The following is a 57,671-nucleotide window of genomic DNA, read 5'->3' as shown; positions in this document are numbered from 1 at the left end:
AGGCTGAAGGAGATGTGATGAAGAGAACGCCGCGCCACCCGAAAGAAGGGGTATTCGCTAGAGGGCTTGCGTGGAAAATAATAAGTCGAGGTTTTTTAATTGGGGCAGTGACGTTAGTAGCGTTTATTATTGCGTATAACCAACATCCAAATGAACTGAAATATGCACAAACTGTAGCGTTCGCGACGTTGGTACTTGCTCAGCTTATTCATGTATTTGATTGTCGTAGTGAGCATTCTGTCTTTCATCGTAATCCATTTGGGAACGTGTATTTAGTAGGGGCGGTTATCATTTCATTACTACTCATGCTAGTGGTGATATATTATCCACCGTTACAACCGATTTTTAGCACAATGCCGATACAAGCAAGAGATTGGTTATTAATTGGAGGTTTGTCATCAATTCCGACTTTCTTACTAGTAGGTTCTTTATTAACAGGGAAAAAGGCGAAAAAGAAAAAGCCAATGTTATATAAGAAGGGATTAAACTTGAAATAGTCAATGTTATGAAAATGTGATATAATTTACAGAAGGTAGTAGAGCCTTGTCTCTATTACCTTTTTCATTGAGTTATTTTATGGCTTGGATGTGATAAAAATGATTTCTAGTATGACAGGGTTTGGAAGATCGAAAGTAGAAAGTGATACTTTTCAAATTACAGTAGAAATGAAATCGGTGAACCACCGTTTTTTAGAGATGAGTATTCGACTTCCTAAGCAAATGATGGTATTTGAGGACAAAATTCGTAAAATAATTGCACAGCAAGTTCGACGTGGACGCATTGAAGTGTCTATTAGTATAGCAGGTGAAGGACTTGTTGAAAGAAAATTAAGTGTGAATTGGTCACTTCTTGAGCAGTACCAATCGATGATGGAAGATATAAAAGGAAAGTTTCAATTACAAGATTCTATTACACTCGAGCAATTAATGGCAATGCCAGAAGTAACAGCAATTGAAGAAATAGAAAATGTAAATGAACATTTTGAGAACAGTTTATATGAGGCTGTTCGTCAAGCTGCTCATATGTTGAAAACGATGAGAGATGACGAAGGAGAACGATTACATAAAGATATAGCGTATCGTTTACAAGAGATTAGCAATTGTGTAAATGCAATTATTCCACATGCACCAATTGTTACACAAAAATATCGTGAACGATTAGAAAATCGCTTAAAAGAATTACATAATCAAGAGTTAGATGAACAAAGATTGCTAACAGAAGTCGCAATCTTTGCAGAGCGTTGTGATATTCATGAAGAGTTAGTTCGTTTGCAAAGTCATTTAGAGCAATTTCGTGAAACATTGCAGATTGAAGAGCCTGTTGGAAGGAAAATGGATTTCATCGTGCAAGAGATGCATAGAGAAATTAATACGATTGGTTCTAAGGCAAATGACTTAACAATTTCAAAATATGTTGTAGAAATGAAAAATAACCTTGAAAAAATTCGTGAACAAGTACAAAATATTGAGTAGCTTTCAAAAAATATATAAAGTTATACGTGGTGGAGAAATCGGATAGACTTACTAGGAGGCGCAAACTATGGCCATGCGGTTTTTAAATATTGGATACGGAAATATTGTATCTGCTCATCGAATTATTGCTATTGTAAGTCCGGAGTCAGCTCCTATTAAACGAACAGTACAAGAAGCACGCGAACATAATGCTTTGCTTGATGCTACGTATGGGAGAAAAACAAGGGCGGTTATTGTTATGGATGATGGGCATGTTGTATTAAGTCCAATTCAACCAGAGACGATTGCACATCGTTTGAATAATAAAGAAGATTTAAGTGAGGAAGGGTAGGTTTTACATATTTATGAGAAGTAGAAGAGGATTGCTCATCGTTCTTTCAGGGCCTTCTGGGGTTGGAAAAGGAACGGTTCGTAAAGAGCTGTTTAGCCATGAGGATACACGTTTTCAGTACTCTATTTCAGTAACGACACGTAAGCCGCGTGAAGGTGAAGTAGATGGTGTGGATTATTTCTTTAAAGAAAGAGAAGAATTTGAGGAAATGATTCGTAATGAAAGATTACTTGAGTGGGCTGAGTTCGTAGGTAATTATTACGGAACACCAATTGACTATGTTGAAAAAACATTACAAGAAGGAAAAGATGTATTCTTAGAAATTGAAGTGCAAGGAGCAATTCAAGTTAAGAAAGCTTTCCCAGAAGGTGTATTTATTTTCTTAGCACCTCCAAGTTTATCTGAACTAAAGAGCCGTATTGTCGGACGTGGTACAGAGACTGAAGATGTTATTGAAAATCGTTTAACTGTAGCGAAAGAAGAAATCGAGATGATGGACGCTTACGACTATGTAGTAGAAAACGATCAAGTTGAATTAGCTTGTGATAGAATTAAAGCAATTGTGGTTGGCGAACATTGCCGCCGCGAAAGGGTAGCAAAATATTATAAAGAAATGACGGAGGGTCTATAATTATGTTAAATCCATCAATTGACTCATTACTACAAAAAATCGATTCTAAGTACACATTAGTAACAGTGGCTGCAAAACGCGCACGTGAAATGCAACTTGCTAATAACTGTGTTGTAGAGCAACCTGTTTCTCATAAATGTGTAGGTAAAGCATTAGAAGAAATCGATGCAGAAGCATTAAGCTACGTACCAAGTGAAGATAAAGTAGCTGAATAAGCCTTTGCCTTCGACAAAATAAAACATAGACTTTATAATTTTCTATGTAACGGTAACAACCTATTTACAAGTAGGTTGTTATTTTTTTACGAAAGGAATGAAATATTGGTACTGACGAGCTGGGAATTCTATTTCAGTATTATAAGTTTGAAAAAGAAAGAGGACGAGTCATATGCTAAAAGGGAAAAAGATACTTCTATGTGTAACAGGAGGCATTGCGGTTTTTAAAGCAGCTGCGTTAACGAGTAAATTGACACAATCTGGCGCGATTGTAAAAGTAATGATGAGTGAGTCGGCAATGAAGTTTGTTACGCCTCTTACATTCCAAGCGCTTTCTCGCCATGATGTATATACGGATACGTTTGATGAGAAAGACTCGGCTGTTATTGCTCATATTGATTTAGCAGATTGGGCGGATGTTGTACTTGTCGCACCTGCTACTGCCAATTGTATTGGAAAGTTAGCTGGTGGTATTGCAGATGATATGATTACAACTACTCTGTTAGCTACTACAGCCCCGGTATGGATTGCGCCTGCTATGAATGTGCATATGTATGAAAATAAAATTGTTCAAAAAAATATGATGACATTGAAAACGCTAGGATATACATTTATTGAGCCTGGGGAAGGCTTTTTAGCATGTGGATATGTAGCGAAGGGACGACTAGAAGAACCTGAAGCGATTATTGCACGGTTAGAGGAAGCTTTCTCAGAACACAAACCATTGCAGGGAAAAAGAATATTAATAACTGCTGGCCCAACACGTGAAAAAGTTGATCCAGTTCGTTTTATGACGAATTTTTCTTCTGGAAAAATGGGGTATGCGATTGCAGAAGTGGCGGCGAATTTAGGCGCTGATGTTATACTCGTTTCAGGACCGACAGCATTAAATCCACCGTTACATGTAACGACAGTGCAAGTGGAATCTGCACAAGATATGTTAGAAGCAGTTCTTCAACATTATCAAAACGTAGACGTTGTCATTAAAACAGCAGCAGTTGCAGATTATCGTCCGAAATATGTTCATGATAATAAAATGAAAAAGCAAAATGGTGATGCTGTCATTGAACTCGAAAGAACGGTGGATATTTTAAAAACGTTAGGTCAGAAAAAGGATAAACAGTTACTTATCGGTTTTGCTGCTGAAACGACAAATGTAGAGGAATATGCAACGAAAAAACTACGTGAGAAAAATGCAGATATGATTGTCGCGAATGATGTAAAAGCGCAAGGAGCTGGATTTGGCACGGATACGAATATTGTAACAATGTATAGAAAAGATGGAAAAGTTATTGAGTTACCACTTTTACTGAAAAAAGAGGTAGCTCGTGAAATATTAAAGCAAATTGAAATGATGTTAGAAGATGATCGTTTATGAAATTTGCAAGTGTAATTGTTGATGTACCTGCCCGTCAGACAGATCGACCATTTGATTACATTATCCCTGAAAAATGGGAAGATATTGTACAGACAGGAATGCGTGTAGTAGTTCCGTTTGGGCCAAGGAAATTACAAGGTTTTATTATTGGGATTAAAGATTCGGTGGATGTAGAAAGTAAGAAGTTAAAGACAATCCATGAAATATTAGATGTAACACCGGTTTTAAATGATGAATTATTAAAGCTTGGATATTGGCTTACAAGTGAAACGTTATGCTACATGATTTCAGCTTTTCAAGTGATGCTTCCAACTGCGATAAAAGCAACGTATAAAAAACGTCTACAAATTTGTAAGCAGGAAGAAATAGCATCTGAAATACTATATTTATTTCAGGATAAAGAAGCAATTGATTTTGAAGTAATCGAGCAGCAGCCACATTTATACCGGACTATTCAACAAGAAATTAAAAATGGTACGGTTGAAGTCGTTTATCAAGTGAAAGATAAAGTACAAAAGAAGAAGCAAAGAGTTGTTCAGCCGGAGTTGCCAGAAGATAAATTGGAATTAGCGGCATTTGAACTGAAAAGTAAAAAACAACAAGATGTACTTTATTATTTTGTGGAAAATTATAAAAGTGTACCGTTGAAAATAATTACAGAAGAGTTACAAATAACAGATGCTCCAATAAAAGCACTTGTTAAAAAGGGCTTCATTTCAGAAAAGTATGTGGAAGTATACCGAAATCCGTATGACGATGATGATTTTGAACAAACGAAACCATTTCCACTTACGGGGGAACAAAATCAAGTTATTACACCGATTTTATCATCAATTACAAATGAAACTTATAATCCATTTTTACTATATGGTGTTACAGGAAGTGGAAAGACAGAAGTATATTTACAATCTATAGCAGCAGTGCTCGAGAAAGGAAAAGAAGCTATCGTTCTTGTTCCTGAAATTGCACTAACGCCCCAAATGGTGGATCGTTTTAAAGGTAGGTTTGGCTCGCAAGTTGCAGTTCTTCATAGTGCGTTGTCTGTTGGAGAAAAGTATGACGAGTGGCGTAAGATTTTAAGAAAAGAAGTGAAAGTTGTAGTTGGTGCGCGTTCAGCCGTTTTTGCGCCTTTTGAGAATTTAGGGATTATTATTATTGATGAAGAGCATGAATCAAGTTACAAACAAGAAGATAATCCGAGGTATCATGCAAGAGATGTAGCTATCTGGAGAGGGCAATATCATAAATGTCCTATCGTTCTTGGTAGTGCGACACCAACACTTGAATCGTTTGCAAGGGCGAAAAAAGGTGTTTATGAACTACTAACAATGGAAAAACGTATGAATGAACAAGCTTTACCAACGGTAGAGATTGTTGACATGCGAGAAGAACTTCGTGACGGGAATAGATCAATGTTTTCTAAGGCGCTGCATGAAAAAATAGCAGATCGATTAGAAAAGAAAGAACAGATGGTACTATTTTTAAATAGAAGAGGTCATTCTACATTTGTTATGTGCCGTGATTGTGGATATGTTGTACAATGTCCGCATTGTGATATTTCATTGACATATCATAAAATGAATCATCGTTTAAAATGTCATTATTGTAGTTATGAAGAAAATATGCCAACTGAGTGTCCTGCTTGTCAAAGTACATACATTCGTTTCTTTGGTACAGGTACACAAAAGGTAGAAGAAGAAATTACAAAACTATTTCCAGAGGCGCGAGTCATTCGAATGGATGTAGATACGACAAGTCGAAAAGGAATGCATGAAAAATTATTAAAGGCGTTTGGGGAAGAAAAAGCAGATATACTACTTGGAACACAAATGATTGCTAAAGGATTAGATTTTCCGAAAGTAACTCTTGTTGGGGTTTTAACTGCAGATACGATGCTTCACTTACCTGATTTTCGGGCAAGTGAAAAGACATATCAGTTATTGACGCAAGTAAGTGGACGAGCGGGTAGACATGAATTGCCAGGGGAAGTTGTGATTCAAACATATACGCCAGAACATTACAGTATAGAGTTAGCGAAGAACCAACAATATGATGTGTTTTTTGACCAAGAAATGCAAATGAGGCGAACAAGACAATATCCCCCATATTACTATGTTGTACTCATAACCGTATCTCATCCAGAATTATTAAAAGCGGTGCAAGTGACGGAAAAAATTGCCTCGTATTTGCGAACGCATTGCTCACAGCAAACAATGGTGTTAGGACCAGTTGCTTCAGCAATTCCAAGGATAAAAGATAGATATCGTTATCAATGCATGATAAAATACAAACGGGAACCAAACTTAAAGAACGTGCTCAAAATGGTAAATGAACATTATCAAGCAGAAATGCAAAAAGAGCTACAAATCTCAATTGATTTTAATCCAACAATGTTAATGTAGCGGAGGGAAATATGGCAGTTTTAGAAATAATAAAGCATCCAAATGAAGTGTTAGAAACACCATGCGAAAGAGTAATTAACTTTGATAAAAAGTTAGTGAAATTGTTGAAAGATATGCATGAAACAATGTTAATTGCGGACGGAGTCGGTTTAGCTGCGCCTCAAGTAGGTGTAAGCTTGCAAGTAGCGGTTGTTGATGTCGATGATGATACTGGGAAAATCGAGTTAATCAATCCATCAATATTAGAAAAACGTGGTGAACAAGTAGGTCCCGAAGGCTGTTTAAGCTTCCCGGGACTTTATGGTGAAGTAGAACGTGCCGATTATATTAAAGTAAGAGCGCAAAATCGCCGTGGGAAAGTATTTTTATTAGAAGCGGAAGGATTTTTAGCGCGTGCAATTCAACATGAAATCGATCATTTACACGGTGTTTTATTTACATCGAAAGTGACAAGATATTATGAAGAAAACGAACTAGAATAGGTGTTAAAAGGAGCGGTTTTTAAATGATAAAAGTAGTGTTTATGGGAACACCGGACTTTTCAGTGCCGGTGCTTCGTCGTCTTATTGAAGATGGCTATGAGGTAGTAGGTGTTGTGACGCAACCTGATCGTCCAGTAGGTAGAAAAAAAGTATTAACACCTACACCTGTTAAAGTTGAAGCGGAAAAACATGGTATCCCTGTGTTACAGCCGTTAAAAATTCGTGAAAAAGATGAATATGAAAAAGTATTGGCATTAGAGCCAGATTTAATTGTAACAGCTGCATTTGGTCAGATTGTACCAAATGAAATTTTAGAAGCACCGAAGTATGGATGTATTAATGTCCACGCTTCTTTACTTCCTGAACTTCGTGGTGGTGCACCAATTCATTATGCAATTATGGAAGGTAAAGAAAAAACTGGTATTACAATTATGTATATGGTAGAAAAATTGGATGCTGGTGATATCTTAACGCAAGTGGAAGTGGAAATTGAAGAGCGTGAAACGACAGGCTCATTATTTGATAAATTAAGTGAAGCTGGAGCACACCTTCTATCTAAAACAGTACCTTTATTAATTCAAGGTAAGTTAGAACCGATTAAACAAAACGAAGAAGAAGTAACGTTTGCTTACAATATAAAACGTGAACAAGAGAAAATTGATTGGACAAAAACAGGTGAGGAAGTATACAATCACATTCGCGGATTGAATCCATGGCCAGTTGCTTATACAACTTTAGCAGGACAAGTTGTTAAAGTATGGTGGGGAGAAAAAGTGCCTGTAACTGAACCGGCTGAAGCAGGTACGATTGTTGCAATCGAAGAAGATGGTTTTGTTGTAGCAACTAGTAATGAAACAGGTGTTAAAATTACTGAATTGCAACCTTCTGGTAAAAAGCGTATGAGTTGTTCACAATTTTTACGTGGAACAAAACCTGAAATTGGAACGAAGTTAGGAGAAAATGCATGAGACAAAATGTTCGTGAATTAGCTCTTGATGGTTTAATTCAAGTGGAAAAAAGTGGTGCATATAGCAACTTACTTTTAAATAATCTAATTGAAAAAAGTGCAATTGATAGAAAAGATATTGGTTTATTAACTGAAATTGTATATGGAACGATTCAACGTCGTGACACATTAGATTATTATTTACAGCCTTTTTTAAAAAAGAAGGTTGAGGCGTGGGTAAGGGTATTGCTTCGCTTATCTTTATATCAAATGATTTATTTAGACCGAGTGCCAGAAAGAGCGGCTATTCATGAAGCGGTTGAGATTGCAAAGCGTCGCGGGCATAAAGGAATTGCTGGTATGGTGAACGGTGTATTACGTTCGATTCAGAGAGAAGGTGTACCTTCTGTAGATGAAATCAAGGATCCAGTAGAACGTCTTGCAATTGCGACGAGTCATCCAGTTTGGCTTGTACAAGAGTGGACTTCTGCATATGGCTTAGAAACTGCAGAGAAAATGTGCGAAGTAAACATGTTACCACCTGTACCAACAGCACGTGTGAATGTTGATAAGGTAACGGTAGAAGAAGCGATTGAGTTGTTGGCAAGTGAAGGTATAGAAGCAAAACGTGGTGACTTGTCAGATGATGCAATTCAGATTGAAAGAGGAAATGTAGCGCATACAGAAGCGTTTAAAAAAGGATTTCTTTCTATTCAAGATGAAAGTTCTATGCTTGTAGCACGCGCTTTAGAACCGAATACGGGAGATGCAGTTCTTGATAGTTGTGCTGCTCCAGGCGGAAAAACAACGCATATCGCGGAACGATTAAAGGGAACTGGTAAGGTCATGTCCCTTGATTTACATGCACACAAAGTACGTTTAATTAAACAGCAAGCAGAGCGACTTGGTCTAGAAAATGTCGAAACAAAAGCGCTAGATGCTAGAAAAGTGCAAGAGCACTTTGCAAATGAAACGTTTGATAAAATATTGGTAGATGCACCGTGTTCTGGATTTGGTGTAATTAGACGTAAGCCTGATATTAAGTTAGGAAAAGATAAAGGCGATAGTGAGAGATTATCGACGATTCAACTTGCGATACTAGAAAAAATAGCACCATTATTAAAACAAGGCGGTCGTCTTGTTTATAGTACGTGCACAATTGAGAAAATAGAAAATGAACAAGTAATAGATAAATTTTTAAAAGAACATCCTGAATTTGAATGGGATACTACGATAAAAGAACGTATGCCAGAAAAATTAAGTCCGTATATTAATGAAGGTCAAGTACAAATTTTACCGCATTATTTTGCAACGGATGGCTTTTATATTGCTTGTTTAAGGAAGAAGGTGTAGCATCATGGAAACAACTGTAAGAAAACAAAAGAAAAATGTAGAAACGAAGAAACCATCAATTTACTCTTTACAACTTCATGAAATGCAAGATTGGTTAAAGGAACAAGGAGAACCGAAGTTCCGCGCTGGACAAATTTTTGACTGGCTATATAAAAAACGTGTAAAAAATTATGAGGATATGTCAAACCTTTCTAAAGGATTGCGTGATAAATTGTCGAATTCCTTTGATATTACTACTTTAAACACGTTAGTAAAACAAACGTCTTCAGATGGAACGATTAAATTCTTATTCCAATTATATGACGGATATTCTATTGAAACGGTATTAATGCGACATGAATATGGAAATTCCATTTGTGTAACAACGCAAGTTGGTTGTCGTATTGGATGTACGTTCTGTGCTTCGACACTTGGTGGACTAAAACGAAACCTAGAAGCTGGAGAAATCGTAGCGCAAGTAGTAGAAGTTCAGCGTGCGCTTGATGAAACAGAAGAACGTGTAAGTTCTCTTGTTGTTATGGGAATTGGAGAACCATTTGATAACTACGATAATTTAATGGGATTCTTACGCATCACTAACCATGAAAAAGGACTTCATATTGGTGCTAGACATATGACTGTTTCGACGAGTGGAATTATCCCGAAAATTTATAAGTTTGCTGAAGAAGAACTACAAATTAATTTTGCGATTTCATTGCATGCTCCAAACTCAGAATTACGTTCAAAATTAATGCCGATTAACCGTGCTTATAAATTACCGGATTTAATGGAAGCTATTAAATACTATGTAAATAGAACAGGGCGCCGTATTACTTTTGAATATGGATTATTTGGAGGAGAAAATGACCAAGTTGAGCACGCTGAAGAGCTTGCTGCGCTCTTAAAAGGTGTAAAATGTCATGTAAACTTAATCCCGGTAAACTACGTACCTGAACGTGATTATGTACGTACACCACGTGAGCAAATTTTCTTGTTCGAGAAAACGTTAAAAGATCGTGGAGTGAATGTAACGATTCGCCGTGAACAAGGTCATGATATTGACGCAGCCTGCGGTCAGTTGCGTGCGAAGGAGCGCAAAGAAGAGACGAGGTGACGAGATGAAAGCCGTATTTCTATCGGATAAAGGAAAAGTTCGTCAACATAATGAAGATAGTGCAGGAGTTTTTCACAATTTAGATGGAAATGTTTTAGCGGTAGTAGCAGATGGAATGGGAGGTCATCGAGCTGGTGATGTAGCTAGCTCGATGGCCATTCAATTATTCCATGATTATTGGAAGCAAACGCATAATATGAATGAACCGAAAAAAGTAGAACAATGGTTACATACTAGTGTTGGGATTATTAATGAGCGCATATATGAATACGCTCAGCAAAATGTAGAATGTAATGGTATGGGAACAACGCTTATAATAGCTGTTTGTACACCAAGTTTTGTGACGATAGGGCATATAGGAGATAGTCGTTGCTATATGGTATCAGAAGGAGAAATGACGCTTGTAACGGAAGATCATTCGCTTGTAAATGAGCTTGTGAGACATGGTGAAATTTCAAAGGAAGATGCAGAGTATCATCCGAAAAAGAATGTGTTATTAAGAGCGTTAGGAACAGAAGAAAAAGTTGGATTAGATGTTAAAACGTTGGTGCTTGAGGAAGATGATCAATTACTTCTTTGCTCTGATGGGTTATCAAACAAAGTTTCTATTGATGATATGCAACAAATTTTACAGTTAAATGAACAGCTTGAAGGTAAAGGGCAGCGTCTCATTCAATTGGCGAATGATCGCGGTGGAGAAGATAATATCACACTTGTTCTTATTGATTATGCGGGTTCGACAAACGAAAGTAGGTGAAGTGCAACGTGCTGATTGGAAAACGCTTAAATGACCGTTATAAGCTGCTGAAAATGATTGGTGGTGGCGGAATGGCCAATGTATATTTAGCTCATGATGATATACTTGGCCGAGATGTAGCGGTAAAAATATTAAGACTCGACTACTCAAATAACGAAGAGTTTATTAAACGTTTCCATCGAGAAGCGCAGTCTGTTACAACGTTGTCGCATCCAAATATTGTGAATATGTATGATGTCGGAGAAGAAGATGGTATATATTATCTTGTCATGGAATATGTACCCGGGCAAACATTGAAGCAATACATAATTGAGCGAGGTATGTTACCTATAGGAGAAGCTCTTGATATTATGGAGCAGTTAACATCCGCCATGGCACACGCCCATCATTTTGAAATTGTGCATCGTGATATAAAGCCGCACAATATTTTAATTCGAGCTGATGGAATAATAAAAGTAACAGATTTTGGAATTGCGACAGCTACAAGTGCAACAACAATTACACATACAAATTCAGTACTGGGTTCAGTCCATTATTTATCACCAGAACAGGCACGTGGTGGGATAGCAAATAAACAATCGGATATTTATTCTCTTGGAATAGTTATGTTTGAATTGTTAACAGGAAGACAACCGTTTTCTGGCGAATCTGCTGTTGCTATAGCTTTAAAACATTTACAAAGTGAAATCCCATCACCAAAAAGATGGAATGAAAATATTCCGCAAAGTGTTGAAAATATTATATTAAAGGCAACTGCAAAAGATCCTTTCCATCGATATCAATCTGCCAATGCTATGAAGCGAGATATTGAAACTGCGCTATATCCAGAGAGGATAAATGAGCAACCATTTTACATACCAGAAGATATGGAAGCGACGAAAGCGATTCCGATTATTCAACAAGAACAATTATTTGAAAATGTAAGTGATGAAACGATTGTTTTAAAAGGGAGTAAAGTGGAAGAACCGATAAGAGCAGAAGCAGCTGAGTTAGATAAGAAGAAAAAACGGAGTAACAAGTGGCTTAAAGTTTTAATTTCAACATTTTTATTTTTAGCAATAGGAATAACATTAGCGCTTACGGTTATTCCAGGATTATTTATTCCGAAAGATGTCAAAGTTCCTGATGTGGCTGGTATGAAATACACGACAGCTGTAAATACGTTAGTAGAAAAGGGCTTTGAGGTGACGGAGCCTAATATTGTATATACAGATGATATTGAAGTTGGGGATGTAATAAAAACGGAACCTGTAGCAGGAAGAGTCGTAAAAGAAAACGCTAAAATTACTATCTATCAATCAGGTGGAAAAAAGAAAAGTAAGATGGCGAATTTCACAGGGCAAAACTTTGAGAGTGTAAAAGCTGAGTTAGAAGAAAAATATAAACAAGTTACAGTAAATTATATTGAAAATGATAAGCCGAAAGGTGAAATTGTAGAGCAAATTCCGACGCCTGATCAAATGGTTATAGAAGCGGAGCAAGAACTGAAAATCTGGGTAAGTAAAGGTCCTTATCAAATTAGACCAGGTGACTTTTCGGGGTGGACTGAAAATAGTGTAACTGGTTATTTGAATGAGAGAAAACTAACGTCAGATATAAAACGAGAGTATTCAGATTCAGTCGAAAAAGGACTTGTAATTTCGCAATTTCCAAAACCAGGTACACCATTAAAAGAGGGAGATAAAGTAACTATTATTATCTCTGATGGTCAAAAGCCTAAAGTGACTAAAACGGTAAAAGTGGACAATATCTCTATCCCATATGAGCCTGCTGTAACAGGTGAAAAAAAGCCGCAAACAATAGAAATTTATAAAGAAGACATGCAGCAAAAAATGGATAGACCGGTTGAAACGAGAACAATTACTGAATCAGCGACTATTTCTTTAGAATTTGTAATTCAAGAAGGTTCAAAGGGACACTATAAAATTGTACGAGATGGAGTAACGATTATTGATAAAGAAGTACCATATCCAACTCAATAATAGTGAAAGTCTACTTATTATTATTATTATTATTATTATTATTATTATTATTATTATTGCCTGTTATGCTGTCTACAAAGTGGACGGTATAGCAGGCAAAAATATATGATTCAAAAAGCTAGTAAAGTGATGCAGCTGTAAATATTTTTTTGCATTTAATGGGAAATTTAATGTATATTAGCGAAAGTATATATGGTAGGCTTTGAAATCGTTATTTGGAAAATTTAAATCCATTCATTTTTAAATTCAGCATCACCTTATACAAAAAAAGGAGAATTCTATGCCAGAAGGAAAAATTATAAAAGCTTTAAGTGGGTTTTATTACGTGCAGCATGAAGAAGGGGTTACGCAATGTCGTGGGCGAGGTGTATTTAGAAAAAATAAAATTACACCACTTGTAGGAGACCAAGTTGTTTTTCAGGCAGATAATCCAACTGAAGGTTATGTGCTTGAAGTGTTTGATCGAAAAAATGAACTTGTTAGACCTCCTATTGCTAATGTCGATCAAGCGATCCTTGTGTTCTCTGCAGTAGAACCAGATTTTAATCCTGGACTGTTAGATCGATTTTTAGTGCTGATTGAATATCATAACATTAAGCCAATTATTTGTATTAGCAAGATGGATTTAGTAGATGAAAAGATGAAAGCAACTGTTGAAGCTTATGCGAATGATTATCGTGAGATGGGTTATGATGTTTTATTTACTTCTATTAATACGTCAGAAAGTATTGATATATTAAAACCATACTTAGAAAATTGTGTTTCTGTCGTTGCGGGTCAATCTGGTGTTGGGAAATCTTCAATGCTTAATGTGCTACGTCCAGAATTAGAGCTGAAAACAAATGATATTTCCTCCCATTTAGGACGCGGGAAGCATACGACAAGACACGTAGAATTAATTGCAATTGGGAGTGGACTAGTAGCAGATACACCGGGTTTTAGTTCACTAGATTTCATTGATATAGAAGTAGAAGATCTTACATATTGTTTTCCAGAGTTGAAAGAAGCGAGCCAATACTGTAAATTTAGAGGGTGTACACATCTTTCTGAACCGAAATGTGCTGTGAAAGCTGCGGTTGAAGAAGGGAAGATTACAGAATATCGCTATAAGAACTATAAACAATTCGTAGAAGAAATTAGAGAGAGAAAGCCGAGGTATTAGTTATGATTAAAATTGCACCATCGATTTTATCAGCAGATTTTTCAAAATTAGGGGAAGAGATTAAAGATGTAGAAAAGGGCGGAGCGGATTACATTCACGTTGACGTAATGGATGGACACTTCGTACCAAATATTACGATTGGACCATTAATTGTAGAAGCAATCCGTCCAATTACATCATTACCATTAGATGTACATTTAATGATTGAAAATCCTGATAACTATATCCCGACTTTCGCACAAGCGGGAGCGGATATTATTACTGTTCACGTAGAGGCGTGTCCACATCTGCATCGTACAATTCAGTTAATTAAATCTCACGGTATTAAAGCGGGCGTTGTATTAAATCCACATACGCCAGTTTCAGTGATTGAGCATGTATTAGAAGATATAGATATGGTATTACTTATGACAGTAAACCCTGGATTTGGTGGACAGAAGTTTATCCATTCTGTATTACCGAAAATTAAACAAGTTGCAGACATGGTGAAAGAGCGCAATCTAGAAGTAGAAATTGAAGTTGATGGTGGTGTAAACGCTGAAACAGCAAGACTTTGTGTGGAAGCAGGAGCAAATGTACTTGTAGCTGGATCAGCAGTATACAATCAAAAAGACCGCGGTGAAGCAATTCGCGTAATTCGTGGGTAGTGATGAACTTTTATCCTAGTAAGGTATTCATAGGATAGGGTAAAAATATGTAAAAAGGCAATCTACCGAATGGCAGATTGCCTTTTTACAATGGAAGGGGAAGAAAAAATGATTATTCATATTTTGGCAGGAGGACCTTCGGAATATTGCGCAGATTTTGCTCGATATAAGAATGAGGAAGTAGTGTGGGCTGCGGTTGATAGGGGGGTATACCGTCTATTAAAGAAAGGGATTACCCCGGCTGTTGCGTTTGGAGATTACGATTCAGTTACTGAAGAAGAATTAGTATGGATGGGACAGCAAACGAACGAATTACATATTGTTCCGCGGGAAAAAGATCAAACGGATTTAGAAATTGCAATCAACTGGGCATTAGGACAGAAGCCGGCACTAATTCGTATTTTTGGTGCTACCGGTGGAAGACTTGATCACGGTTTGGCAAATATACAAATGCTTTTAAAAGGGTTAGAAGTAGAGATAGAAATGTGTATTGTGGACAATAAAAATGAAATAACAGTTAAAAAAGTGGGTACACATATAATTGAAGAAAATAAAAATTTTCCTTATGTATCTTTTGTACCAGTTACTGAAATAGTGGAAGGGATTACATTGTTTGGTTTTAAGTACCCTCTTACTAATAAAACAATAGAGTGGGGATCAACACTTTGTATTAGTAACGAACTCGTTGAGGAAAAAGGTACTTTTTCATTTACTTCTGGCATATTAATGTTGATAAGAAGCACTGATTGAAGAAACAATTTTGCTCCTTACATCATATAGTGACCAGGTGGAGTAATGGGGATTAGGAGGGAAACCATGAGATTTTATACAATTAAGTTACCTAAATTTCTTGGTGGAATTGTTCGTGCAATGTTAAATACCTTCAAAAAAGATTAAAAAAAGCACCTATCACCGGTGCTTTTTCCATTGTTATAGTAAAAAAAGAGCCTATCGGCTCTTTTTTTTATTATTAAACACGTTCGATTTTGCCAGATTTTAATGCTCTAGCAGAAACGTAAACACGTTGAACTTTTCCGTCGATGCGTACGCGAACTTTTTGAAGGTTAGCGCCCCACTTACGTTTTGTAGCGTTCATTGCGTGAGAACGAGAGTTACCAGAACGAGCTTTTCTTCCAGTAATAGCACAAACACGAGCCATTTATATTTCCCTCCCTTGATACCTTACCATACGTAATTTTTCAATGTTAGTCTTTTATGCGATGCTAAAAACACTACTATAATTTAACACAACTAAAAAGAGAATGCAACACCGTAGAAAAAAGAAATCAAGAAAATTTACTTGACACTATATGTCAATGAAGAAAAGTTAAAATCCATAAAAATTGCTTGACATATTATAGTGGTACATGTTGTATAATAACAATGGACTATTTTGCTCATCATAAAAAAGTGTAATTTAAAACATAAAATATGAGAGTGAAAAGAAAGAACGATGGAATTTTCTTTAAAAAGATTATATGATAGTAACTAAAGTAGTCTAGCTCACTTTCACCATTTATGAAGGGGGAAACGAGATGTCAATTGAAATTAAAACGAAGTACGGTCAAATTGATATTAGTACAGATGTAATTGCAACAATTGCTGGAGGTGCCGCGGTAGATTGCTACGGTATCGTAGGTATGGCATCAAAAAATCAGTTAAAAGATGGATTAACAGACATTTTACGAAAAGAAAACTTCACTAGAGGTGTTATTGTTCGTAAAGATGAAGATGAAGTACATATTGATATGTATATTATTGTGAGCTATGGTACGAAAATTTCAGAAGTGGCACATAATGTGCAGACGAAAGTGAAATATACATTAGATCAAACTGTAGGACTAGCAGTAGATTCTGTAAACATCTACGTACAAGGAGTTAAAGTAATAAACTTGTAATGTGCATTAAGGAGGAAAATCTGTGTCAATTCAAAAAATTGATGGAAAACGTTTATCACAAATGATCATGCAAGGAGCGAATAATTTAACAAATAATGTTCAGCTTGTTGATGCATTAAACGTATTTCCAGTTCCAGATGGCGATACCGGTACAAACATGAACTTATCTATGACTTCAGGTGCGCGTGAAGTGAAAGCAAATCCTTCACAGCATGCTGGTAAAGTCGGCGTAAGTTTAGCCAAAGGATTATTAATGGGAGCTCGTGGTAACTCTGGAGTTATTCTATCTCAGTTGTTCCGTGGTTTCTCTAAATCCATTGAACAAAAAGAAGAATTAACAACAGTTGATTTTGCTGCAGCACTAGAAGCTGGAGTAGAGGCGGCTTATAAAGCGGTTATGAAACCGATTGAAGGAACGATTTTAACGGTTGCAAGAGAAACGGGTAAATATGCAGTAACAGTTGCGAAAAAACAGCGCGACTTTGTTTTGTTTATGGAAGACGTTGTGAAAGAAGCAAACGCATCGTTAAATCGTACGCCAGATTTATTACCTGTATTAAAACAAGTTGGCGTTGTAGATAGCGGTGGTAAAGGTCTTGTAGTGGTATACGAAGGGTTTTTAGCTGACTTAAAAGGAGAAACGATTTCTTCTGATGCACCGACGCAAACATCTATGAATGAGATGGTACGCGCAGAACATCACCGTAGTGTACAAAGCCAATTGAGTACAGAAGATATTAAGTATGGATATTGTACGGAGTTCATGGTGAAATTAGAGGCTGAAAAGGTGAAAGAGCATAATTTCTCTGAACAAAAATTCCGTGAAGATATTAGTGTATATGGTGATTCTCTACTAGTTGTGTCTGATGATGAAATTGTAAAAGTTCATATCCACGCAGAACATCCTGGAGACGCTATGAACTACGGGCAAAAATACGGTAGTTTAATTAAGATTAAAGTAGAAAATATGCGTGAACAGCATACTGCTTTATTAGATGAACCTGCTATGGTTCCTGAACAACCAGCTCAATCGAAAGAAAAACAACCATATGGTATCGTAACTGTGGCAATGGGGTCTGGTATTAAAACTTTATTTGAGAGCATCGGCGCAACGAAAGTTATCGAAGGTGGTCAAACGATGAATCCAAGTACGGAGGATATCGTGAAGGCAATTGAAGAAGCGAATGCTGAAAAAATCATTATTTTACCGAATAACGGAAATATTGTAATGGCAGCAGAACAAGCGGCATCAGTTGTAGATCAAGAAGTTATTGTTGTTCGTTCGAAAACAGTTCCTCAAGGTATGGCAGCAATGTTAGCATTTAACCCAGTTGGAACGTTAGAAGAGAATGAAGAAAACATGCAAGAAGCTTTATCTCATGTGAAAACAGGTCAAATTACGTATGCTGTACGTGATACGGAAATTGATGGTGTAGCAATTCAAAAAGATGACTTCATGTGTATTGCAGATGGAAAAATTGTATCTACAAATGCTGAAAAAGTAGGAGCTGCGAAGCAATTACTAGAAGCGCTTATTGATGAAGATTCTGAAATCGTAACGATTCTACAAGGTGAAGATGCAACTGACGAAGAAGTAGCGGAGTTAGTTGAATTTGTAGAAGAGAAATTTGAAGATGCAGAAGTAGAAGTGCATGCTGGAAACCAACCAGTGTATTCTTTCATCTTCTCTGTAGAATAAGATAAGATTCGTTTTGAAAATAAATGGATTACTTACTTGCTAATGGATAAGAAGTAGTAATATGAAGTTTATTACTAGTTTTTATTCAAAAGGCTAGCATATTGAAGAGAGAAAAGAGCCTTGCTGCTAATAGTGAGGCTCTTTTTTACTTGTTTTATATAAGGGATTTGAGTAGTTTCTCTTAGAATGCCTATGATAGAATATATAAGGTGAAAGAGAGCGATTACAGATGCTAATTGGTACTCAAATAAAATGCAATAAAGAAAATAATGTGACGGGGTGTGAGAATCTTGAATGATGTTGTACAAGTTCCTGTTACGGATGTAAAGGGGATCGGAGAAGAAACATCTGAGTTACTACATGAAATGGGGATTTATACAGTTTCTCATCTATTAGAACATTTTCCGTACCGTTATGAAGATTATGCGATGAAAGATCTTGCTGAAGTAAAGCATGATGAACGTGTAACGGTTGAAGGGAAGGTTCATAGTGCTCCTTTGCTGCAATATTATGGTAAGAAGAAATCGCGTCTAACAGTTCGTGTTCTCGTCGGTCGTTATTTAATTACGGCGGTATGTTTTAATAGGCCTTACTATAAGCAAAAATTAACGTTAGATGAAACGGTAACGATTACTGGTAAATGGGATCAACATCGTCAAACAATTGCTGTATCAGAACTTCATTTTGGGCCAGTTGTACGTCAACAAGAAGTGGAGCCTGTTTACTCAGTAAAGGGGAAACTTACAGTAAAACAGATGCGTCGTTTTATTGCTCAAGCGTTAAAGGAATATGGAGATTCTATAGTCGAAGTGTTACCGGATGGTTTGTTAGGCCGGTATAAATTATTACCAAGATATGAAGCACTTAAGGCTTTGCATTTTCCGGTAGGACAGGAGGATTTAAAGCAAGCGCGTCGCCGTTTTGTATATGAGGAATTTTTCTTATTTCAGCTGAAAATGCAAACACTGAGGAAAATGGAGAGGGAAAATTCAAAAGGGACGAAGAAAGAGATTCCGTCAGTAGAATTACAAGAATTTATCGATGCATTGCCGTTCCCGTTAACTGGTGCGCAGCGCCGAGTTGTAGATGAAATTTTAAAAGATATGACATCTCCTTATCGGATGAACCGACTATTACAAGGTGACGTTGGTTCTGGGAAAACAGTTGTTGCTGCGATTGGCCTTTATGCATCGAAATTAGCTCATTATCAAGGTGCTTTAATGGTTCCTACAGAAATTTTAGCTGAGCAACATTATCAGTCGCTTGCTGAAACGTTTTCGCATTTTGGTATGAAGGTGGAACTGCTAACAAGTTCTGTTAAAGGTGCAAGACGCCGAGAAATTTTAGCGAAGTTAGAACAAGGAGAAATAGATATTCTTGTTGGAACGCACGCTTTAATTCAAGATGAAGTTATATTTCATAGGTTGGGTCTCGTTATTACAGATGAACAGCATCGATTTGGTGTAGCGCAGCGCCGAGTTTTACGGGAGAAAGGTGAAAGTCCAGATGTATTATTTATGACAGCGACACCAATTCCGCGTACGCTTGCAATTACTGCATTTGGAGAGATGGATGTTTCGATAATCGATGAGATGCCAGCAGGTAGAAAGGTGATTGAAACATACTGGGCAAAACATGATATGTTAGATCGCGTCCTCGGTTTTGTTGAGAAGGAAATAAAAAAAGGAAGACAGGCATACGTTATTTGTCCTCTAATTGAAGAATCTGAGAAACTTGATGTGCAAAATGCTATCGACTTACATAGTATGCTGACGCATCATTACCAAGGGAAATGCCAAGTTGGATTGATGCATGGGAGATTATCGTCTCAGGAAAAAGAAGAGATAATGGGCCAGTTTAGTGAAAATAAAGTGCAAATTCTTGTATCGACAACAGTTGTTGAGGTGGGTGTGAACGTACCGAATGCGACTGTGATGGTTATTTATGATGCAGAACGTTTCGGTTTATCGCAGCTTCATCAGCTTAGAGGGCGTGTCGGGCGTGGTAGTGAACAATCATATTGTTTATTAATAGCAGACCCTAAATCAGAAACAGGAAAAGAAAGAATGCGCATAATGACTGAAACAAATGATGGATTTGTATTGTCAGAAAAAGATTTAGAATTACGAGGTCCTGGAGATTTCTTTGGGAGTAAGCAAAGTGGCTTACCAGAATTTAAGGTTGCTGACATGGTACACGATTATCGAGCGTTAGAAACAGCAAGGCAAGATGCGGCGATACTAGTAGATTCAGAAGCATTTTGGCACAATGATCAGTACGCTGCCTTGCGTACGTATCTTGATGGGACAGGTGTGTTCCAAGGAGAGAAGCTCGATTAAAGGGAGTCAACAAAAATTTTTGTTGCATTCTACTTTTAATGATTATATACTACTGTTAGTACCTAGTCATAAAAATGGATGGTGCGGTATGAAGAAAAGAAGAAGTAAAAAAGAAAGACAAGAATTATTACAACAAACAATCGAATCAAATCCTTTTATTACGGATGAAGATTTAGCGGAAAAATTTCAAGTGAGTATACAAACAGTACGACTGGATCGTATGGAATTGTCTATTCCTGAATTAAGAGAGAGAATTAAACATGTAGCTACAAAGCAACATGAAGAAGATGTGAAATCTTTACCGTTAGAAGAGGTTGTCGGAGAAATTATTGATATTGAATTAGATAGACATGCAATCTCTATCTTTGAAGTAAAGGTAGAACATGTATTTAAAAGAAATCAAATTGCCCGTGGGCATCATCTGTTTGCGCAAGCAAACTCACTAGCTGTTGCGGTTATTGATGAAGAATTAGCTTTAACTGCAAAGTCTACCATTCGATACATTCGCCCTGTAAAATTAGGAGAGCGTGTTGTTGCAAAAGCGCGCGTTGAAGATGTAGAGAATGATAAGGGACGGACGGTTGTCAAAGTGCGTAGCTTCGTTGGAGAAGAACTTGTTTTTACAGGCACTTTTGAAATGTATCGATCTAGTAATTATAGTGAGGAAGGTAACAACTTATGAAAATCGCAATAGATGCAATGGGCGGAGATCACGCTCCAAAGGCTGTAGTATTAGGGGCAATGAAAGCTATTAAGGAATATTCTGATTTACATATTACGTTAGTAGGGAAAGAAGAGGAAATTCGTCAATACTTAACGAGTGATGAACGAATTACTATTCTTCATACAGACGAAAAAATAGAATCAACGGAGGAACCAGTAAGAGCGGTTCGTCGAAAAAAACAAGCTTCAATGGTGCTTGCGGCACAACAAGTAAAGGATGGAGAAGCAGACGCTTGTATATCCGCAGGTAGTACAGGAGCTTTAATGGCAGCTGGATTATTTGTAGTCGGTCGTATGGAAGGAATTGAGCGACCAGCTTTATCGCCTACAATGCCAACTGTAGATGGAAAAGGTTTTGTTATGTTAGATGTTGGAGCAAATGTTGATGCAAAACCAATTCATTTATATCAATATGCAGTAATGGGATCTGTTTATGCTGAGAAGGTAAGAGGAATTGAAAATCCTCGCGTTGGACTATTAAACGTTGGAACAGAGGATGGAAAAGGAAACGAGCTTTCAAAGCAAGTATTTGCAATGCTTAAAGATGCGCCAATTAATTTCGTTGGGAACGTTGAATCAAGAGATTTATTGCAAGGTGTAGCAGATGTTGTTGTATGTGATGGTTTTACAGGGAATGTAGCGTTGAAATCATTAGAGGGAACAGCACTTGCGCTATTCTCTATGTTGAAAGAACAATTAATGAGTTCATTTACGAGCAAATTAGCAGCGGCGGTATTAAAGCCAAAACTTATGGTATTAAAAGATAAAATGGATTATTCGGAGTATGGAGGAGCTGCATTATTTGGATTGAAAGCACCTGTCATTAAGGCTCACGGTTCTTCTAATGACCAGTCGATATTTAGTGCGATTCGTCAAACGAGAGAAATGGTAGCGAAAGAAGTAATTCCTACGATTTCAAGCGTAATGGAGAAAGAGTCACTCCAATAAGAGGAGGATTTGAAATGGGAAAAATAGCATTTCTTTTTCCGGGCCAAGGTTCACAGGCAGTTGGAATGGGTAAACAATTAGCAGAGAATAATAAAGAGGTTGCAAAAGTGTTTGCAAAAGCAGATGAGGTGTTGGAAGATTCACTTTCAGAAGTGATTTTTGAAGGACCGCAGGAAAAGCTTACATTAACAACAAATGCGCAGCCTGCATTATTAACAACGAGTTTTGCTATTTTGACAGCTTTGAAAGAGTATGACATTACACCTGACTTTGTCGCTGGTCATAGTTTAGGTGAATATAGCGCTCTTGTAGCAGCTGGTGCATTAACTTTTGAAGATGCGGTATATGCTGTAAGGAAACGCGGGGAATATATGGAAGAAGCTGTTCCGGGCGGGGAAGGTGCAATGGCAGCTATATTAGGTGCTGACCCACATATGCTGAAACAAGTTACAGAAGAAGTAACAAGTGAAGGATATGCAGTGCAAATCGCTAATATGAATAGTACGAAGCAAATTGTAATTTCTGGAACGAAGCAAGGCGTAGAGCTTGCTTCTCAAAGAGCGAAAGAAAATGGTGCAAAGAGAGCAATTCCACTAAAAGTAAGTGGGCCATTCCATTCTTCACTTATGAAGCCGGCAGCTGAGAAGTTCCAAAGTGTTTTGAATGAAATTACAATTCATGATACGAATATTCCTGTTATTGCAAATGTTACGGCGGATGTTATTACACGTGGTGCCGACATTCAAGAAAAGTTAATCGAACAGCTTTATTCGCCTGTATTATGGTACCCGTCTATTGAATGTATGGTGAAGCAGGGAGTAGATACATTTATTGAAATTGGGCCTGGAAAAGTACTTGCTGGACTTATGAAGTCAATTGATTCATCAGTGAAAGCATATGCGATATATGATGAAGAGACATTAAAAGATACCATTTCAAATTTGAGAGGAGAAAACTGATGTTAAAAGGGAAGGTAGCATTAGTAACTGGCGCTTCACGTGGAATTGGTCGCGCGATTGCGATCGATTTAGCGAAACAAGGGGCAAATGTAGTAGTAAATTATGCAGGTAATGAACAAAAAGCAAATGAAGTAGTAGATGAAATTAAGAAATTAGGTTCTGATGCAATTGCGGTAAAAGCAGATGTTGCAAATGCTGATGATGTTACAAATATGGTGAAACAAACAGTAGACACATTTGGACAAGTTGATATTCTTGTAAATAATGCTGGTGTAACAAAAGATAATTTATTAATGCGTATGAAAGAAGAAGAATGGGATACAGTTATTAATACAAACTTAAAAGGTGTATTCTTATGTACAAAAGCAGTATCTCGTTATATGATGCGTCAACGTCACGGTAGAATTATAAATATCGCTTCTGTTGTGGGTGTTATAGGAAACCCAGGGCAAGCTAATTATGTTGCTGCTAAAGCGGGTGTTATTGGATTAACAAAAACATCTGCAAAAGAGTTAGCAAGTCGAAATATTACTGTGAATGCAATTGCGCCAGGCTTTATTGCGACTGATATGACTGATGTACTAGATGAGAATATTAAAGCCGAAATGTTAAAAGTTATTCCAGCTGCTCAATTTGGTGAAGCGCAAGATATCGCGAATGCTGTAACGTTTTTTGCTTCTGATCAAAGCAAATATGTTACAGGTCAAACGTTAAATGTTGATGGCGGTATGGTAATGTAATAAAAGAATCGATTTCACCTAGTTTTTTTGGTCAATATTTAATATAATATTTGAGGGGAGGTGAATGGAATGGCAGATGTTTTAGAACGCGTAACAAAAATCATCGTTGATCGTTTAGGAGTAGAAGAGACTGAGGTAGTACCAGCTGCAAGCTTCAAGGAAGATTTAGGAGCAGACTCCCTAGATGTAGTAGAACTTGTAATGCAATTAGAAGATGAATTCGAAATGGAAATTTCTGATGAAGATGCTGAAAAGATTGCTACTGTTGGCGATGCTGTGACTTACATAGAGAGTCATCTATAATGCTTAAGTGAAGTCCCGTTTTTTAGCGGGGCTTTCTGGCTTATATCTGGAGGGACCTATGCCGTACCGAAAATATAGAGAAAAAAAATACGAAACAAAATATCGTGAAGCATTTAAAGTGTTTCAAGAAAAGATAGGTATTACGTTTACAGATGAAAAATTATTGATTCAAGCATTTACGCATTCATCGTATGTGAATGAGCATCGAAAAAAACCGCATGAAGATAATGAGCGTCTTGAATTTCTTGGAGATGCAGTATTGGAACTTACTGTATCGCAGTATCTGTTTCAAAAATATCCGACAATGAGCGAAGGAGAGTTAACAAAACTACGTGCAGCTATTGTATGTGAGCCATCTCTTGTTCGTTTTGCGAACGAATTGTCATTTGGTAGCCTTGTTTTATTAGGAAAAGGTGAAGAAATGACAGGTGGACGTGAACGACCAGCTTTATTAGCGGATGTCTTTGAAGCGTTTATTGGTGCCCTTTATCTTGATCAAGGGTTAGAAACAGTTTGGGAATTCTTAAAAGAAATTGTATATCCGAAAATTAATGAGGGTGCTTTTTCTCATGTGATGGATTATAAGAGTCAGTTACAAGAATTGATTCAGCGTGATGGTAGTGGCAATGTTGAGTATCAAATTTTGCAAGAAAAAGGACCAGCTCACAATCGAGAATTTGTGTCACGTGTTACGTTAAATAACGTAGCTTTAGGTCTTGGTAGTGGTAAGTCGAAAAAAGAAGCAGAGCAACAAGCTGCTGCAGAAGCATTGAAAAAATTAAAAGAACAACTATAAGGAATCCCCCTTTGAATGAGGGGGATTCCTTGTGCATAGAATGAAACTTTCTTTTTGTTTGTAAATAAAAAGAAGGTAAATCCGTATAATAGCTTGTTTTTGTATAGAGAACATTTATAACGACGGAGAATAGGAGGAAGGCCTTTCGTGTTTTTAAAAAGATTAGAAATAGCAGGGTTTAAGTCTTTTGCTGAGCGTGTATCTGTTGATTTTGTCCCGGGTGTAACTTCTGTAGTAGGACCTAATGGAAGCGGGAAAAGTAATATTACTGATGCAATTCGCTGGGTACTTGGTGAACAATCTGCAAAATCATTACGTGGTGCAAAGATGGAGGATATTATTTTTGCAGGCAGTGATACGAGGAGAGCGGTTAATGTTGCTGAAGTAACAATAACTTTAAATAATGAAGATCAACGTTTACCAATTGAATACAATGAGGTGTGTGTAACACGTCGTGTATCTCGTTCAGGTGAAAGTGATTTTTATATTAATAAACAATCATGTAGATTGAAAGATATTATTGATTTATTTATGGACTCTGGTATGGGAAGAGAAGCTTTTTCAATTATTAGCCAGGGGAAAGTGGAAGAGATTTTAAGTAGTAAGTCAGAAGAGCGTCGAGGTGTATTTGAAGAAGCGGCAGGCGTACTAAAATACAAACTTCGCAAAAAGAAAGCTGAAGGAAAATTAGAAGAAACACAAGAAAACTTAAATCGTGTACAAGATATAATTCATGAATTAAGTAGTCAAGTAGAACCTTTAGAAAGACAAGCTTCTATTGCGAAAGATTATCTTGAGAATAAAGAAGAATTAGAGAAAGTAGAAGCTGCGCTTATTGTCCATGAAATTGAAGAATTGCATGAGAAATGGGAAGCACTTCGAAATCAGTTTGGGCATAATAAAAACGAAGAAGCTAAAATGTCAACGAATTTACAAAAAAGTGAAGAAGAACTTGAGGAATTACGAGGACAATTACAAGCGGTAGATGAGTCTGTAGACTCGTTGCAAGAGGTACTTCTTCTTTCTAGTAAAGAGCTAGAAAAACTAGAAGGGCAGCGCGAGTTGTTAAAAGAGAGAAAGCAAAATGCTACGACGCATTGTGCGCAACTTGAGCAGTTAATTGTTGAATTAACAGAGAAAGCTAAAATTTACGATGGTGAGATTGAGTCAAGTACAGAAGCTTTAATGCAATTTGTGAATGAAGTAAAAGAGTTGGAGCAAAAATTGCATGATAATGAGCAATTGCTTGCTACTTTTGCTGACAATTTAGAGGAACAGATTGAGAATTTAAAAGGTGACTATATTGAACTTTTAAATCAACAAGCTAGTCATCGCAATGAATTATCTATGATTGAAGAACAATCTAAACAGCAAACGTCTAAAAACGAGCGTCTAGATGAAGAGAATGCGAAATATGTAGAAATGCGTATGGAAATTACAGCGAAAAAGACGAAACTTGTAGAAAGTTACGAACAAGCGAAAGAAAAAGTAGCTGGCATTCTCTCAAACATACAGAAGACAGAGGCGGCACTTGGGAAATGTAAGACGCAGTATAGTGAAAATGAAACAAAACTATACCAAGCATACCAATTTGTGCAACAGGCACGTTCTCGAAAAGAAATGCTTGAAGAGATGCAAGAAGATTATTCTGGCTTCTATCAAGGTGTACGTGAAGTATTGAAAGCTAGAGAAAATAGGTTGCAAGGTATCGAGGGTGCTGTTGCGGAACTGTTAACGGTTCCGAAAGAATACGAAGTTGCAATGGAAATCGCTCTAGGTGCAGCGATGCAGCATATTGTTGTACAAACAGAGGAGCATGCTCGTAATGCGATTGCATTTTTAAAGCAAAATAAACATGGACGTGCAACGTTTTTACCGCAAGCTGTTATTAAAAGCAGATCGTTATCATTTGAGCAATTACGCATTGTAAATCAACACCCATCGTTTGTAGGTGTGGCGGCAGAACTTGTGCAGTACAACAATAAATATGAAAATGTAGTTTCAAATTTATTAGGTACTGTTATTGTTGCGAAAGATTTACGCGGAGCAAATGAGTTGGCGAAACAACTGCAATACCGTTATCGCATTGTAACAATTGAAGGTGACGTAGTGAATCCTGGCGGTTCTATGACTGGTGGGGCGGTAAAACAAGCGAAATCTTCTTTATTAGGACGCCAACGTGAACTGGAAGAGTGGACTCGCAAGTTAACTGATATGGAAGAAAAAACAACGAAGTTAGAAAACTTTGTTAAAGCAGTAAAACAAGAGATTCAAGAAAAAGAAGTGAAAATACGCGAACTAAGGCAAACTGTAGAAGTGGATCGTGTAGAAGAGCAGAAATTAAGAGAAGAGATTAATCGTTTAGAATTAGAAGAACATCGTATTAATGACCGCTTGTCTATTTATGATTTAGAGATTGAAGGGTTTTTACAAGATCGAGTAAAAATGCAAGGGCGTAAAGAGGAGTTAGAAGGGATTTTAGCGAATCTTCAAGCTGATATCACTGAGTTAGATAGTAAAATTGTAGCTTTAACAAAACAAAAAAGTGAGCAACATTCTTCGAAAGAAAAAGTTCAAAAAGAAATGACTGAATTAAAAGTGCTGGCAGCTGAAAAGCAACAACGCTTATCTAATCAAAAAGAAAAAGTTGAACGATTGACGAAGGAAAAAGAAGAAACGGATGCGACACTTGTAAAAACGAAAGAGGATTTAGCATTCTTAAAACAAGAAATGACATCTAATTCAAGTGGTGAAGAGCAAATTACGAATATGATTGAGAAGAAAGCGTATGATCGTAATCAAACTTCAGAATTAATTCGCTCTCGTCGTGAACAACGTGTATCGTTGCAAGAGAGAGTAGAACATTTAGAACGCAATTTGAAAGAAACGACAGGTAAACATAAATATATTCTTGAAATGTTGAAAGATCAAGAAGTGAGAATAAACCGACTTGATGTAGAGTTGGAAAATAGATTACAACATTTACGTGAAACATATACGATTTCATTTGAAGCGGCGAAACTAAAATATACAATGACAATGCCTGCAGAAGATGCGCGTAAGAAAGTAAAATTAATCAAATTATCCATAGAAGAGTTAGGTACAGTGAACCTAGGGGCAATTGATGAATATGAACGTGTAGCGGAGCGTCATACATTCTTACTAGAGCAGAGAGACGATCTAGAAGAAGCGAAAACGACATTGCACCAGCTTATTACCGAAATGGATGAAGAAATGAAAAAACGCTTTTCTACTACGTTTGAAGGCATTAGAATGGAATTTCAATCGGTATTCTCTGAATTATTTGGAGGCGGTAGAGCGGATTTAGTAATGACTAATCCAGAGGATTTACTAAATACGGGTATTGATATTGTAGCACAACCGCCAGGGAAGAAATTGCAGAACTTAGGTTTACTTTCAGGTGGAGAGCGTGCTTTAACGGCAATTGCGCTTTTATTTGGTATTTTAAAAGTGCGCCCAGTACCGTTCTGTGTACTAGATGAGGTAGAGGCCGCCCTTGATGAAGCGAATGTAGCTCGTTTTGCACAGTATTTAAAGAAATTTAGTGATGAGACGCAGTTTATTGTAATTACACATAGAAAAGGTACAATGGAAGAGTCTGATGTGTTGTACGGTGTAACAATGCAAGAATCAGGGGTATCTAAACTTGTTTCGGTTCGTTTAGATGCCGGAGAAGAACTTATTGCAAGTGAATAGGAAGGATGGGAAAGTATGAGTTTTTTTAAAAAACTAAAAGAAAAAATTTCAAAACAAACGGATACAGTTACAGAGAAATTTAAACACGGATTAGAAAAAACTAGAAATTCATTTGCGGATAAAGTGAATGATTTAGTGTATCGTTACCGTAAAGTGGACGAAGATTTCTTCGAAGAGTTAGAAGAAATCTTAATTGGTGCAGACGTTGGCGTTGCGACGGTAATGGAATTAATTGATCAATTGAAAGAAGAAGTACAACGTCGTAACATTCAAGATCCAAAAGAAGTACAAGCTGTTATTTCAGAAAAACTAGTGGGAATTTACAAAGGTGACAGCGATTTTAGTAACGAAATTAATATGCAAGAGGACCAATTAACGGTTGTTTTATTTGTTGGTGTTAACGGTGTAGGAAAAACGACAACAATTGGTAAACTGGCGCATAAGTTTAAATCAGAAGGTAAGTCAGTCCTATTGGCAGCAGGAGACACATTCCGTGCTGGGGCGATTGAACAATTAGAAGTATGGGGCGATCGTGTTGGTGTAGAAGTGATTAAACAAGGATCTGGATCTGATCCAGCGGCGGTTATGTATGACGCTGTACAAGCTGCGAAAGCACGTAAGGTAGATGTATTACTATGTGACACAGCAGGACGCTTGCAAAATAAAGTAAACTTAATGAAAGAGTTAGAGAAGGTGAAGCGTGTAATTGAGCGTGAAGTACCAGGTGCTCCTCATGAAGTATTGCTTGTTATTGATGCAACAACAGGACAAAACGGTTTAAGCCAAGCGAAAACATTCCGGGAGGCAACGAATGTAACTGGTATTGTTTTAACGAAGTTAGATGGAACTGCTAAAGGTGGTATTGTATTAGCGATTCGTAACGAAATGGATGTACCGGTGAAGTTTGTTGGATTAGGAGAGCAAATGGATGATTTGCAGCAGTTTGATCCAGAACAATATGTGTATGGTTTATTTGCGAACTTAGTAGAAACAGAAGAAGTATAAGCGAAAGAAGCGGTATTTCCGCTTCTTTTTCTATAAAAATATATGATGTTAAGAAAAAAACTTGACACTCTTTTGGACTCCATGTAAACTAATTCATGTAAAGGGAAATCACTTAACAAAGGATGATCCAACATGCTCGAAAAAACAACGAGAATGAACTATTTATTTGATTTTTATCAATCGTTGTTAACGCAAAAACAAAGAAGTTATATGTCGCTTTATTATCTAGATGATTTATCTCTTGGTGAAATTGCGGAAGAATTTGATGTAAGTCGCCAAGCCGTGTATGATAACATTAAACGGACTGAAGCGATGCTTGAAGAATATGAAGAAAAATTAGTATTACTTCAAAAGTTTCAAGAGCGACAGCGACTTGTTGCAAAGCTAAAACAGCTAATCAGCGAAGAAGAGCATGTGAATGAAGAAATGAAACAAGTTGTTGAAGCTATCGAAAAATTAGATTAGGAGGGCGGCAATATGGCATTTGAAGGATTAGCCGACCGACTTCAACAGACAATGCAAAAAATCCGCGGCAAAGGAAAAGTTTCTGAAGCCGATGTGAAAGAAATGATGAGAGAAGTTCGTCTAGCTCTTTTAGAAGCAGATGTTAACTTTAAAGTAGTAAAAGATTTTGTGAAGCGTGTGTCTGAACGTGCTGTCGGACAAGATGTAATGAAAAGTTTGACACCTGGACAACAAGTAATTAAAGTTGTACAGGAAGAACTTACAGAACTTATGGGCGGAGAGCAAAGCAAAATTGCTGTTGCTAATAAGCCACCGACTGTTATTATGATGGTTGGTCTGCAAGGTGCGGGTAAAACAACGACGACAGGTAAGCTTGCGAATTTGCTTCGTAAAAAGCATAATCGTAAACCGATGCTTGTTGCAGCTGATATTTACCGTCCAGCAGCAATTAAACAGCTTGAAACATTAGGGAAGCAATTGGACATGCCTGTATTTTCTTTAGGAGATCAAGTAAGTCCTGTTGAAATTGCGAAACAAGCGATTGCAAAAGCAAAAGAAGATCATCATGATTATGTTTTAATCGATACAGCGGGTCGCCTGCATATTGATGAAGAACTAATGGATGAATTAGCGAAAGTTAAAGAAGTTGCGAAACCGGATGAAATTTTCCTTGTTGTCGATGCGATGACGGGACAAGACGCGGTAAATGTTGCACAAAGTTTCCATGAACAGTTAGGTTTAACAGGTGTTGTATTAACGAAATTAGATGGTGATACGCGCGGTGGTGCTGCATTGTCTATTAAGGCTGTAACAAACACACCGATTAAATTTGCTGGTATGGGTGAAAAACTAGATGCAATTGAAGCGTTCCATCCAGAGCGTATGGCATCCCGTATTTTAGGGATGGGCGATGTCTTAACATTGATTGAAAAAGCGCAAGCTACAGTTGATGAAGAGAAAGCAAAAGAACTTGAGCAAAAAATGCGTACGCTTTCGTTTACGCTTGACGATTTCCTAGAACAACTTGGACAAGTGCGTCAACTTGGGCCGCTTGATGAATTGTTAGGAATGCTTCCTGGTGCAAATAAAATTAAAGGGCTGAAAAATGCGCAAGTTGATGAAAAACAAATTGGGCATATTGAGGCAATTATTCGTTCTATGACTAAATTAGAACGAGAACAACCGGAAATAATCAATGCTAGTCGCAAAAAGCGCATTGCCAAAGGTAGCGGTACAACTGTACAAGAAATCAATCGTCTAATCAAACAATTCGATGACATGAAAAAAATGATGAAGACGATGACTGGAATGCAAAAAGGCAAGAAAAAAGGACTAGGTGGATTGAAGTTTCCATTCATGTAAGGAAAAAAAGATGGCTCTGTTAAGAAAAAATACTTTACAAAGCAATAGTCTTTTTGCTAATATAATTATCTGTGTGAAATAAATTCGGAGGTGCTTTATAAATGGCAGTTAAAATTCGTTTAAAACGTATGGGAGCTAAAAAAACTCCTTTCTATCGTGTAGTTGTTGCAGATTCTCGTTCTCCTCGTGACGGACGTTTCATTGAGGAAATCGGAACTTACAATCCAGTTGCTCAACCAGCTGAAGTTAAGATCAACGAAGAAGCAGCATTAAAATGGTTAGGAAATGGTGCTAAACCATCTGATACAGTTCGTAACTTATTCTCTAACCAAGGTATCATGGAGAAATTCCACTTATCTAAACAAGGTAAGTAATTGAGGCAATGACTATGAAGAAGTTAGTCGAGACGATTGTCAAGCCTCTTGTCGATCATCCTGAAGATGTAAAAGTTACACAGGAACTTTACAACGGAGAGATAAAGTATCGATTAACTGTACATCCTGAGGATGTTGGAAAAGTCATTGGAAAGCAAGGGAGAGTTGCGAAAGCGATTCGAATGCTCTTGTATTCAGTGGGACATCATAATGATGAAAAAGTAACACTGGAAATTCAATAAACGTAAAAAGGGCGAGGAGTTATTCCTCTCCCTTTTTTAACATTTAAATAGAGATTGCATGTTCCATCTATGAAATGGAGATGCTTAATTTATATAGAAACCAGGGGTGACATACTATTTATGACAAAATGGTTTAACGTAGGGAAAATTGTAAATACTCATGGCGTAAGAGGAGAAATCCGTGTTATTTCTCGTACTGATTTTCCAGAAGAGCGATATAAAGTAGGAAACACACTATACATATCGAATGAGAAAGACACAGACTACCTTCCGGTGAAGGTAACTTCTCATCGCCAACATAAGACATTCGATTTATTAACATTTGAAGGATATAACAATGTAGATGAAGTAGAGAAGTTTAAAGGTTCTTTAATAAAAGTACCAGAAGAGCAGTTAGGCGAACTTGCTGAAGGTGAATACTACTATCACGAAATTATTGGTTGCAGCGTTGTAACGGAAGAAGGAGAAGCGCTAGGGACAATCAAAGAAATTCTCTCTCCTGGTGCAAATGATGTTTGGGTGATTAAACGTCCGAAGGGTCAAGATCTTTTAATTCCTTATATTGATGACGTTGTACTTCAAGTTAATATTGAAAATAAATTAGTAACCATTCATGTAATGGAAGGGTTGCTATAATGAAAATTGATATTTTAACGTTGTTCCCAGACATGTTTACCGGTGTATTTGGATCTTCTATATTAAAGAAGGCGCAAGAAAAAGAAGCGGTAAACCTTCGTGTTGTTAACTTTCGTGATTATACAACAAGTAAGCATAATAGCGTAGACGATTATCCTTACGGCGGAGGAGCTGGTATGGTGCTTACTCCTCAGCCTATTTTTGATGCTGTAGAAGATTTGACGAAAGAGACAGAGTGTAAGCCGAGAGTTGTCTTAATGTGTCCGCAGGGCGAAAGATTTACGCAGAAGAAAGCGGAAGAGCTTGCAGAGGAAGAACATTTGATCTTTGTATGTGGGCATTATGAAGGGTATGACGAACGAATTCGTGAGCATCTCGTAACGGATGAGATTTCTATTGGTGACTATGTATTAACGGGCGGAGAATTAGCTTCTATGGTTATTACTGATAGTGTTGTACGTCTCTTGCCAGGCGTGCTAGGAAATCATGCTTCACAAGTGGAGGATTCGTTTAGTACAGGTTTATTAGAGCATCCTCATTATACACGTCCGGCTGATTTTCGTGGTATGAAGGTACCGGATGTATTAATGTCAGGGAATCATAAAAATATTGACGAATGGCGACATAAGGAATCTTTGCGCCGTACGTATACGCGTAGACCTGATTTGTTAGATGATAGAGATCTATCTAAACAAGAGAAAAAATGGCTTGAGGAAATAAAGCGAGAGCAGTAATAACTTCATATATTTGCTATTGCAACAGGCCTAGTAATATGCTATTATAACATTTGTGCTACTGAAATCAGTAGCCGTATTAACGATGTTCCGCTGTAATTTATTAAGACTTTATAAGAGCATCTGTTTAAAGGAGAGAATTTAATATGCAACAATTAATCGCAGAAATTACAAAAGGCCAATTAAAAACTGACCTTCCTTCATTCCGTCCTGGTGACACTTTACGTGTACACGTAAAAGTTGTTGAGGGAACTCGTGAAAGAATTCAGCTTTTCGAAGGTGTTGTAATTAAACGTCGTGGTGGCGGAATTAGTGAAACATTCACAGTTCGTAAGATTTCTTACGGTGTAGGTGTTGAGCGTACATTCCCAGTTCACACGCCAAGAATCGCGAAAATCGAAGTACTTCGCCGTGGTAAAGTACGTCGTGCTAAGTTATACTACTTACGTAACCTTCGCGGTAAAAAAGCACGTATTAAAGAAATTCGATAAGACATGTATGGGAGCTTGTAAATGCACAAGCTCCCTTTTTCCAATCTATATGAAATTTTGGTATAATACGAACAGCTTACATAACCGTGGAGGGGAAATGCATGAAAAAAGAGAAGAGTTCACTTTGGGAATGGATTAAAGCAATTTTGATTGCTGTTGTATTAGCTGGTGTTATTAGACAGTTTTTCTTTGCTCCAATTCTCGTAGACGGGGTATCGATGGCACCTACTTTACATGATCGTGATCGAATGATTGTGAATAAAATTGGTTATCACATTGGAGATCCAAAACGCTTTGATATTATCGTATTTCGAGCAACAGAAGATAAAGATTACATTAAGCGCATTATAGGCCTGCCAGGCGATGAAATAGAGTATCGTAATGATAAACTGTATGTTAACGGAAAGGCTTATGAGGAGCCGTATTTAGACAAGCAGAAAAAGCAAATTGCTGACGGACCGCTTACATATGATTTTAATCTTGAAGAAATGACAGGCAAGAAAACTGTCCCAAAAGATCAATTATTTGTTTTAGGTGATAATCGTCGTTTTAGTAAAGATAGCCGTTCAATCGGTACGATTTCAAAGGATCAAGTAATTGGTAAAGCCAATATGTTATATTGGCCGTTAGAAGACGCACGTATTGTGAAATAAATGAAAAAGAAGGTGGCAACATGGTAATTCAATGGTTTCCAGGGCATATGGCGAAGGCTAGACGCCAAGTAACGGAGAAATTAAAATTAATTGATGTTGTAATTGAGCTTGTAGATGCTCGATTACCATTATCATCTCGAAACCCAATGATTGATGAAATCATTACACATAAGCCGAGGCTTGTTGTTTTAAATAAAGCGGATATGGCAGATGATCGTTTAACAAAACAATGGATCGCATATTTTAAAGAAAAAGGCCATATGGCAATTTCGATTAACGCGCAAGCTGGACAAGGTATGAAAGAAATTGCAGCAGCTTGTAAAGTGCTTGTTAAAGAAAAATTTGATAAAATGGTTGCAAAAGGTATTAGACCGAGAGCGATTCGCGCATTAATTGTAGGTATACCAAATGTTGGTAAATCTACATTAATTAATAAATTGGCAAAGAAAAATATTGCTAAAACAGGAGATCGTCCAGGTGTGACAACAGCTCAACAATGGATTAAAGTTGGGAAGGAAATGGAATTGTTAGATACGCCAGGTATTCTGTGGCCTAAATTTGAAGATCAATTAGTGGGTCTTCGCTTAGCGACGACGGGTGCAATTAAAGATTCAATTTTAAATTTACAAGATGTAGCTGTTTACGCATTACGTTTTATGGAGAAACATTATCCAGAACGCTTGAAAGAACGTTACAATTTAAATGAGATTCCAGAAGATATTGTGGAATTATTCGATGCAATTGGAAAAAATAGAGGCTGCTTAATGGGCGGCGGAATGATTGATTATGATAAGACATCTGAGCTTGTACTTCGTGAGCTTCGTGGTGGCAAACTTGGAAAAATGACGTTTGAGACACCGGAAGAGTTTGCAGAGCAAGTAGAAGATGTGGAAAAAATAGAAGAAGTATAAGACGTGCGTTTGTGCGTCTTTTCTTTTTGGATACGTTTAAAAAGGAGCTTGTATAAATGCAAACAATGACGATAAAAGAAGCGGAAAATGTATTGAAAGAAATTATGAATGAAGAAGATGATCGCTTTCAACTGTTAATGAAAGATGAGCGAAAAGGCGTTCAAAAGCTCGTTTTGAAGTGGTATAAACAAAAAGAGTTAGAACAGAAAGAAAAAGAGAAGTTTTTTGAAATGTCCAAGTATGAAAATGCTTTGCGTGAAAAAGGGGTCACGTATATCGCAGGTATTGATGAAGTAGGGCGCGGGCCATTGGCTGGGCCTGTTGTGACGGCAGCTGTCGTTCTTCCTGAGGATTTTTATATTCCAGGGTTAAATGACTCAAAAAAGCTGAGTGAAGCGAAACGTGAGCGTTTTTATGATGAAATAAAAGTACAAGCGATTGCAATTGGAGTTGGAATTGTATCACCGCAAGTTATTGATGAAATTAATATTTACCAAGCAACGAAACAAGCGATGTTAGATGCTGTTGCAAATTTATCTTATACACCCCAACATTTATTAATTGATGCGATGAAGCTTCCCACACCAATTCCGCAAACTTCAATTATTAAAGGTGATGCGAAAAGTGTTTCGATTTCAGCTGCATCCATTATCGCAAAAGTAACGAGAGATCGTATGATGAAAGAACTGGGAGAGAAGTATCCTGAATACGGATTTGAGCAACATATGGGATATGGCACAAAGCAACATTTAGAGGCAATTGAAGTGCATGGAGTATTAGAGGAACACCGAAAGTCATTCGCGCCAATTAAAGATATGATTCAAAAATAAGCTGTAAATATACAGCTTATTTTTTATTTTGGCATATAAACATTACTATTTCCGAAAAAGAATAAAGCGATTTCAGTTTTCTGACACTTTATTGTAGACAGCGTGCCAATCATCTTATACAATGGCAATGTAATGTTTTTTAAACATTAAAAAACTTTTCGAGTAAAACAGGAAAACAGGGGAGGATGGGACCATGAATATCCATGAGTACCAAGGTAAGGCAGTCCTTAGAAGCTATGGGGTTAGCGTTCCGAACGGGAAGGTTGCATTTACAGTAGAAGAAGCTGTAGAAGCAGCGAAAGAATTAGGAACAGATGTATGTGTAGTGAAAGCACAAATTCACGCTGGTGGACGCGGCAAAGCTGGCGGAGTAAAAGTTGCAAAAAATTTAGATGAAGTTCGTACATATGCAGAAAGCATTTTAGGAACTACACTTGTGACACATCAAACAGGTCCTGAAGGTAAGGAAGTAAAACGCTTACTTATCGAAGAAGGTTGCGATATTAAAAAAGAATATTATGTAGGTCTAGTTTTAGATCGTGCAACTTCTCAAGTTGTTTTAATGGCTTCTGAAGAAGGCGGAACAGAAATTGAAGAAGTAGCAGAAAAAACACCTGAAAAAATCTTTAAAGAATATATTGATCCGGCAGTAGGCTTACAAGGTTTCCAAGCGCGCCGAATTGCATTTAACATCAATATTCCAAAAGAGCTTGTAGGACAAGCTGTGAAGTTTATGATGGGCTTATACCGTGCGTTTATTGAAAAAGATTGCTCTATCGCTGAGATTAACCCACTTGTTACAACAGGTGAAGGTAAAGTTATGGCACTAGATGCAAAATTAAACTTTGATTCTAATGCGTTATATCGCCATAAAGACATTTTAGAGCTTCGTGATCTTGACGAAGAAGATGCAAAAGAAATTGAAGCTTCAAAATACGACTTAAACTACATTCCTTTAGATGGAAATATCGGTTGTATGGTTAATGGTGCAGGTTTAGCGATGGCTACAATGGATATCATTAAACATTACCACGGTGACCCAGCTAACTTCTTAGATGTTGGTGGCGGTGCAACTGCTGAAAAAGTTACAGAAGCATTCAAAATTATCCTTTCTGACAAAAATGTAAAAGGTATCTTCGTTAACATTTTTGGTGGCATTATGAAGTGTGATGTTATTGCAGAAGGTGTTATTGAAGCAACGAAACAGGTAGGTCTTGAGTTACCTTTAGTTGTACGTCTTGAAGGTACAAACGTAGAACTAGGTAAGAAAATTTTAAATGAGTCTGGCTTAAATATTGTTGCAGCAGAATCTATGGCAGACGGTGCACAAAAAATTGTTTCACTAGTGGGCTAATAGAAAGCGGGGGAGAAAAATGAGCGTATTAGTTAATAAAGATACAAAAGTTATTGTTCAAGGTATTACAGGTTCTCAAGGTTTATTCCATACAAAACAAATGATTGAATACGGTACGAAAATTGTCGGTGGTGTAACGCCAGGTAAAGGTGGCACTGATATTGAAGGTGTACCAGTATTTGATACTGTAGAAGATGCAGTGAAAGCAACAGGCGCAAACGCTTCAGTTGTATACGTTCCACCCGCTTTTGCGGCTGATGCAATTATGGAAGCAGTTGATGCAGAAATTGATTTAGTAGTATGTATTACTGAAGGAATTCCTGTATTAGATATGGTAAACGTAAAGAGATATATGGCTGGTAAACATACACGTTTACTTGGACCAAACTGCCCAGGTGTTATCACGCCTGATGAATGTAAAATCGGTATTATGCCAGGATACATTCATAAAAAAGGTCATGTAGGTATCGTATCGCGCTCTGGTACTTTAACGTATGAAGCTGTACACCAGTTAACACAAGAGGGTATTGGACAATCTACTGCTGTAGGTATCGGCGGGGACCCTGTTAACGGTACAGACTTTATTGATGCGTTAAAAGCATTTAATGAAGATGAAGAAACACATGCTGTAATTATGATTGGTGAAATCGGCGGTACAGCAGAAGAAGAGGCAGCTGAATGGGTAAAAGCTAATATGACAAAACCTGTTGTAGGCTTCATTGGTGGTCAAACAGCGCCTGCTGGCAAACGTATGGGCCATGCTGGTGCAATCATTTCTGGCGGTAAAGGAACTGCTGCTGAAAAGATTAAAACAATGGAAGCTTGTGGCATTAAAGTAGCTGAAACTCCAGCAGTTATGGGAGAAACGCTAATCTCTGTTTTAAAAGAAAAAGGTTTATTTGAGACTTGCAAAAACTATTAATCTGTAAAAAGACACCCTCTTACTTGAGGGTGTCTTTTTACACTTTTTCTGTTTACATAATAAAAATTATGGGTAAGGAGAATTGAGATGAAAAGAGAGCGATTATTACATCTTCATTACTTGCTAGCAGATTATTGGAAAGCGATGGAGAGGCTACTATATGTCGATCCAGAATTAAAGAACATATATACTTTTAACGAAAAACAAATGGAATACTACACTGGAATATCCTCGAAAAAATCTTCAGAACTAGTGAAATTTCTTCAAAGTTCAAATCTTCCGCAATATATATCTTATTTAGAGAAAAATCGTATTTTTTATATAACGATATGGGATGAAAATTATCCGCAATTATTACGTGAAATACAAGATCCTCCCTTCGTTTTATATGGAAAAGGAGAGAAAGATTTTCTCAATAAAGTAAATAAATTAGCAGTTGTTGGAACGAGAGAACCATCATTATATGGTCATGAGAGTTTGAAGTTTATTTTACACCCTTTATTAGAAAGAGAGTGGCTTATTGTCAGTGGGTTTGCAAAAGGGATAGATACAATGTCTCATGAGATTACAGTAAGGCATCATTGCCCGACTATTGCGATATTAGGGCACGGATTGTCGTTTATGTATCCGAAAGAAAATAGACATTTATATGAAATGTGGAAGGAATATATATTGTTATTGACAGAGTATCCTCCGCACTATGCACCGAAAAAATGGTATTTTCCAAAAAGGAACCGGATTGTTAGTGGTATAAGTAAAGGTGTTTTAGTTGTAGAAGCCAAATCGAGAAGTGGAACACTTATTACTGCAGACCTTGCGTTAGAGCAAAATAGAGAGGTGTTTGCGCTTCCTGGACCTATATTTATAGAGGGGGCATCGGGAACGAATCATCTTATTCAACAAGGAGCAAAATTAGTAAGAAATGCAGAAGATATCTTGGAGGAGATTTTAAATTAACCTTATATTTTTAAATTTTTATTAAACAATTATTGACAAATGGTAGATTGGCACTGTATGGTATATTCATTCTTGATTGACAAAAACAAGAGAAATCAATAAGATTAATGAAGACTTGAATCCACCTCTTAAGGAGGCACTAGCATGTCAGATTACCTCGTAATCGTGGAGTCGCCTTCTAAGGCGAAGACCATTGAGAAATATTTAGGGAAAAAATACAAAGTTGTCGCGTCTATGGGACATGTTCGCGATTTGCCAAAAAGTCAAATGGGGATAGAAGTAAAGAACAACTTCACCCCGAAGTACATTACCATTCGTGGTAAAGGTCCCGTCTTAAAGGATTTAAAATCAGCGGCGAAAAAAGCAAAGAAAGTTTATCTCGCGGCCGATCCAGACCGCGAAGGGGAAGCGATTGCTTGGCATTTAGCGAATACGTTAAATGTGGACGTTGAATCAGATTGTCGGGTTGTGTTTAATGAGATTACGAAAGATGCAATCAAAGAATCATTTAAACATCCTCGCGCAATTAATATGGATTTAGTAGATGCACAACAAGCAAGACGCATACTTGATCGTCTTGTTGGTTACAATATTAGTCCTTTATTATGGAAGAAAGTAAAAAAAGGATTAAGTGCAGGGCGTGTACAATCTGTAGCAGTTCGTTTAATCATCGAACGTGAAAAGGAAATTCAAAGCTTTGAACCTGAAGAATTCTGGACAATTAAAACAGAATTTGTAAAAGGAAAAGACACATTTGAAGCAAGTTTTTACGGTGTAGATGGTGAAAAAGTTCAATTAACGAATGAAACGCAAGTGAATGAAATAATTGAACAGATGAAAGACAATGCGTTTTCAGTTGAAAATGTAACGCGCAAAGAGCGAAAACGTAATCCTGCATTACCGTTTACAACATCTTCCTTGCAACAAGAAGCAGCACGTAAGTTAAATATGCGAGCAAAGAAAACGATGATGCTTGCACAGCAATTGTATGAAGGGATAGATCTTGGAAAACAAGGAACTGTAGGTCTTATTACGTATATGAGAACTGATTCAACACGTATCTCAGAAACAGCTCAAACAGAGGCACGTACTTACATCACTGAAGCGTATGGTACGGAATACATAGGAACAGAAAAGAAGAAAGAATCGAAAAAGTCAAATGCACAAGATGCACATGAGGCAATTCGTCCTACTTCGGTAATGAGAAAGCCAGAGGAACTGAAAAGTTTCTTAAGTCGTGATCAACTTCGATTATATAAATTGATTTGGGAGCGATTTGTTGCAAGTCAAATGGCGTCTGCTATAATGGATACTGTGACAGCGAGACTCATTAATAACAATGTTCAGTTCCGTGCAAGTGGATCGGTTGTAAAGTTCCCAGGATTTATGAAAGTGTATGTAGAGTCGAAAGATGATGGTGCGGAAGAAAAGGATAAGATGTTGCCGCCTTTAGAAGTAGGGGAAACTGTATTTTCAAAGGATTTAGAACCGAAGCAACATTTTACACAACCTCCTCCGCGCTATACAGAGGCCCGTCTAGTAAGAACACTTGAAGAACTTGGAATTGGAAGACCGTCGACTTATGTACCTACACTTGAAACGATTCAAAAACGTGGATATGTAGGTTTGGATAATAAACGCTTCGTTCCGACTGAACTTGGTGAAATAGTAATTGAACTTATTTTAGAGTTTTTCCCAGAAATTATTAACATTGAATTTACTGCCAATATGGAGCAAAGCCTTGATGAAGTAGAAGAAGGAAATGCCAATTGGGTGAAAATTGTTGATGATTTCTACGTAGGATTTGAACCGCGCTTAGAAAAAGCGGAAAAAGAAATGCGTGAAGTGGAAATTAAAGATGAGCCAGCTGGGGAAGACTGTGAATTATGCGGACATCCAATGGTCTTTAAAATGGGTAAATACGGGAAGTTTATGGCTTGTTCGAATTTCCCTGATTGTCGTAATACAAAAGCGATTGTGAAAGAAATCGGTGTAACTTGTCCGAAATGTGAAGAAGGACAAATTATTGAGCGTCGCAGTAACAAAAAGAAACGTCTTTTCTATGGATGCGGTACGTATCCAGAGTGTGACTTTGTATCTTGGGATAAGCCAATTGGTCGTAAATGTCCGAAGTGTGAAGGCATGCTTGTAGAGAAAAAGTTAAAAAAAGGCGTGCAAGTACAATGTATTTCGTGCGATTATGAAGAAGAACAACAAATGTGAGCGTAACTGCTCACATTTTTTTCGGGAAGAAAAGGAAAGGTGATATAAATGACAACACAAGTAGTAAACGTCATTGGCGCAGGTCTTGCAGGAAGTGAAGCAGCTTACCAAATTGCAAAACGTGGTGTCCAAGTTAGATTATATGAAATGAGGCCGGTAAGGCAAACACCAGCTCATCACACAGATAAATTTGCTGAATTAGTATGTAGTAACTCACTTCGTGCAAACACTTTAACAAATGCAGTTGGAGTTATTAAAGAGGAAATGCGTTTAATGGATTCTGTAATTATTCGTGCGGCAGACGAGTGCTCTGTACCAGCTGGAGGTGCTTTAGCTGTAGACCGTCATGAGTTCGCAGCTAAAGTAACAGAATACGTAAAAAACCATCCGAATGTAACTGTAGTGAACGAAGAGCTTACTGAAATTCCAGAAGGACCAACAATTATTGCAACAGGTCCACTTACATCTCCTGATCTTGCTGCACAATTAAAAGAACTAACAGGTGAAGATTATTTCTATTTCTACGATGCGGCAGCACCAATCGTAGAAAAAGACAGCATTGACATGAATAAAGTATATTTAAAATCGCGTTATGACAAAGGTGAAGCTGCATATTTAAATTGCCCAATGACAGAAGAAGAGTTTGACCGTTTTTATGAGGCTTTAATTGCTGCTGAGACAGTGCCTTTAAAAGAGTTTGAAAAAGAAATTTTCTTTGAAGGTTGTATGCCAGTAGAAGTTATGGCAAGTAGAGGGAGACAGACGCTAGTATTTGGACCTATGAAACCTGTTGGATTGGAAGATCCAAAAACAGGAAAAACGCCATATGCTGTTGTTCAGTTGCGTCAAGATGATGCAGCGGGAACTTTATACAATATCGTAGGTTTCCAAACGCATTTAAAATGGGGACCACAAAAAGAAGTGCTACAGTTAATTCCGGGACTGGAAAATGCAGAGATTGTACGTTATGGTGTAATGCATCGTAATACGTTTATTAATTCACCTAATTTGCTTCGTCCAACATATCAATATAAACAACGTGATGATTTATTCTTCGCTGGTCAAATGACTGGAGTAGAGGGATATGTTGAATCAGCAGCATCAGGATTATTAGCGGGAATTAATGCTGCACGTCTTGTGCAAGGTGAAGAGCCAGTTGTATTACCGTCAGTAACTGCAATGGGTAGCATGGCAAATTACATTACGGCAACGAATGCTAAAAACTTCCAACCGATGAATGCGAACTTCGGTCTATTTGCACCGTTAGAGAAAAAGATCAAAAAGAAAGCGGAACGAAATGAAGCATACGCAACACGAGCTTTAGAAACAATTCAAAATTTTGTAAATATTTAGTTAAATTTCTTGCAAAGGCTACTAAGTTGTGATACGATTTAGTAGCCTTTATTGAGGTGAGTTGTGTGAATGTGAAGAAATTGTTACAATTATTCGTTGGATATTTACAAATTGAAAGAAATTATTCAAAATATACAATTGCAAGTTATCAAAATGATTTAGAACATTTTGTGCAATTTATGGAGCGAGAAGGCATATCCTCTTTTTTAGACGTTACATACGCGGATGTTCGTTTGTACTTAACGACGTTGCACGATGAAAAGTTAGCCCGTAAATCTGTCGCAAGAAAAGTATCAAGCTTACGAAGTTTATATCGTTTTTTGATGCGTGAAGGTTATCGAAAAGATAATCCGTTTGCACTTGCGTCACTCCCCAAAAAAGAATTGTCAATCCCAAAGTTTTTATATGCTGAAGAGTTAGAGGAATTATTTGAAGTTTCTGACACGGGAACACCATTAGGTCAAAGGAATCAAGCTTTATTAGAGTTGATGTATGCGACTGGAATCCGTGTGAGTGAATGTGTCAATTTACAACTTACCGATATTGACTTTGCGGTGGGAACAATTTTAGTAATGGGAAAAGGAAAAAAACAAAGGTATATTCCGTTCGGAAGCTATGCGCAAGATTCTTTAATTACTTATATAGAGAATGGGAGAAAACAGTTAGTTAATAAGACTGACGAAGACTCTCGTATGGTATTTTTAAATGCGAAAGGTACACCGCTAACAAGTCGTGGAGTACGTTATGTTTTAAATGAACTCATTAAAAAGGCGTCACTGACAATGCGGATAAGTCCCCATATGTTAAGGCATACATTTGCTACACACATGTTAGATGAAGGGGCGGATTTACGTACTGTACAGGAGCTATTAGGTCATGAGAATTTGTCGACTACACAAATTTATACGCATGTCTCTAAAGAAAGATTGCGTTCTGTTTACATGAAGCATCACCCGCGGGCATAAATTGCTTTAAAAGCTATAAAAACAAATAAAGGAGTTTTTTCTATGGGGAATTTCCACGCTACAACGATATTTGCAGTTCATCATAATGGAGAATGTGCAATGGCTGGAGATGGTCAGGTGACAATGGGAAATGCTGTTGTAATGAAACATACAGCTCGTAAAGTTCGCAGACTTTTCCAAGGTAAAGTTTTAGCTGGTTTTGCAGGTTCAGTTGCTGATGCATTTACTCTTTTTGAAATGTTTGAAGGGAAATTAGAAGAGTATAATGGCAACTTGCAGCGTGCTGCTGTTGAAATGGCAAAACAATGGCGTGGCGATAAAATGTTACGTCAACTAGAAGCGATGCTCATTGTCATGGATAAAACAACTATGCTTCTTGTTTCAGGTACAGGAGAAGTGATTGAACCGGATGATGGTATTTTAGCAATTGGATCTGGTGGAAATTATGCGCTTTCTGCAGGTCGTGCTTTAAAGCAATATGCAAGTGAACACTTAACAGCGAAACAAATTGCGAAAGCGAGTTTAGAGATTGCTGGTGATATTTGTGTTTATACGAATCACAACATAATTGTTGAAGAATTGTAGAATCGTAAGGGAGGCATTTTATATGCATTTACATTTTACTCCGCGCCAAATTGTGGAAAAATTAGATCAATATATCATCGGTCAAAAAGACGCAAAGAAAGCGGTTGCTGTAGCGTTGAGAAATCGATACCGTCGCAGTAAATTAGCTGAAAATTTACGTGATGAAATAGCACCTAAAAACATTTTGATGATTGGACCGACAGGTGTTGGGAAAACAGAGGTAGCACGACGAATGGCGAAACTCGTTGGAGCACCTTTTATTAAGGTTGAGGCTACAAAATTCACAGAAGTTGGATATGTGGGTAGAGATGTAGAGTCGATGGTACGTGACCTTGTGGAAACATCGGTTCGTATCGTAAAAGAAGAAATGGTAGTGAAAGTTCAAGATAAAGCAGAAGAGCAAGCGAATCAACGTCTTGTTGAAATTTTAGTACCGAGTCCGGAGAAGCAATCTGGATTTAAAAATCCATTAGAGATGCTTTTCGGGGGCGCTCAAAATTCGAGTCAAACGTCTGATACACAAGAAGATGGTGAAATCGAAAAGAAACGTCAAGATGTGGAGAGAAAGCTTGCTGCAGGGCTTCTTGAAGAAGAGATTGTATCGATTGAAGTGACTGAGCAACAGTCGTCAATGTTTGATATGTTACAAGGAACTGGCATGGAGCAAATGGGAATGAATTTCCAAGATGCGTTAGGGAGTTTTATGCCGAAAAAAACAAAAAAACGTAAACTTTCTGTAAAAGAAGCAAGAAAACTCTTGACAAATGAAGAGGCACAGCGCTTAATTGATATGGATGAAGTTACACAAGAGGCTGTTTATCGTGCTGAACAGCTCGGGATTATTTTTATCGATGAAATTGACAAAATTGCTGGTAAGCAGTCGAATAGCGTAGATGTATCACGTGAAGGTGTGCAACGTGACATTTTGCCAATTGTAGAAGGGTCGAATGTTGCGACAAAATACGGATCAGTAAAAACGGATTATATTTTATTCGTTGCAGCTGGAGCGTTCCATATGTCTAAACCGTCGGATTTAATTCCGGAATTGCAAGGGAGATTTCCGATTCGAGTAGAATTAACAAAATTATCGACAGACGATTTTGTTAAAATATTAATCGAGCCTGACAATGCGTTAATTAAACAATATATGGCATTATTAGCGACCGAAGGTATAGAAATTGAATTTTCAGACGAAGCTATTCGTAAGATTGCTGAGATTGCTTATCAAGTTAATCAGGATACAGATAATATTGGAGCAAGAAGACTTCATACGATTATGGAGAAGCTCCTTGAAGATTTATCGTTTGAAGCATCTGAAATTACGTTAGAGAAAATAACGATAACCCCTCAATACGTTGAGGAGAAATTAGCAACAATTGCTAAAAATAAAGATGTGAGCCAGTTTATTTTGTAATAGTGTCATCAGGTGACTCGCCCTAGTTTCCAAGTGATGAAAAAATATGTGAGTAACATGTAGGAGGAACTTTTGAAATGGAATTATTAGCAAAAACAAGAAAATTAAATGCGTTATTACAGAGCGCAGCAGGGAAGCCTGTAAACTTTAGAGAAATGTCTGACACAATGTGTGAAGTAATCGAAGCAAACGTATTCGTAGTTAGTCGTCGTGGTAAATTACTAGGTTATGCAATTCACCAACAAATCGAAAACGAACGCATGAAGCAAATGCTTGCAGAACGTCAATTCCCAGAAGAGTATACACAAAGCTTATTCAACATTACAGAAACATCTTCAAACTTAGATGTGAACAGTGCTTACACAGCATTCCCGGTAGAAAACAGAGAATTATTTGGTCAAGGTTTAACTACAATCGTACCAATCGTTGGTGGTGGTGAGCGTCTAGGTACTTTAGTATTAGCTCGTCTTGGTCAAGAGTTCTTAGATGACGATTTAATCCTTGCTGAGTACAGCTCAACTGTTGTAGGCATGGAAATCTTACGTGAAAAAGCAGAAGAAATCGAAGAGGAAGCACGTAGTAAAGCTGTTGTTCAAATGGCGATCAGCTCATTATCTTACAGTGAGTTAGAAGCAATTGAGCATATCTTCGAAGAATTAAATGGAACAGAAGGTTTACTTGTTGCAAGTAAAATTGCTGATCGTGTAGGAATTACTCGTTCTGTAATCGTAAATGCACTACGTAAATTAGAAAGTGCTGGTGTAATTGAGTCTCGCTCTTTAGGTATGAAAGGAACATACATTAAAGTGCTAAACGACAAGTTTCTACAGGAACTTGCTAAATTAAAAACAAACTAATTTATAAAAAACTCTCCTCGATCGAGGAGAGTTTTTTTTGTGCAATGGATTGATGGCGCTTGTGAAAAGTGCCATAAGCGTGTTTTCTGGGAAAACTATTAATTGTGTTTTACTTTTTTGCTTAAAAGAAATGAAGGTTGGTAATACTAGAATTCGAGTATGAACAAAGAAAGTTTTACATTGTTCGCATTTTCGACTTGATTGTAATATTTCAGTATGATATAGTAAGCAGTGGTGTCAGTACAAAGTACACACGTTTACTGATTTAAGTGTTGGTGCTACGTTTGTAGTTTCGCTTAGAGATGAAGTAAACGGAGGATATCAAAAACCATTTAGGAGGAACTATATTATGTCAGTAATTTCTATGAAGCAATTGCTTGAAGCTGGTGTTCATTTCGGACATCAAACTCGTCGTTGGAACCCAAAAATGAAGCGTTACATTTTCACAGAGCGTAACGGTATCTACATCATCGACTTACAAAAAACTGTGAAAAAAGTTGAGGAAGCTTACAGAACGATGCGCGACATCGCTGCTGAAGGTGGAGACATCTTATTCGTAGGTACTAAAAAACAAGCACAAGAAGCTATTAAAGAAGAAGCAACTCGTGCTGGTATGTACTTCGTTAACCAACGTTGGTTAGGCGGAACTTTAACAAACTTCCAAACAATCCAAAAGCGTATCAAGCGTCTTAAAGACATCGAAAGAATGCAAGAAGATGGTACTTTCGAAGTACTTCCTAAGAAAGAAGTTGTTCAACTTAAAAAAGAGTTAGAGCGTCTTGAGAAATTCTTAGGCGGTATTAAAGATATGAAAGGTCTTCCAAGTGCATTATTCGTAGTAGACCCTCGTAAAGAGCGTATTGCAGTTGCTGAAGCACGCAAATTACACATTCCAATCATCGGTATCGTTGATACAAACTGTGATCCAGACGAAATCGATCACGTTATCCCAGCAAACGATGATGCAATTCGTGCTGTAAAACTTCTTACATCTAAAATGGCAGACGCGATCCTTGAAGCAAAACAAGGTGAAGAAACTGTTACTGCGTAACAAAGTTGGAAAGGTGATAAGGGGTTCGGCCTTTTATCACCTTTTTTAAGGTATAAACACCTTTATAAAAGGTATAAATACATATTTTAGGAGGATGAAAAATATGGCAATCACTGCTCAAATGGTAAAAGAATTACGTGAAAAAACTGGCGCAGGTATGATGGACTGCAAAAAAGCTTTAACAGAAACTAACGGCGACATGGAGAAGGCAATTGACTTCTTACGCGAAAAAGGTATTGCGAAAGCTGCTAAAAAAGCAGACCGCATTGCTGCTGAAGGTTTAACTTTCATCGAAACAAACGGTAACGACGCTTTAATCTTAGAATTAAACTCTGAAACTGATTTCGTTGCGAAAAACGAAGGTTTCCAAGCACTAATTAAAGAATTAGCTGCTCACTTATTAACTAACAAACCAGCTAACGTTGAAGAAGCTATGGCTCAAACAATGGAAAACGGTAAAAACGTTGAAGAGCACATCAACGAAGCAATCGCTAAAATTGGTGAAAAACTTACACTTCGTCGTTTCGAAATCGTATCAAAAACTGATGCAGATGCATTCGGCGCTTACCTACACATGGGTGGACGCATTGGTGTATTAACAGTTCTTGAAGGTTCTACTGATGAAGCTGCTGCTAAAGATGTTGCAATGCACATCGCTGCAGTTAACCCTAAATACATCGACCGCGATGCTGTAACAGCTGAAGAAGTTGAGCATGAGCGTCAAGTATTAACACAACAAGCATTAAACGAAGGCAAGCCTGAAAAAATCGTTGCAAAAATGGTTGAAGGCCGTCTAGGCAAATTCTTCGAAGAGATTTGCTTACTTGACCAAGCATTCGTTAAAAACCCTGATATGAAAGTTCGTCAGTTCGTTGAGTCTAAAGGCGGAACATTAAAAGGATTCGTTCGCTACGCTGTTGGTGAAGGTATCGAAAAACGCGAAGACAACTTTGCTGAAGAAGTAATGAACCAAGTAAAAGGTAGTAACTAATACAGATTAGGGAACACATTGTGTTCCCTTTTTTAAAATAAAGATGTAAGCAATTGGAGGTTCATTATGAGTAAACCGAAATATAATCGTGTCGTTTTAAAGCTAAGTGGAGAAGCTTTAGCTGGAGAGCAAGGATTTGGAATTAATCCAACTGTTATTAAGTCAGTTGCAGAACAAGTAAAAGAAATTGCAGAACTTGATGTAGAGGTTGCTGTTGTTGTTGGTGGCGGTAACATTTGGCGTGGGAAAATTGGAAGTGAAATGGGCATGGATCGTGCAGGAGCAGATTACATGGGCATGTTAGCTACAGTTATGAATTCGTTAGCTCTTCAAGATAGCTTGGAGAATATTGGAATCCAAACTCGTGTACAAACTTCAATTGAGATGCGTCAAGTGGCAGAGCCTTACATTCGCCGTAAAGCAGTTCGTCACTTAGAGAAAAAACGTGTTGTTATCTTTGCAGCAGGTACAGGTAATCCATACTTCTCTACAGATACAACAGCAGCATTACGTGCAGCGGAAATCGAAGCAGACGTTATTTTAATGGCAAAAAATAATGTGGATGGCGTATATAGCGCAGATCCATCTATTGACCCAACAGCTACGAAATACGAAACGCTTACTTACTTAGATGTATTAAAAGAAGGTTTAGGTGTAATGGATTCTACAGCTTCTTCTCTATGTATGGATAATGATATTCCATTAATTGTATTCTCAGTTATGGAAAAAGGTAATATTAAACGTGCCGTTTTAGGCGAAAATATTGGAACAGTTGTAAGGGGGAAATAAATATGGGACAACAAGTATTGAAGTCTTCAAATGAAAAAATGGAAAAAGCAGTTGCTGCTTATTCTCGTGAATTAGCAACAGTTCGCGCTGGTCGTGCAAGCTCGTCTGTATTAGATAAGGTACAAGTTGATTACTATGGTGCACCAACACCAGTTGTGCAATTAGCGAACATTACAGTTCCAGAAGCACGTTTACTTGTAATTCAACCTTATGATAAAACTTCTATCGGTGATATCGAAAAAGCAATTTTAAAAGCAGATTTAGGCTTAAACCCTTCTAATGATGGAACTGTAATTCGTATTGCATTCCCTGCATTAACAGAAGAGCGTCGTCGTGATCTTGTTAAAGTTGTGAAAAAATATGCTGAAGAAGCAAAAGTAGCTGTTCGTAACGTACGTCGTGACGGAAATGATGATCTTAAGAAGCTTGAAAAAGCTGGCGAGATTACAGAAGATGATTTAAGAGGATATACTGAAGATATCCAAAAAGAAACAGATAAATATATTGCAAAAGTTGACGAAATCGCAAAAAACAAAGAAAAAGAAATCATGGAAGTGTAATAGCGATAACTTCGCAAATATGACCCTCTTCTTAAGGGGGTCTTTTTACACTTTTAGGCATACGTCTGCTTGTTGGAGGGTATGAATGATGTTTAAAAACTTTCCTTTTTTTAAAGGTAAAAAGGACACATCGTTTGATCATCTCGTTGAAGAAGTGAAAAAAGGATATATCCCAGAACATATTGCCATCATTATGGATGGGAATGGAAGATGGGCAAAGAGGAGAGCAATGCCTCGTATTGCGGGACATCATGAAGGTATGCAAGTTGTAAAGAAAATTACAAAATTTGCAAGTAAACTTAATGTGAAAGTGTTAACTCTTTATGCTTTTTCAACTGAGAACTGGAAAAGACCGAAAAAGGAAGTTGATTATTTAATGAAGCTTCCAGAAGAATTTCTAGGTACATTTTTACCAGAATTGATTGAAGAAAACGTACAAGTCCGAGTAATAGGGCAAAAAGATCGTCTTCCTACGCATACACGCAGAGCGATGGAGAAAGCCATGGAAGATACGAAAGAGAATACGGGATTAATTCTTAATTTCGCGTTAAACTATGGAAGTCGAGATGAAATCGTTTCTGCTGTGCAACATATGATGAAAGATAATGAGGAAGGAAAAATTCGTTCTGAAGAGGTAAGTGAAGAAATGCTTTCCTCCTACTTAATGACGAGTTCTTTACCCGATCCAGAGTTGTTAATCCGAACAAGCGGAGAGCTACGTATTAGTAATTTCATGTTATGGCAAATTGCATATTCGGAGTTTTGGTTTACGGATGTGTATTGGCCAGACTTCAAAGAAGAACATTTGCTAAATGCGATTACTGACTTTCAACATAGAGGGCGCAGATTCGGAGGCGTGTAGAAAGAGAGGGTTTGGTAGTGAAACAGAGAATTATTACTGGAGTGGTTGCTGCCGCGCTATTCATTCCCATCGTAATATACGGTGGCGTGCCTTTTACGGTTTTAGTGTATGCACTTGCTTCTATAGGTTTATATGAATTAATTCGTATGAATAAGCTTACGCTTATTTCAGTACCGACAGTTTTAGCTGCAGTATTATTGTGGATTCTTTTAATTCCAAGTAGTGCATCAGAACTGTTTACATGGATTGGATTAGGTAAATTGGAAATCACATTTGTGATTGTTTTATTACTTTTATCATATACAGTCCTTTCTAAGAATACATTTACTTTTGATAATGCTTCATTTTTACTAATGGCAACGACATATGTGGCAATGGGATTCTTATATTTAAATGAAACGAGAATATTAGGAATTAAATATGTGTTTTGTGCATTATTTGTTATATGGGCTACTGATTCAGGCGCATATTTCGTAGGAAAAGCATTAGGCAAGAGAAAATTGTGGCCAGAAATTAGTCCAAATAAAACGATTGAAGGTTCATTAGGCGGCATCGTTTGTGGAATTATTGTGGCACTTGTTTACAACGTGTTCTTCCCAGTCGAATCGAATGTAGTAATTTTAATTGTGCTGACAATTATCATTTCTATTTTTGGACAAATTGGTGATTTAGTACAATCTGCTTTTAAACGTCATTATGGCGTAAAGGATTCAGGTACAATTTTACCTGGGCATGGTGGTATATTAGATCGAACAGATAGTTGGTTATTCGTTTTACCAATTCTCTACTTCTTATTACAATACAATTAATAAATGAACGAGGGGTTGGAGTCATGAAAAACATTAGTTTATTAGGTGCAAGCGGATCGATTGGTACACAAACTTTAGATGTATTACGCTCGCACCCAGACCAATTCCGTCTCGTTGCTTTTTCTGTAGGGAAAAATATTGACTACGCAGTAAAGGTAATTCAAGAATTTTCTCCGCAAATCGTCTCTGTGCAAAGAGAGGAAGATGTTTTAAAATTACAAACTGTTTCTGGTAATACAAAAATTGTATATGGTAGTGAAGGACTTTTAGAAGTAGCATTACATCCAGATGCGGAGATTGTAGTAAATGCTGTTGTAGGTAGCGTAGGGTTGTTACCGACACTTCGTGCGATTGAGGCGAAAAAAACAATTGGAATTGCAAATAAAGAAACGTTAGTAACTGCAGGACATCTTGTAATGGAAGCAGCGCGAAAACATAATGTTTCGTTACTTCCAGTAGATAGTGAACATTCGGCTATTTTTCAATGCTTGAATGGTGAAAATGAAAAAAGAATTTCTCGTCTTATTATAACGGCTTCTGGTGGAAGTTTCCGTGATAAAACGAGAGATGAATTGCATCATGTGACCGTAGAAGATGCGCTTCGACATCCAAACTGGTCAATGGGTTCGAAAATTACAATTGATTCTGCTACAATGATGAATAAGGGACTAGAAGTAATTGAAGCACATTGGCTTTTTGGTATCCCTTATGAGCAAATCGATGTTGTTTTACATAAAGAAAGTATTATCCATTCTATGGTTGAATTTGAAGATCGTAGTGTAATGGCGCAGCTTGGTTCACCTGATATGCGAGTACCAATTCAATACGCACTTACATATCCTGATAGATTGCCTCTTTCAGACACAAAACAGTTAAACTTATGGGAAATAGGGACGTTGCATTTTGAGAAAATGGACCAAGAACGATTCCGTTGTTTACGTTTTGCGTATGAAGCTGGAAAAGCTGGTGGAAGTATGCCAGCTGTAATGAACGCAGCAAATGAAGTAGCTGTTGAAGCTTTTTTACAAAAGAGAATTGGTTTCTTAACAGTGGAAGACCTCATTGAAAAAGCAATGAACCATCACAATGTCATTGCACGTCCGAGCTTAGAGGAAATTCTGGAAATTGATGCAGCCACAAGACGGTTTGTGATGGAACAAATTTAGCAAAGGTGGTTATGGAATTGAATACAGCGATTGCCTTTATATTAATTTTCGGTGCACTCGTATTTTTCCATGAGCTAGGGCATCTATACTTCGCGAAAAGAGCAGGCATTTTATGCCGCGAGTTTGCGATTGGTTTTGGTCCGAAAATATTCTCATTTGAAAAGAATGAAACGGTGTATACGATTCGATTACTGCCTCTGGGTGGCTATGTAAGAATGGCTGGCGAGGATGCAGACACAGTTGAGTTAAAGCCAGGGAAAAAGGTTGGCCTTGTGCTAAATGAAAAAGACGAAGCTGTGAAATTAGTTTTTGATGGATATGAAAAATATCCAAATGTTCGTGTTATTGAAGTCGAACAAGCTGATTTAGAGCATAATCTAACGATTTCAGGCTATGAAGAGTATGAGGAAGAGCTTCAAACATTCCGAGTGAATGAAAAGGCTCGCATCATTACTGCTGGAGAAGAAATTCAAATTGCTCCATATAACAGGCAATTTGGCTCTAAAAAATTGGGTCAACGCGCTTTAACAATCTTTGCGGGTCCTGCAATGAACTTCATTTTAGCATTTGTTATTTTTGTGATTCTTGGATTTGTACAAGGGGTTCCTATTGACAAACCAATGGTCGGAAAAGTGATGGAAAATAGTGCAGCACAGCAAGCTGGCCTGAAAGAGAATGATACAATTCAAGCGATTGATGGGAAAAACACAAGTACATGGAAAGATGTTGTTACTATTGTACGTGAAAACCCGAATAAAGAAATTACGTTACAAGTAAAGCGTGATAATGAACAGTTTAATGTGAAAGTAACGCCAACACTTGATAAAGAAGGAAAAGACGAAGTTGGTAGAATTGGTGTTTATTCTCCTGTAGAGAAAACAGTAATGGGTTCTATTAAATCAGGATTTGAACAAACGTACCAATGGACGAAACTAATTTTTGAATCTCTTGTGAAATTAGTAACTGGTCAATTTTCTATTAATGAGTTGTCAGGTCCAGTAGGAATTTATAATCTAACAGATCAAGTTGTAGATTATGGATTTACGCGTGTACTAAGTTTAGCGGCAGTTCTAAGCATTAATCTTGGTTTATTTAATTTATTACCAGTTCCTGCTTTAGATGGTGGCCGTTTATTCTTCTTCTTAATTGAAGCGTTACGAGGGAAACCAATTGACCGTCAAAAAGAAGGAATGGTTCATTTTATTGGTTTTGCATTATTAATGTTATTAATGTTAGTTGTAACATGGAATGACATTCGTAAGTTTTTCTTGTAAAATAGAATGAAACTAATAATGAAATAGAGCTCGTAGAATAAAATCCCTCACCTAATTCGAGGTGAGGGGTTTTACTGCGTGTAAGAGTAAAATGAAGAGGTGCAAATAAATGAAACAAAGTATGGTATTCAGTCCTACATTACGTGAAGTTCCAGCTGATGCTGAAATTAAGAGTCATCAATTATTACTTCGCGCAGGTTTTATGCGTCAAAATGCTTCTGGTATTTATAGTTTTCTACCATTTGGATTAAAAGTATTACACAAAGTAGAACGTATCGTTCGAGAAGAAATGGAGCGTGCAGGAGCTGTAGAATTATTAATGCCAGCTATGCAAGCTGCAGAATTATGGCAAGAATCAGGTCGTTGGTATTCATACGGATCTGAATTAATGCGTATGAAAGATCGTAACGCTCGTGAATTCGCATTAGGAGCGACACATGAGGAAGTAATTACGGATCTTGTGCGTGATGAAGTGAAATCATATAAAAAATTACCGTTAACATTATACCAAATTCAAACAAAATTCCGTGATGAGCAAAGACCTCGTTTCGGTTTATTACGTGGAAGAGAGTTTCTAATGAAAGATGCATACTCTTTCCATGCTACACAAGAGAGCTTAGATGAAGTATACAATCGCTTATATAAAGCATACTCTAACATTTTTGCTCGTTGTGGCTTGAATTTCCGTGCAGTTATTGCTGATTCTGGAGCAATGGGCGGAAAAGATACACATGAATTTATGGTATTATCTGATGTTGGTGAAGATACAATTGCATACTCTGACACATCTGATTATGCAGCAAACATCGAAATGGCTCCTGTTGTAGATACGTATACGAAGAGTGACGAAGCAGAAAAAGCTCTTGAAAAAGTAGCAACACCAGACCAAAAAGCAATTGAAGAAGTATCTGCATTCTTAAACATTGCAGCTGACAAGTGCATTAAGTCTATGGTATTTAAAGTAGATGAGAAATTAGTAGTTGTACTTGTTCGTGGTGATCACGAAGTAAACGATGTGAAAGTGAAAAATGTATACGGCGCTTCAGTTGTTGAGCTTGCTTCTCATGAAGAAGTAAAAGAATTATTAAATTGTGAAATTGGTTCATTAGGGCCGATTGGTGTAACAGGTGATATTGAAATTATTGCTGATCACGCTGTAGCATCAATTGTTAACGGATGTTCAGGAGCGAACGAAGAAGGATTCCATTATGTAAATGTAAATCCAAAACGTGACTTTAAAGTAAGTCAATATACAGATTTACGCTTCATTCAAGAAGGAGACCAATCTCCAGATGGAAACGGAACAATTCTTTTCGCACGCGGAATTGAAGTTGGTCATGTATTCAAATTAGGAACTCGTTATAGTGAAGCAATGAACGCGACATTCCTAGATGAAAACGGAAAAACACAACCACTTATTATGGGTTGTTACGGTATCGGTGTATCTCGTACAGTGGCAGCAATTGCAGAGCAGTTTAACGATGAGAACGGCTTAGTTTGGCCAAAAGCTGTAGCACCATTCCATGTGCATGTAATTCCAGTAAATATGAAATCTGATGCACAACGTGAAATGGGTGAAAATATCTACAACTCATTACAAGAACAAGGCTATGAAGTGTTATTAGACGATCGTGCAGAACGTGCAGGTGTTAAGTTTGCAGATGCAGATTTATTCGGTCTTCCAGTTCGCGTTACAGTTGGTAAAAAAGCAGACGAAGGTATTGTAGAAGTGAAAGTACGTGCTACAGGTGAGTCTGAAGAAGTAAAAGTAGAAGAACTTCAAACATATATTACAAATATTTTAAAATAAGAAGAGGTACCTCGTAATGGGGTACCTTCTCTTTCTTTGTAAACGTATTTTGTAAAAGAAGAAGGAAGAAATCTTTCTTTGTAGTACGTTTCAATTTATAATAGCAAATGGAAGGAGAGTGCTTATGTCTTTAACAAATGAACAACAAGAGCGATTTCAAATTTTGCTCCAGCAGTTGCAAATACCAGACGACCTTATAAATCAATATTTACAAGGCGGTGGTATTGAAAGGCTCGTTATTGATAAAGCGAATAAAAGTTGGCATTTTGATTTACAAGTGCCACGTATTTTGCCTACAGAATTATATGAATTGCTAGAAACAAAGCTTAAGCAATCATTTTCTCATATTGCAAGAACAACATTTGCATTAGAAACAGAGAATAAACAATTTACAGAAGAAGAAGTAAGGGCGTATTGGCCACTTTGTACGGAACGAATTACATTTTCACCCATGTTCGCGTACTTAAAGAAGCAACTTCCGCAGGTGAATGGAGTGAAGTTGTTAATAAATGTAAATAATGAGCTGGAGTCTACTGCTTTAAAGAAAAACGTTGCGAAACCAGTGGGGGATCAATACGAAGCTTTTGGATTCCCGCGTTTCCAGTTAGACACACATATACAGCAAAATGCAGAAGAAATGCAAAAGTTTCGTGAGCAAACGCAGCAAGAAGACCGCGAGCGTGTTATACAAGCTATGGAAGAAATGGCGAAGAAGCAAGCTGAAGAAAGCAGCGTTGTGCATGAAGGACCGATTACACTCGGGTATCTTATTAAGCCGGATGAAGAGATTACACCGATGCGAGAAATTCAAGATGAAGAAAGAAGAAAAACGGTTCAAGGATATGTCTTCCATGTAGAAACAAAAGAGCTTCGTAGTGGGCGTACGTTATTAACTTTAAAAATAACGGATTATACGGATTCTATTATGATCAAAATGTTCTCGCGTGACAAAGAAGATATTCCAATGCTGCAATCCTTGAAAAAAGGAATGTGGGTGAAAGCGCGTGGTTCTGTTCAAAACGATACATTCGTTCGAGATTTAGTAATGATTGC

The 57,671-nt window shown here is 37.3% G+C and carries 58 protein-coding genes (2 of these 58 cut by a window edge); 57 read left to right on the top strand and 1 reads right to left on the bottom strand.

The features are described 5' to 3' along the window. From QCI81_RS06315 to spoVM, 17 genes are all read left to right on the top strand, one after another. Positions 1–497, top strand: partial view of a calcium-translocating P-type ATPase, SERCA-type gene (locus QCI81_RS06315; protein ID WP_001104774.1) — the 3' portion only. Its footprint begins 2,227 nt before the window's first position; 497 of the gene's 2,724 nt are visible here — the last part of the coding sequence; the start codon falls outside the window, past its left edge; its stop codon occupies positions 495–497. Positions 498–596: 99 nt separating this feature from the next. Next, positions 597–1,472 carry a YicC/YloC family endoribonuclease gene (locus tag QCI81_RS06310; protein WP_000625865.1) on the top strand — a complete coding sequence of 292 codons (876 nt, stop codon included), beginning with the start codon at positions 597–599 and terminating at the stop codon, positions 1,470–1,472. A gap of 67 nt (positions 1,473–1,539) precedes the next feature. Then, complete coding sequence (gene remA / locus QCI81_RS06305) at positions 1,540–1,803, top strand: extracellular matrix/biofilm regulator RemA (protein ID WP_001251456.1); 264 nt, start codon at positions 1,540–1,542, stop codon at positions 1,801–1,803. A gap of 13 nt (positions 1,804–1,816) precedes the next feature. Beyond that, positions 1,817–2,434: a guanylate kinase gene (gmk, locus tag QCI81_RS06300; protein ID WP_001257742.1), complete on the top strand. Its 618-nt coding sequence runs from the start codon at positions 1,817–1,819 to the stop codon at positions 2,432–2,434. 2 nt (positions 2,435–2,436) lie between these two features. After that, positions 2,437–2,649 carry a DNA-directed RNA polymerase subunit omega gene (rpoZ, locus tag QCI81_RS06295; protein WP_000933961.1) on the top strand — a complete coding sequence of 71 codons (213 nt, stop codon included), beginning with the start codon at positions 2,437–2,439 and terminating at the stop codon, positions 2,647–2,649. Between the two features lie 172 nt (positions 2,650–2,821). Continuing rightward, positions 2,822–4,027, top strand: a complete 1,206-nt coding sequence (gene coaBC, locus QCI81_RS06290; RefSeq protein WP_000911748.1) for a bifunctional phosphopantothenoylcysteine decarboxylase/phosphopantothenate--cysteine ligase CoaBC — start codon at positions 2,822–2,824, stop codon at positions 4,025–4,027. Then, the gene (priA, locus tag QCI81_RS06285) at positions 4,024–6,429 is read left to right on the top strand and encodes a primosomal protein N' (protein WP_071729796.1); all 2,406 of its coding nucleotides are present in this window, start codon (positions 4,024–4,026) and stop codon (positions 6,427–6,429) included. Before coaBC ends, priA begins: the two co-directional genes overlap by 4 nt. Before the next feature lie 11 nt (positions 6,430–6,440). Beyond that, positions 6,441–6,911, top strand: a complete 471-nt coding sequence (gene def / locus QCI81_RS06280) for a peptide deformylase (RefSeq protein WP_000279455.1) — start codon at positions 6,441–6,443, stop codon at positions 6,909–6,911. Between the two features lie 23 nt (positions 6,912–6,934). Continuing rightward, positions 6,935–7,879, top strand: coding sequence for a methionyl-tRNA formyltransferase (gene fmt, locus QCI81_RS06275; protein ID WP_000598805.1), 945 nt, complete (start codon positions 6,935–6,937; stop codon positions 7,877–7,879). Continuing rightward, complete coding sequence (gene rsmB, locus QCI81_RS06270) at positions 7,876–9,210, top strand: 16S rRNA (cytosine(967)-C(5))-methyltransferase RsmB (protein WP_001249664.1); 1,335 nt, start codon at positions 7,876–7,878, stop codon at positions 9,208–9,210. Before fmt ends, rsmB begins: the two co-directional genes overlap by 4 nt. Before the next feature lie 4 nt (positions 9,211–9,214). After that, on the top strand, positions 9,215–10,303 hold the full coding sequence (rlmN, locus tag QCI81_RS06265; RefSeq protein ID WP_000450550.1) for a dual-specificity RNA methyltransferase RlmN: 1,089 nt from the start codon (positions 9,215–9,217) through the stop codon (positions 10,301–10,303). Between the two features lie 4 nt (positions 10,304–10,307). Next, entirely contained in the window at positions 10,308–11,060 is a 753-nt protein-coding gene (locus QCI81_RS06260; protein ID WP_000648708.1) for a Stp1/IreP family PP2C-type Ser/Thr phosphatase, read from the top strand. A gap of 8 nt (positions 11,061–11,068) precedes the next feature. Continuing rightward, positions 11,069–13,042 (top strand): Stk1 family PASTA domain-containing Ser/Thr kinase, encoded by a 1,974-nt coding sequence (gene pknB, locus QCI81_RS06255; RefSeq protein ID WP_000904746.1) that lies wholly within the window; start codon positions 11,069–11,071, stop codon positions 13,040–13,042. Positions 13,043–13,322: 280 nt separating this feature from the next. Then, entirely contained in the window at positions 13,323–14,204 is an 882-nt protein-coding gene (gene rsgA, locus QCI81_RS06250) for a ribosome small subunit-dependent GTPase A (RefSeq protein ID WP_001113932.1), read from the top strand. Positions 14,205–14,206: 2 nt separating this feature from the next. Further along, the gene (gene rpe / locus QCI81_RS06245) at positions 14,207–14,851 is read left to right on the top strand and encodes a ribulose-phosphate 3-epimerase (RefSeq protein WP_000589974.1); all 645 of its coding nucleotides are present in this window, start codon (positions 14,207–14,209) and stop codon (positions 14,849–14,851) included. A 69-nt stretch (positions 14,852–14,920) separates the two neighbouring features. Further along, positions 14,921–15,601 carry a thiamine diphosphokinase gene (locus QCI81_RS06240; protein ID WP_071729798.1) on the top strand — a complete coding sequence of 227 codons (681 nt, stop codon included), beginning with the start codon at positions 14,921–14,923 and terminating at the stop codon, positions 15,599–15,601. Positions 15,602–15,667: 66 nt separating this feature from the next. After that, positions 15,668–15,748 (top strand): stage V sporulation protein SpoVM, encoded by an 81-nt coding sequence (spoVM, locus tag QCI81_RS06235; protein WP_001213599.1) that lies wholly within the window; start codon positions 15,668–15,670, stop codon positions 15,746–15,748. 73 nt (positions 15,749–15,821) lie between these two features. Here spoVM and rpmB read toward each other — a convergent pair whose 3' ends face one another. Further along, complete coding sequence (gene rpmB / locus QCI81_RS06230) at positions 15,822–16,010, bottom strand: 50S ribosomal protein L28 (protein ID WP_000124776.1); 189 nt, start codon at positions 16,008–16,010, stop codon at positions 15,822–15,824. 376 nt (positions 16,011–16,386) lie between these two features. On the opposite strand from rpmB, the gene QCI81_RS06225 reads away from it, so the two are divergent. The 40 genes from QCI81_RS06225 to QCI81_RS06030 form a co-directional block, all read left to right on the top strand. After that, positions 16,387–16,749, top strand: a complete 363-nt coding sequence (locus QCI81_RS06225; protein WP_000021109.1) for an Asp23/Gls24 family envelope stress response protein — start codon at positions 16,387–16,389, stop codon at positions 16,747–16,749. 22 nt (positions 16,750–16,771) lie between these two features. Further along, a complete protein-coding gene (locus QCI81_RS06220) occupies positions 16,772–18,448 on the top strand; it encodes a DAK2 domain-containing protein (protein ID WP_000027131.1) in 1,677 nt (558 codons plus the stop codon). Between the two features lie 290 nt (positions 18,449–18,738). Then, positions 18,739–20,787: an ATP-dependent DNA helicase RecG gene (gene recG / locus QCI81_RS06215; protein WP_071729800.1), complete on the top strand. Its 2,049-nt coding sequence runs from the start codon at positions 18,739–18,741 to the stop codon at positions 20,785–20,787. Between the two features lie 88 nt (positions 20,788–20,875). Beyond that, on the top strand, positions 20,876–21,469 hold the full coding sequence (gene fapR, locus QCI81_RS06210) for a transcription factor FapR (protein WP_000747349.1): 594 nt from the start codon (positions 20,876–20,878) through the stop codon (positions 21,467–21,469). Then, on the top strand, positions 21,466–22,458 hold the full coding sequence (gene plsX, locus QCI81_RS06205) for a phosphate acyltransferase PlsX (protein WP_000684100.1): 993 nt from the start codon (positions 21,466–21,468) through the stop codon (positions 22,456–22,458). Before fapR ends, plsX begins: the two co-directional genes overlap by 4 nt. A gap of 14 nt (positions 22,459–22,472) precedes the next feature. Beyond that, positions 22,473–23,417 (top strand): ACP S-malonyltransferase, encoded by a 945-nt coding sequence (gene fabD / locus QCI81_RS06200; protein WP_071729801.1) that lies wholly within the window; start codon positions 22,473–22,475, stop codon positions 23,415–23,417. Next, positions 23,417–24,157: a 3-oxoacyl-[acyl-carrier-protein] reductase gene (gene fabG / locus QCI81_RS06195; RefSeq protein WP_000911769.1), complete on the top strand. Its 741-nt coding sequence runs from the start codon at positions 23,417–23,419 to the stop codon at positions 24,155–24,157. The genes fabD and fabG overlap by 1 nt, the downstream gene beginning before the upstream one ends. A gap of 69 nt (positions 24,158–24,226) precedes the next feature. Continuing rightward, positions 24,227–24,460: an acyl carrier protein gene (gene acpP / locus QCI81_RS06190; protein ID WP_000786062.1), complete on the top strand. Its 234-nt coding sequence runs from the start codon at positions 24,227–24,229 to the stop codon at positions 24,458–24,460. 58 nt (positions 24,461–24,518) lie between these two features. After that, positions 24,519–25,256 carry a ribonuclease III gene (rncS, locus tag QCI81_RS06185; protein WP_001146875.1) on the top strand — a complete coding sequence of 246 codons (738 nt, stop codon included), beginning with the start codon at positions 24,519–24,521 and terminating at the stop codon, positions 25,254–25,256. A gap of 147 nt (positions 25,257–25,403) precedes the next feature. Next, positions 25,404–28,973 (top strand): chromosome segregation protein SMC, encoded by a 3,570-nt coding sequence (smc, locus tag QCI81_RS06180; RefSeq protein WP_071729803.1) that lies wholly within the window; start codon positions 25,404–25,406, stop codon positions 28,971–28,973. A gap of 15 nt (positions 28,974–28,988) precedes the next feature. Next, on the top strand, positions 28,989–29,978 hold the full coding sequence (ftsY, locus tag QCI81_RS06175) for a signal recognition particle-docking protein FtsY (protein ID WP_000007642.1): 990 nt from the start codon (positions 28,989–28,991) through the stop codon (positions 29,976–29,978). A 132-nt stretch (positions 29,979–30,110) separates the two neighbouring features. Further along, positions 30,111–30,443, top strand: a complete 333-nt coding sequence (locus QCI81_RS06170; protein ID WP_000891062.1) for a putative DNA-binding protein — start codon at positions 30,111–30,113, stop codon at positions 30,441–30,443. Positions 30,444–30,455: 12 nt separating this feature from the next. After that, positions 30,456–31,805, top strand: coding sequence for a signal recognition particle protein (gene ffh, locus QCI81_RS06165; protein WP_000863460.1), 1,350 nt, complete (start codon positions 30,456–30,458; stop codon positions 31,803–31,805). A gap of 101 nt (positions 31,806–31,906) precedes the next feature. Then, positions 31,907–32,179 (top strand): 30S ribosomal protein S16, encoded by a 273-nt coding sequence (gene rpsP / locus QCI81_RS06160; RefSeq protein WP_000268750.1) that lies wholly within the window; start codon positions 31,907–31,909, stop codon positions 32,177–32,179. Positions 32,180–32,193: 14 nt separating this feature from the next. Beyond that, entirely contained in the window at positions 32,194–32,421 is a 228-nt protein-coding gene (locus QCI81_RS06155; protein ID WP_000737399.1) for a KH domain-containing protein, read from the top strand. 120 nt (positions 32,422–32,541) lie between these two features. Beyond that, complete coding sequence (gene rimM / locus QCI81_RS06150) at positions 32,542–33,057, top strand: ribosome maturation factor RimM (RefSeq protein ID WP_000170272.1); 516 nt, start codon at positions 32,542–32,544, stop codon at positions 33,055–33,057. Continuing rightward, complete coding sequence (trmD, locus tag QCI81_RS06145; RefSeq protein ID WP_098818442.1) at positions 33,057–33,791, top strand: tRNA (guanosine(37)-N1)-methyltransferase TrmD; 735 nt, start codon at positions 33,057–33,059, stop codon at positions 33,789–33,791. Before rimM ends, trmD begins: the two co-directional genes overlap by 1 nt. Before the next feature lie 146 nt (positions 33,792–33,937). Next, positions 33,938–34,282: a 50S ribosomal protein L19 gene (gene rplS / locus QCI81_RS06140; protein WP_001186516.1), complete on the top strand. Its 345-nt coding sequence runs from the start codon at positions 33,938–33,940 to the stop codon at positions 34,280–34,282. 101 nt (positions 34,283–34,383) lie between these two features. Beyond that, positions 34,384–34,935, top strand: coding sequence for a signal peptidase I (gene lepB, locus QCI81_RS06135; protein WP_000711852.1), 552 nt, complete (start codon positions 34,384–34,386; stop codon positions 34,933–34,935). A 20-nt stretch (positions 34,936–34,955) separates the two neighbouring features. Continuing rightward, on the top strand, positions 34,956–35,846 hold the full coding sequence (gene ylqF, locus QCI81_RS06130) for a ribosome biogenesis GTPase YlqF (RefSeq protein WP_000236702.1): 891 nt from the start codon (positions 34,956–34,958) through the stop codon (positions 35,844–35,846). A gap of 56 nt (positions 35,847–35,902) precedes the next feature. After that, positions 35,903–36,676, top strand: coding sequence for a ribonuclease HII (locus QCI81_RS06125; RefSeq protein WP_001194269.1), 774 nt, complete (start codon positions 35,903–35,905; stop codon positions 36,674–36,676). A 193-nt stretch (positions 36,677–36,869) separates the two neighbouring features. Continuing rightward, positions 36,870–38,030: an ADP-forming succinate--CoA ligase subunit beta gene (gene sucC / locus QCI81_RS06120; protein WP_001020790.1), complete on the top strand. Its 1,161-nt coding sequence runs from the start codon at positions 36,870–36,872 to the stop codon at positions 38,028–38,030. Between the two features lie 19 nt (positions 38,031–38,049). Continuing rightward, the gene (sucD, locus tag QCI81_RS06115; RefSeq protein ID WP_000115178.1) at positions 38,050–38,952 is read left to right on the top strand and encodes a succinate--CoA ligase subunit alpha; all 903 of its coding nucleotides are present in this window, start codon (positions 38,050–38,052) and stop codon (positions 38,950–38,952) included. An 87-nt stretch (positions 38,953–39,039) separates the two neighbouring features. Further along, the gene (gene dprA, locus QCI81_RS06110) at positions 39,040–39,909 is read left to right on the top strand and encodes a DNA-processing protein DprA (RefSeq protein ID WP_000818046.1); all 870 of its coding nucleotides are present in this window, start codon (positions 39,040–39,042) and stop codon (positions 39,907–39,909) included. A gap of 144 nt (positions 39,910–40,053) precedes the next feature. Continuing rightward, entirely contained in the window at positions 40,054–42,132 is a 2,079-nt protein-coding gene (gene topA / locus QCI81_RS06105; protein WP_001286955.1) for a type I DNA topoisomerase, read from the top strand. A gap of 48 nt (positions 42,133–42,180) precedes the next feature. Beyond that, complete coding sequence (gene trmFO / locus QCI81_RS06100) at positions 42,181–43,485, top strand: FADH(2)-oxidizing methylenetetrahydrofolate--tRNA-(uracil(54)-C(5))-methyltransferase TrmFO (RefSeq protein WP_000213006.1); 1,305 nt, start codon at positions 42,181–42,183, stop codon at positions 43,483–43,485. A 65-nt stretch (positions 43,486–43,550) separates the two neighbouring features. Next, positions 43,551–44,450 (top strand): tyrosine recombinase XerC, encoded by a 900-nt coding sequence (xerC, locus tag QCI81_RS06095; protein ID WP_001101245.1) that lies wholly within the window; start codon positions 43,551–43,553, stop codon positions 44,448–44,450. A 42-nt stretch (positions 44,451–44,492) separates the two neighbouring features. Beyond that, entirely contained in the window at positions 44,493–45,035 is a 543-nt protein-coding gene (gene hslV, locus QCI81_RS06090; RefSeq protein WP_000526274.1) for an ATP-dependent protease proteolytic subunit HslV, read from the top strand. Positions 45,036–45,057: 22 nt separating this feature from the next. Then, positions 45,058–46,449, top strand: coding sequence for an ATP-dependent protease ATPase subunit HslU (gene hslU, locus QCI81_RS06085; protein ID WP_000550085.1), 1,392 nt, complete (start codon positions 45,058–45,060; stop codon positions 46,447–46,449). 77 nt (positions 46,450–46,526) lie between these two features. After that, a complete protein-coding gene (gene codY / locus QCI81_RS06080) occupies positions 46,527–47,306 on the top strand; it encodes a GTP-sensing pleiotropic transcriptional regulator CodY (RefSeq protein WP_000421290.1) in 780 nt (259 codons plus the stop codon). Between the two features lie 349 nt (positions 47,307–47,655). Beyond that, a complete protein-coding gene (rpsB, locus tag QCI81_RS06075; RefSeq protein ID WP_000111485.1) occupies positions 47,656–48,357 on the top strand; it encodes a 30S ribosomal protein S2 in 702 nt (233 codons plus the stop codon). 103 nt (positions 48,358–48,460) lie between these two features. Then, positions 48,461–49,348, top strand: a complete 888-nt coding sequence (tsf, locus tag QCI81_RS06070; RefSeq protein ID WP_001018577.1) for a translation elongation factor Ts — start codon at positions 48,461–48,463, stop codon at positions 49,346–49,348. Between the two features lie 66 nt (positions 49,349–49,414). Then, positions 49,415–50,137 (top strand): UMP kinase, encoded by a 723-nt coding sequence (gene pyrH, locus QCI81_RS06065; protein ID WP_000042669.1) that lies wholly within the window; start codon positions 49,415–49,417, stop codon positions 50,135–50,137. A gap of 2 nt (positions 50,138–50,139) precedes the next feature. Then, positions 50,140–50,697 carry a ribosome recycling factor gene (frr, locus tag QCI81_RS06060; RefSeq protein WP_000531505.1) on the top strand — a complete coding sequence of 186 codons (558 nt, stop codon included), beginning with the start codon at positions 50,140–50,142 and terminating at the stop codon, positions 50,695–50,697. 85 nt (positions 50,698–50,782) lie between these two features. Next, entirely contained in the window at positions 50,783–51,559 is a 777-nt protein-coding gene (gene uppS, locus QCI81_RS06055) for an undecaprenyl pyrophosphate synthase (protein ID WP_000971296.1), read from the top strand. A gap of 17 nt (positions 51,560–51,576) precedes the next feature. After that, complete coding sequence (gene cdsA, locus QCI81_RS06050; protein ID WP_000813592.1) at positions 51,577–52,368, top strand: phosphatidate cytidylyltransferase; 792 nt, start codon at positions 51,577–51,579, stop codon at positions 52,366–52,368. A gap of 23 nt (positions 52,369–52,391) precedes the next feature. Beyond that, the gene (gene dxr / locus QCI81_RS06045) at positions 52,392–53,534 is read left to right on the top strand and encodes a 1-deoxy-D-xylulose-5-phosphate reductoisomerase (protein ID WP_000790379.1); all 1,143 of its coding nucleotides are present in this window, start codon (positions 52,392–52,394) and stop codon (positions 53,532–53,534) included. Between the two features lie 17 nt (positions 53,535–53,551). Then, positions 53,552–54,808: an RIP metalloprotease RseP gene (gene rseP / locus QCI81_RS06040; RefSeq protein ID WP_353810641.1), complete on the top strand. Its 1,257-nt coding sequence runs from the start codon at positions 53,552–53,554 to the stop codon at positions 54,806–54,808. A 109-nt stretch (positions 54,809–54,917) separates the two neighbouring features. Beyond that, positions 54,918–56,618 carry a proline--tRNA ligase gene (locus QCI81_RS06035; RefSeq protein WP_098678917.1) on the top strand — a complete coding sequence of 567 codons (1,701 nt, stop codon included), beginning with the start codon at positions 54,918–54,920 and terminating at the stop codon, positions 56,616–56,618. Positions 56,619–56,742: 124 nt separating this feature from the next. Further along, positions 56,743–57,671 carry the 5' portion of a PolC-type DNA polymerase III gene (locus QCI81_RS06030; protein ID WP_053563760.1) on the top strand. Its footprint extends 3,373 nt past the window's final position, so 929 of the gene's 4,302 nt are visible here — the first part of the coding sequence; the start codon lies at positions 56,743–56,745; its stop codon lies beyond the right edge, outside the window.

Source organism: Bacillus cereus group sp. MG20 (assembly GCF_040459885.1).
In the GTDB taxonomy this organism is placed as follows: domain Bacteria; phylum Bacillota; class Bacilli; order Bacillales; family Bacillaceae_G; genus Bacillus_A; species Bacillus_A cereus.
The sequence above is the reverse complement of the archived record's forward strand: the minus strand, read 5'-3'. Positions and strand labels throughout refer to the sequence as shown.

Excerpts from the sequence above, each read along its gene's own strand:
- QCI81_RS06310 (WP_000625865.1), top strand. The coding sequence starts at position 597 with ATGATTTCTAGTATGACAGGGTTTGGAAGATCGAAAGTAGAAAGTGAT.
- remA (WP_001251456.1), top strand. The coding sequence starts at position 1,540 with ATGGCCATGCGGTTTTTAAATATTGGATACGGAAATATTGTATCTGCT.
- gmk (WP_001257742.1), top strand. The coding sequence starts at position 1,817 with ATGAGAAGTAGAAGAGGATTGCTCATCGTTCTTTCAGGGCCTTCTGGG.
- rpoZ (WP_000933961.1), top strand. The coding sequence starts at position 2,437 with ATGTTAAATCCATCAATTGACTCATTACTACAAAAAATCGATTCTAAG.
- coaBC (WP_000911748.1), top strand. The coding sequence starts at position 2,822 with ATGCTAAAAGGGAAAAAGATACTTCTATGTGTAACAGGAGGCATTGCG.
- priA (WP_071729796.1), top strand. The coding sequence starts at position 4,024 with ATGAAATTTGCAAGTGTAATTGTTGATGTACCTGCCCGTCAGACAGAT.
- def (WP_000279455.1), top strand. The coding sequence starts at position 6,441 with ATGGCAGTTTTAGAAATAATAAAGCATCCAAATGAAGTGTTAGAAACA.
- fmt (WP_000598805.1), top strand. The coding sequence starts at position 6,935 with ATGATAAAAGTAGTGTTTATGGGAACACCGGACTTTTCAGTGCCGGTG.
- rsmB (WP_001249664.1), top strand. The coding sequence starts at position 7,876 with ATGAGACAAAATGTTCGTGAATTAGCTCTTGATGGTTTAATTCAAGTG.
- rlmN (WP_000450550.1), top strand. The coding sequence starts at position 9,215 with ATGGAAACAACTGTAAGAAAACAAAAGAAAAATGTAGAAACGAAGAAA.
- QCI81_RS06260 (WP_000648708.1), top strand. The coding sequence starts at position 10,308 with ATGAAAGCCGTATTTCTATCGGATAAAGGAAAAGTTCGTCAACATAAT.
- rsgA (WP_001113932.1), top strand. The coding sequence starts at position 13,323 with ATGCCAGAAGGAAAAATTATAAAAGCTTTAAGTGGGTTTTATTACGTG.
- rpe (WP_000589974.1), top strand. The coding sequence starts at position 14,207 with ATGATTAAAATTGCACCATCGATTTTATCAGCAGATTTTTCAAAATTA.
- QCI81_RS06240 (WP_071729798.1), top strand. The coding sequence starts at position 14,921 with ATGGCAGATTGCCTTTTTACAATGGAAGGGGAAGAAAAAATGATTATT.
- spoVM (WP_001213599.1), top strand. The coding sequence starts at position 15,668 with ATGAGATTTTATACAATTAAGTTACCTAAATTTCTTGGTGGAATTGTT.
- rpmB (WP_000124776.1), bottom strand. The coding sequence starts at position 16,010 with ATGGCTCGTGTTTGTGCTATTACTGGAAGAAAAGCTCGTTCTGGTAAC.
- QCI81_RS06225 (WP_000021109.1), top strand. The coding sequence starts at position 16,387 with ATGTCAATTGAAATTAAAACGAAGTACGGTCAAATTGATATTAGTACA.
- fapR (WP_000747349.1), top strand. The coding sequence starts at position 20,876 with ATGAAGAAAAGAAGAAGTAAAAAAGAAAGACAAGAATTATTACAACAA.
- plsX (WP_000684100.1), top strand. The coding sequence starts at position 21,466 with ATGAAAATCGCAATAGATGCAATGGGCGGAGATCACGCTCCAAAGGCT.
- fabD (WP_071729801.1), top strand. The coding sequence starts at position 22,473 with ATGGGAAAAATAGCATTTCTTTTTCCGGGCCAAGGTTCACAGGCAGTT.
- fabG (WP_000911769.1), top strand. The coding sequence starts at position 23,417 with ATGTTAAAAGGGAAGGTAGCATTAGTAACTGGCGCTTCACGTGGAATT.
- acpP (WP_000786062.1), top strand. The coding sequence starts at position 24,227 with ATGGCAGATGTTTTAGAACGCGTAACAAAAATCATCGTTGATCGTTTA.
- rncS (WP_001146875.1), top strand. The coding sequence starts at position 24,519 with ATGCCGTACCGAAAATATAGAGAAAAAAAATACGAAACAAAATATCGT.
- ftsY (WP_000007642.1), top strand. The coding sequence starts at position 28,989 with ATGAGTTTTTTTAAAAAACTAAAAGAAAAAATTTCAAAACAAACGGAT.
- QCI81_RS06170 (WP_000891062.1), top strand. The coding sequence starts at position 30,111 with ATGCTCGAAAAAACAACGAGAATGAACTATTTATTTGATTTTTATCAA.
- ffh (WP_000863460.1), top strand. The coding sequence starts at position 30,456 with ATGGCATTTGAAGGATTAGCCGACCGACTTCAACAGACAATGCAAAAA.
- rpsP (WP_000268750.1), top strand. The coding sequence starts at position 31,907 with ATGGCAGTTAAAATTCGTTTAAAACGTATGGGAGCTAAAAAAACTCCT.
- QCI81_RS06155 (WP_000737399.1), top strand. The coding sequence starts at position 32,194 with ATGAAGAAGTTAGTCGAGACGATTGTCAAGCCTCTTGTCGATCATCCT.
- rimM (WP_000170272.1), top strand. The coding sequence starts at position 32,542 with ATGACAAAATGGTTTAACGTAGGGAAAATTGTAAATACTCATGGCGTA.
- trmD (WP_098818442.1), top strand. The coding sequence starts at position 33,057 with ATGAAAATTGATATTTTAACGTTGTTCCCAGACATGTTTACCGGTGTA.
- rplS (WP_001186516.1), top strand. The coding sequence starts at position 33,938 with ATGCAACAATTAATCGCAGAAATTACAAAAGGCCAATTAAAAACTGAC.
- lepB (WP_000711852.1), top strand. The coding sequence starts at position 34,384 with ATGAAAAAAGAGAAGAGTTCACTTTGGGAATGGATTAAAGCAATTTTG.
- ylqF (WP_000236702.1), top strand. The coding sequence starts at position 34,956 with ATGGTAATTCAATGGTTTCCAGGGCATATGGCGAAGGCTAGACGCCAA.
- QCI81_RS06125 (WP_001194269.1), top strand. The coding sequence starts at position 35,903 with ATGCAAACAATGACGATAAAAGAAGCGGAAAATGTATTGAAAGAAATT.
- sucC (WP_001020790.1), top strand. The coding sequence starts at position 36,870 with ATGAATATCCATGAGTACCAAGGTAAGGCAGTCCTTAGAAGCTATGGG.
- sucD (WP_000115178.1), top strand. The coding sequence starts at position 38,050 with ATGAGCGTATTAGTTAATAAAGATACAAAAGTTATTGTTCAAGGTATT.
- dprA (WP_000818046.1), top strand. The coding sequence starts at position 39,040 with ATGAAAAGAGAGCGATTATTACATCTTCATTACTTGCTAGCAGATTAT.
- topA (WP_001286955.1), top strand. The coding sequence starts at position 40,054 with ATGTCAGATTACCTCGTAATCGTGGAGTCGCCTTCTAAGGCGAAGACC.
- trmFO (WP_000213006.1), top strand. The coding sequence starts at position 42,181 with ATGACAACACAAGTAGTAAACGTCATTGGCGCAGGTCTTGCAGGAAGT.
- hslV (WP_000526274.1), top strand. The coding sequence starts at position 44,493 with ATGGGGAATTTCCACGCTACAACGATATTTGCAGTTCATCATAATGGA.
- hslU (WP_000550085.1), top strand. The coding sequence starts at position 45,058 with ATGCATTTACATTTTACTCCGCGCCAAATTGTGGAAAAATTAGATCAA.
- codY (WP_000421290.1), top strand. The coding sequence starts at position 46,527 with ATGGAATTATTAGCAAAAACAAGAAAATTAAATGCGTTATTACAGAGC.
- rpsB (WP_000111485.1), top strand. The coding sequence starts at position 47,656 with ATGTCAGTAATTTCTATGAAGCAATTGCTTGAAGCTGGTGTTCATTTC.
- tsf (WP_001018577.1), top strand. The coding sequence starts at position 48,461 with ATGGCAATCACTGCTCAAATGGTAAAAGAATTACGTGAAAAAACTGGC.
- pyrH (WP_000042669.1), top strand. The coding sequence starts at position 49,415 with ATGAGTAAACCGAAATATAATCGTGTCGTTTTAAAGCTAAGTGGAGAA.
- frr (WP_000531505.1), top strand. The coding sequence starts at position 50,140 with ATGGGACAACAAGTATTGAAGTCTTCAAATGAAAAAATGGAAAAAGCA.
- uppS (WP_000971296.1), top strand. The coding sequence starts at position 50,783 with ATGATGTTTAAAAACTTTCCTTTTTTTAAAGGTAAAAAGGACACATCG.
- dxr (WP_000790379.1), top strand. The coding sequence starts at position 52,392 with ATGAAAAACATTAGTTTATTAGGTGCAAGCGGATCGATTGGTACACAA.
- QCI81_RS06035 (WP_098678917.1), top strand. The coding sequence starts at position 54,918 with ATGAAACAAAGTATGGTATTCAGTCCTACATTACGTGAAGTTCCAGCT.